Annotated in this window: 53 protein-coding genes (1 of these 53 running past the window's edge); 32 read left to right on the top strand and 21 right to left on the bottom strand. The window is 47.0% G+C overall.

The window, feature by feature from the left end; all coding sequences use genetic code 11:
• The 5 genes from folC to EHS89_RS16315 all read left to right on the top strand — a co-directional run.
• A protein-coding gene (gene folC / locus EHS89_RS16335) for a bifunctional tetrahydrofolate synthase/dihydrofolate synthase (protein WP_124927239.1) crosses the window boundary here: on the top strand, positions 1 to 1,282 show its 3' portion. The gene continues 35 nt to the left of window position 1, outside the view; only the last 1,282 of its 1,317 coding nucleotides appear in the window; the start codon falls outside the window, past its left edge; the stop codon is at positions 1,280 to 1,282.
• Between the two features lie 5 nt (positions 1,283 to 1,287).
• Positions 1,288 to 1,839, top strand: a complete 552-nt coding sequence (locus EHS89_RS16330; protein ID WP_124927238.1) for an SPOR domain-containing protein — start codon at positions 1,288 to 1,290, stop codon at positions 1,837 to 1,839.
• A 69-nt stretch (positions 1,840 to 1,908) separates the two neighbouring features.
• Positions 1,909 to 2,418: a CvpA family protein gene (locus tag EHS89_RS16325; protein WP_124927237.1), complete on the top strand. Its 510-nt coding sequence runs from the start codon at positions 1,909 to 1,911 to the stop codon at positions 2,416 to 2,418.
• Positions 2,419 to 2,471: 53 nt separating this feature from the next.
• Positions 2,472 to 3,986: an amidophosphoribosyltransferase gene (purF, locus tag EHS89_RS16320; RefSeq protein ID WP_124927236.1), complete on the top strand. Its 1,515-nt coding sequence runs from the start codon at positions 2,472 to 2,474 to the stop codon at positions 3,984 to 3,986.
• 110 nt (positions 3,987 to 4,096) lie between these two features.
• Complete coding sequence (locus tag EHS89_RS16315; RefSeq protein ID WP_124927235.1) at positions 4,097 to 5,314, top strand: O-succinylhomoserine sulfhydrylase; 1,218 nt, start codon at positions 4,097 to 4,099, stop codon at positions 5,312 to 5,314.
• 55 nt (positions 5,315 to 5,369) lie between these two features.
• Here the strand turns inward: EHS89_RS16315 and thpR are convergent, their stop codons facing one another.
• Positions 5,370 to 5,891, bottom strand: coding sequence for an RNA 2',3'-cyclic phosphodiesterase (thpR, locus tag EHS89_RS16310; protein ID WP_124927234.1), 522 nt, complete (start codon positions 5,889 to 5,891; stop codon positions 5,370 to 5,372).
• Between the two features lie 26 nt (positions 5,892 to 5,917).
• Here thpR and EHS89_RS16305 point away from each other — a divergent pair, with 26 nt between their 5' ends.
• Positions 5,918 to 6,895, top strand: a complete 978-nt coding sequence (locus EHS89_RS16305) for a tRNA dihydrouridine synthase (protein WP_170167529.1) — start codon at positions 5,918 to 5,920, stop codon at positions 6,893 to 6,895.
• A gap of 105 nt (positions 6,896 to 7,000) precedes the next feature.
• Complete coding sequence (locus EHS89_RS16300; protein ID WP_124927233.1) at positions 7,001 to 8,884, top strand: methyl-accepting chemotaxis protein; 1,884 nt, start codon at positions 7,001 to 7,003, stop codon at positions 8,882 to 8,884.
• A 67-nt stretch (positions 8,885 to 8,951) separates the two neighbouring features.
• Here EHS89_RS16300 and amrS read toward each other — a convergent pair whose 3' ends face one another.
• The gene (amrS, locus tag EHS89_RS16295) at positions 8,952 to 9,791 is read right to left on the bottom strand and encodes an AmmeMemoRadiSam system radical SAM enzyme (protein WP_229753785.1); all 840 of its coding nucleotides are present in this window, start codon (positions 9,789 to 9,791) and stop codon (positions 8,952 to 8,954) included.
• Positions 9,792 to 10,127: 336 nt separating this feature from the next.
• On the opposite strand from amrS, the gene amrB reads away from it, so the two are divergent.
• From amrB to EHS89_RS16280, 3 genes are read left to right on the top strand one after another with little or no spacing between them, the layout of a single operon-like run.
• The gene (amrB, locus tag EHS89_RS16290) at positions 10,128 to 10,910 is read left to right on the top strand and encodes an AmmeMemoRadiSam system protein B (RefSeq protein ID WP_124927232.1); all 783 of its coding nucleotides are present in this window, start codon (positions 10,128 to 10,130) and stop codon (positions 10,908 to 10,910) included.
• On the top strand, positions 10,885 to 11,556 hold the full coding sequence (amrA, locus tag EHS89_RS16285) for an AmmeMemoRadiSam system protein A (protein ID WP_211340359.1): 672 nt from the start codon (positions 10,885 to 10,887) through the stop codon (positions 11,554 to 11,556). Before amrB ends, amrA begins: the two co-directional genes overlap by 26 nt.
• Positions 11,543 to 12,061: an O-acetyl-ADP-ribose deacetylase gene (locus tag EHS89_RS16280; protein WP_124927327.1), complete on the top strand. Its 519-nt coding sequence runs from the start codon at positions 11,543 to 11,545 to the stop codon at positions 12,059 to 12,061. Before amrA ends, EHS89_RS16280 begins: the two co-directional genes overlap by 14 nt.
• A 68-nt stretch (positions 12,062 to 12,129) precedes the next feature.
• Here the strand turns inward: EHS89_RS16280 and EHS89_RS16275 are convergent, their stop codons facing one another.
• From EHS89_RS16275 to EHS89_RS16260, 4 genes are all read right to left on the bottom strand, one after another.
• A complete protein-coding gene (locus EHS89_RS16275) occupies positions 12,130 to 12,549 on the bottom strand; it encodes an Hsp20 family protein (RefSeq protein WP_124927231.1) in 420 nt (139 codons plus the stop codon).
• Between the two features lie 144 nt (positions 12,550 to 12,693).
• Entirely contained in the window at positions 12,694 to 13,101 is a 408-nt protein-coding gene (locus tag EHS89_RS16270; protein WP_124927230.1) for an immunity protein Imm33 domain-containing protein, read from the bottom strand.
• Between the two features lie 56 nt (positions 13,102 to 13,157).
• A complete protein-coding gene (locus EHS89_RS16265; protein ID WP_124927229.1) occupies positions 13,158 to 14,123 on the bottom strand; it encodes a GGDEF domain-containing protein in 966 nt (321 codons plus the stop codon).
• 175 nt (positions 14,124 to 14,298) lie between these two features.
• Complete coding sequence (locus tag EHS89_RS16260) at positions 14,299 to 14,673, bottom strand: hypothetical protein (protein ID WP_124927228.1); 375 nt, start codon at positions 14,671 to 14,673, stop codon at positions 14,299 to 14,301.
• A gap of 254 nt (positions 14,674 to 14,927) precedes the next feature.
• Between EHS89_RS16260 and EHS89_RS16255 the strand changes: the two genes are divergently transcribed.
• On the top strand, positions 14,928 to 15,779 hold the full coding sequence (locus EHS89_RS16255) for a PA4780 family RIO1-like protein kinase (RefSeq protein WP_124927227.1): 852 nt from the start codon (positions 14,928 to 14,930) through the stop codon (positions 15,777 to 15,779).
• Positions 15,780 to 16,044: 265 nt separating this feature from the next.
• On the opposite strand, the gene acnA is transcribed toward EHS89_RS16255, so the two are convergent.
• The gene (gene acnA / locus EHS89_RS16250; RefSeq protein WP_124927226.1) at positions 16,045 to 18,762 is read right to left on the bottom strand and encodes an aconitate hydratase AcnA; all 2,718 of its coding nucleotides are present in this window, start codon (positions 18,760 to 18,762) and stop codon (positions 16,045 to 16,047) included.
• 955 nt (positions 18,763 to 19,717) lie between these two features.
• Between acnA and EHS89_RS16245 the strand changes: the two genes are divergently transcribed.
• Entirely contained in the window at positions 19,718 to 22,513 is a 2,796-nt protein-coding gene (locus tag EHS89_RS16245; RefSeq protein WP_124927225.1) for a bifunctional aconitate hydratase 2/2-methylisocitrate dehydratase, read from the top strand.
• Between the two features lie 392 nt (positions 22,514 to 22,905).
• On the opposite strand, the gene acnB is transcribed toward EHS89_RS16245, so the two are convergent.
• Complete coding sequence (gene acnB / locus EHS89_RS16240; protein WP_124927224.1) at positions 22,906 to 25,500, bottom strand: bifunctional aconitate hydratase 2/2-methylisocitrate dehydratase; 2,595 nt, start codon at positions 25,498 to 25,500, stop codon at positions 22,906 to 22,908.
• Positions 25,501 to 26,192: 692 nt separating this feature from the next.
• On the opposite strand from acnB, the gene EHS89_RS16235 reads away from it, so the two are divergent.
• From EHS89_RS16235 to EHS89_RS16210, 6 genes are all read left to right on the top strand, one after another.
• Complete coding sequence (locus EHS89_RS16235) at positions 26,193 to 26,645, top strand: hypothetical protein (RefSeq protein WP_124927223.1); 453 nt, start codon at positions 26,193 to 26,195, stop codon at positions 26,643 to 26,645.
• 144 nt (positions 26,646 to 26,789) lie between these two features.
• Positions 26,790 to 28,004: a hypothetical protein gene (locus tag EHS89_RS16230; RefSeq protein WP_124927222.1), complete on the top strand. Its 1,215-nt coding sequence runs from the start codon at positions 26,790 to 26,792 to the stop codon at positions 28,002 to 28,004.
• A 103-nt stretch (positions 28,005 to 28,107) separates the two neighbouring features.
• Complete coding sequence (locus EHS89_RS16225; RefSeq protein ID WP_124927221.1) at positions 28,108 to 28,743, top strand: hypothetical protein; 636 nt, start codon at positions 28,108 to 28,110, stop codon at positions 28,741 to 28,743.
• Positions 28,744 to 28,797: 54 nt separating this feature from the next.
• Positions 28,798 to 29,160, top strand: a complete 363-nt coding sequence (locus tag EHS89_RS16220) for a roadblock/LC7 domain-containing protein (protein ID WP_124927220.1) — start codon at positions 28,798 to 28,800, stop codon at positions 29,158 to 29,160.
• 85 nt (positions 29,161 to 29,245) lie between these two features.
• The gene (locus tag EHS89_RS16215) at positions 29,246 to 29,716 is read left to right on the top strand and encodes a PAS domain-containing protein (protein ID WP_124927219.1); all 471 of its coding nucleotides are present in this window, start codon (positions 29,246 to 29,248) and stop codon (positions 29,714 to 29,716) included.
• A gap of 5 nt (positions 29,717 to 29,721) precedes the next feature.
• Positions 29,722 to 30,468: a phosphate/phosphite/phosphonate ABC transporter substrate-binding protein gene (locus EHS89_RS16210; RefSeq protein WP_124927218.1), complete on the top strand. Its 747-nt coding sequence runs from the start codon at positions 29,722 to 29,724 to the stop codon at positions 30,466 to 30,468.
• A 92-nt stretch (positions 30,469 to 30,560) separates the two neighbouring features.
• Here the strand turns inward: EHS89_RS16210 and EHS89_RS16205 are convergent, their stop codons facing one another.
• Complete coding sequence (locus EHS89_RS16205) at positions 30,561 to 31,466, bottom strand: PhzF family phenazine biosynthesis protein (protein ID WP_170167527.1); 906 nt, start codon at positions 31,464 to 31,466, stop codon at positions 30,561 to 30,563.
• Between the two features lie 336 nt (positions 31,467 to 31,802).
• On the opposite strand from EHS89_RS16205, the gene EHS89_RS16200 reads away from it, so the two are divergent.
• On the top strand, positions 31,803 to 33,065 hold the full coding sequence (locus EHS89_RS16200; RefSeq protein ID WP_124927216.1) for a cation:proton antiporter: 1,263 nt from the start codon (positions 31,803 to 31,805) through the stop codon (positions 33,063 to 33,065).
• Between the two features lie 24 nt (positions 33,066 to 33,089).
• Here EHS89_RS16200 and EHS89_RS16195 read toward each other — a convergent pair whose 3' ends face one another.
• Complete coding sequence (locus EHS89_RS16195) at positions 33,090 to 33,962, bottom strand: helix-turn-helix domain-containing protein (RefSeq protein ID WP_229753784.1); 873 nt, start codon at positions 33,960 to 33,962, stop codon at positions 33,090 to 33,092.
• A gap of 50 nt (positions 33,963 to 34,012) precedes the next feature.
• A complete protein-coding gene (locus EHS89_RS16190; RefSeq protein WP_124927214.1) occupies positions 34,013 to 34,486 on the bottom strand; it encodes a carboxymuconolactone decarboxylase family protein in 474 nt (157 codons plus the stop codon).
• Positions 34,487 to 34,800: 314 nt separating this feature from the next.
• Between EHS89_RS16190 and EHS89_RS16185 the strand changes: the two genes are divergently transcribed.
• Positions 34,801 to 36,090: an NAD(P)/FAD-dependent oxidoreductase gene (locus EHS89_RS16185; RefSeq protein WP_124927213.1), complete on the top strand. Its 1,290-nt coding sequence runs from the start codon at positions 34,801 to 34,803 to the stop codon at positions 36,088 to 36,090.
• Between the two features lie 76 nt (positions 36,091 to 36,166).
• Here the strand turns inward: EHS89_RS16185 and EHS89_RS16180 are convergent, their stop codons facing one another.
• Both EHS89_RS16180 and EHS89_RS16175 read right to left on the bottom strand, forming a co-directional pair.
• Positions 36,167 to 38,395 carry an NADP-dependent isocitrate dehydrogenase gene (locus tag EHS89_RS16180; RefSeq protein WP_124927212.1) on the bottom strand — a complete coding sequence of 743 codons (2,229 nt, stop codon included), beginning with the start codon at positions 38,393 to 38,395 and terminating at the stop codon, positions 36,167 to 36,169.
• Between the two features lie 288 nt (positions 38,396 to 38,683).
• The gene (locus EHS89_RS16175; protein ID WP_124927211.1) at positions 38,684 to 39,751 is read right to left on the bottom strand and encodes a 3-deoxy-7-phosphoheptulonate synthase; all 1,068 of its coding nucleotides are present in this window, start codon (positions 39,749 to 39,751) and stop codon (positions 38,684 to 38,686) included.
• A 334-nt stretch (positions 39,752 to 40,085) separates the two neighbouring features.
• Here EHS89_RS16175 and dsbD point away from each other — a divergent pair, with 334 nt between their 5' ends.
• Entirely contained in the window at positions 40,086 to 41,945 is a 1,860-nt protein-coding gene (gene dsbD, locus EHS89_RS16170; RefSeq protein ID WP_124927210.1) for a protein-disulfide reductase DsbD, read from the top strand.
• 111 nt (positions 41,946 to 42,056) lie between these two features.
• On the top strand, positions 42,057 to 42,389 hold the full coding sequence (locus EHS89_RS16165; RefSeq protein ID WP_124927209.1) for a hypothetical protein: 333 nt from the start codon (positions 42,057 to 42,059) through the stop codon (positions 42,387 to 42,389).
• A 72-nt stretch (positions 42,390 to 42,461) separates the two neighbouring features.
• On the opposite strand, the gene EHS89_RS16160 is transcribed toward EHS89_RS16165, so the two are convergent.
• Together EHS89_RS16160 and EHS89_RS16155 are read right to left on the bottom strand one after the other, a co-directional pair.
• Positions 42,462 to 43,121, bottom strand: a complete 660-nt coding sequence (locus EHS89_RS16160) for a CoA transferase subunit B (RefSeq protein ID WP_124927208.1) — start codon at positions 43,119 to 43,121, stop codon at positions 42,462 to 42,464.
• A gap of 86 nt (positions 43,122 to 43,207) precedes the next feature.
• The gene (locus EHS89_RS16155; protein ID WP_124927207.1) at positions 43,208 to 43,909 is read right to left on the bottom strand and encodes a CoA transferase subunit A; all 702 of its coding nucleotides are present in this window, start codon (positions 43,907 to 43,909) and stop codon (positions 43,208 to 43,210) included.
• A 210-nt stretch (positions 43,910 to 44,119) separates the two neighbouring features.
• Between EHS89_RS16155 and EHS89_RS16150 the strand changes: the two genes are divergently transcribed.
• Complete coding sequence (locus tag EHS89_RS16150; RefSeq protein WP_124927206.1) at positions 44,120 to 45,034, top strand: LysR family transcriptional regulator; 915 nt, start codon at positions 44,120 to 44,122, stop codon at positions 45,032 to 45,034.
• A 78-nt stretch (positions 45,035 to 45,112) separates the two neighbouring features.
• On the opposite strand, the gene EHS89_RS16145 is transcribed toward EHS89_RS16150, so the two are convergent.
• Positions 45,113 to 45,658, bottom strand: coding sequence for a hydrolase (locus tag EHS89_RS16145; protein WP_124927205.1), 546 nt, complete (start codon positions 45,656 to 45,658; stop codon positions 45,113 to 45,115).
• Positions 45,659 to 45,940: 282 nt separating this feature from the next.
• A complete protein-coding gene (locus EHS89_RS16140) occupies positions 45,941 to 46,720 on the bottom strand; it encodes a Phenylacetic acid catabolic protein (protein ID WP_124927204.1) in 780 nt (259 codons plus the stop codon).
• Between the two features lie 293 nt (positions 46,721 to 47,013).
• On the opposite strand from EHS89_RS16140, the gene EHS89_RS16135 reads away from it, so the two are divergent.
• From EHS89_RS16135 to paaY, 3 genes are all read left to right on the top strand, one after another.
• Positions 47,014 to 47,460 carry a flavodoxin domain-containing protein gene (locus EHS89_RS16135; protein WP_124927086.1) on the top strand — a complete coding sequence of 149 codons (447 nt, stop codon included), beginning with the start codon at positions 47,014 to 47,016 and terminating at the stop codon, positions 47,458 to 47,460.
• Between the two features lie 382 nt (positions 47,461 to 47,842).
• On the top strand, positions 47,843 to 49,510 hold the full coding sequence (paaN, locus tag EHS89_RS16130) for a phenylacetic acid degradation protein PaaN (protein ID WP_124927085.1): 1,668 nt from the start codon (positions 47,843 to 47,845) through the stop codon (positions 49,508 to 49,510).
• Positions 49,511 to 49,893: 383 nt separating this feature from the next.
• Positions 49,894 to 50,499: a phenylacetic acid degradation protein PaaY gene (gene paaY, locus EHS89_RS16125; RefSeq protein WP_124927203.1), complete on the top strand. Its 606-nt coding sequence runs from the start codon at positions 49,894 to 49,896 to the stop codon at positions 50,497 to 50,499.
• 220 nt (positions 50,500 to 50,719) lie between these two features.
• Here paaY and EHS89_RS16120 read toward each other — a convergent pair whose 3' ends face one another.
• The 4 genes from EHS89_RS16120 to EHS89_RS16105 all read right to left on the bottom strand — a co-directional run bounded on the left by EHS89_RS16120 (position 50,720) and on the right by EHS89_RS16105 (position 53,626).
• Positions 50,720 to 51,169, bottom strand: coding sequence for a hypothetical protein (locus EHS89_RS16120; protein ID WP_124927202.1), 450 nt, complete (start codon positions 51,167 to 51,169; stop codon positions 50,720 to 50,722).
• Between the two features lie 47 nt (positions 51,170 to 51,216).
• On the bottom strand, positions 51,217 to 51,648 hold the full coding sequence (locus tag EHS89_RS16115) for a hypothetical protein (RefSeq protein WP_124927201.1): 432 nt from the start codon (positions 51,646 to 51,648) through the stop codon (positions 51,217 to 51,219).
• A gap of 303 nt (positions 51,649 to 51,951) precedes the next feature.
• Positions 51,952 to 52,374: a hypothetical protein gene (locus EHS89_RS16110; RefSeq protein ID WP_124927200.1), complete on the bottom strand. Its 423-nt coding sequence runs from the start codon at positions 52,372 to 52,374 to the stop codon at positions 51,952 to 51,954.
• Positions 52,375 to 52,654: 280 nt separating this feature from the next.
• Positions 52,655 to 53,626 carry an integron integrase gene (locus tag EHS89_RS16105; RefSeq protein ID WP_124927199.1) on the bottom strand — a complete coding sequence of 324 codons (972 nt, stop codon included), beginning with the start codon at positions 53,624 to 53,626 and terminating at the stop codon, positions 52,655 to 52,657.
• Positions 53,627 to 53,871: 245 nt separating this feature from the next.
• On the opposite strand from EHS89_RS16105, the gene EHS89_RS16100 reads away from it, so the two are divergent.
• The 6 genes from EHS89_RS16100 (at position 53,872) to EHS89_RS16075 (ending at position 57,477) form a co-directional block, all read left to right on the top strand.
• On the top strand, positions 53,872 to 54,240 hold the full coding sequence (locus EHS89_RS16100; protein WP_124927198.1) for a hypothetical protein: 369 nt from the start codon (positions 53,872 to 53,874) through the stop codon (positions 54,238 to 54,240).
• A gap of 71 nt (positions 54,241 to 54,311) precedes the next feature.
• Complete coding sequence (locus tag EHS89_RS16095; protein WP_124927197.1) at positions 54,312 to 54,962, top strand: hypothetical protein; 651 nt, start codon at positions 54,312 to 54,314, stop codon at positions 54,960 to 54,962.
• A gap of 88 nt (positions 54,963 to 55,050) precedes the next feature.
• The gene (locus EHS89_RS16090) at positions 55,051 to 55,407 is read left to right on the top strand and encodes a hypothetical protein (protein WP_124927196.1); all 357 of its coding nucleotides are present in this window, start codon (positions 55,051 to 55,053) and stop codon (positions 55,405 to 55,407) included.
• 106 nt (positions 55,408 to 55,513) lie between these two features.
• Positions 55,514 to 56,035, top strand: coding sequence for a hypothetical protein (locus tag EHS89_RS16085; RefSeq protein WP_124927195.1), 522 nt, complete (start codon positions 55,514 to 55,516; stop codon positions 56,033 to 56,035).
• A 72-nt stretch (positions 56,036 to 56,107) separates the two neighbouring features.
• Positions 56,108 to 56,482: a hypothetical protein gene (locus EHS89_RS16080; protein WP_124927194.1), complete on the top strand. Its 375-nt coding sequence runs from the start codon at positions 56,108 to 56,110 to the stop codon at positions 56,480 to 56,482.
• A 455-nt stretch (positions 56,483 to 56,937) separates the two neighbouring features.
• Positions 56,938 to 57,477, top strand: a complete 540-nt coding sequence (locus EHS89_RS16075) for a hypothetical protein (RefSeq protein ID WP_124927193.1) — start codon at positions 56,938 to 56,940, stop codon at positions 57,475 to 57,477.
• The last annotated feature ends 194 nt before the right edge of the window (positions 57,478 to 57,671 follow it).

Below are 57,671 nucleotides of genomic sequence, written 5' to 3'. Positions count from 1 at the left end.
GTTAAACTGGATTGAGAGCTGTCATCCCAGTGAAATTGAGATGGGTCTTGAGCGTCTTCGCAAAGTCTATCTGGCAATGAAACTTGATTTTGGTAGCAGTCGTAAACTGATTGTGGGAGGCACTAACGGTAAAGGATCCACCATTGCGATGCTTGATCAGGTATTGCGGGATCAGGGTAAAACGGTAGGTTGTTTCACCTCGCCACATTTTTTGCGTTATAACGAGCGGATCAAGCTAGCAGGAGAGCCGGTCAGTGATGCGTTAATTATTGCTGCATTTAAGGCGATAGAGAAGGTGCGTGGTGAAACGCGTCTGACTTACTTCGAATATAACACTCTGGCAGCCTTGCATGTATTTGCGACACAGCAACCGGATGTAATGCTGCTCGAAGTGGGGTTAGGTGGCCGTTTGGATGCAATCAATATAATTGATGCGGATATCTCGGTAGTCACTACTGTATCGGTTGATCATATCGACTGGTTGGGTGATGACCGGGAACAGATCGGTTTTGAGAAAGCAGGTATCTATCGAGCAGGAAAACCGGCTGTATGTGGTGATCCTGTCGCGCCACAGAAGCTGATCGATTATGCTTCTGAAATCGGTGCGCAGCTTTATCTGAGGGGGCGTGATTTTAATCTTCAACAGCTGAATATTAAGCAACCTGATCGACAGTCTTCAGCGTCGACCGGTTGGGTCTGGCAGGGTGAAGCGCCTAACGGCAATATCCGTACTATTTCTGGCCTACCAGAAATAAATTTGCCAAAGGCGAATGCCGCGACTGTTATACAAGTGCTGCAATTGCTGGATATGCTACCTCCACCTGAACAGTTAAAAGTGAGTCTGATGCGGGCCTCACTGACCGGGCGGATGCAAAAGAAACAGTTTGATGGGGTCGAGTATACCCTTGATGTTGCCCACAATCCTGAGGCAGCGCAGTATCTGGCGTCCCGGCTAGAGATGAGTCCGGTATCAGGCAGAACGCTCATGGTGCTGGGAATGTTGGCTGATAAGGATATCGATCAGGTGCTGGCTCATCTAAAACCAGTGGTTGATCGTTGGTTTTTGGCTAGTTTGGCTGTGCCACGTGGACAATCTTCGGATCAACTGGTTGAGAAACTTAATGGACTGGGGGTAGCAGTTGATTCGCAAGCTGCTTATGGTACTGTGCAGGAAGCATTAGCTGCAGTTAAAACCAGTTTATTGCCCGGCGACCGGGTAATAGTAGCGGGTTCTTTTTTTACTGTAAGTGATGCATTAACAGCACTGAATATGGATAACTGAATACTGTGAATGACGGTTTTAAACAGCGCCTTGTCGGCGCGGCAATTCTGATTCTTGCAGCGGTCATACTGATCCCGGTGTTGTTTGATGGTGCCGGATATAAAGAGCGTCATCTTGAAAGTTCCATTCCTACACCGCCGGTCGAGCCGCAGCTGGTTGAAATAAAAACTGAATCACCTCAGCTGGAAGATACCTCAGCACCGGCTGAGCCGGCTGAGCCGGTTACGGTGGCCGTGATGCCAGAAAAAATCGCTCAGGCGGTGGCTGAACAAAAGCCTCAAGTAGACTTACGTAATGATCCTCCCTCGCTTGATCAACAGGGGGTGCCGGTTGCCTGGAGTTTGCAGCTGGCCAGTTTTAAAGATGAAGACAATGCCAAGGGGTTGCGTCGAAAACTTAATGCGGCAGGTCACAAAGTCTATAGTCGTAAAAATGGTGACCTGATAAAAGTATTTGTCGGCCCGGATATGCAGAAAACCCGCCTGACAGCGTTACAGGCCAGTATTAAGAAAGAGTTTGGTCTGGATGGTATTATTGTCCGCTTTACGACACGATAAACATTGGGTTAATCGGGTAGCTCTGATAGAATCCGCCTCTTGAATGTGACCCTGACTTAGAGATCTTTCATGGTACTTAATTGGGCCGATTGGGCTATTATCGGCATCATCACAATTTCTGGCTTATACAGCCTGCGTGGCGGCTTTATAAAAGAAGCGCTGTCACTGGTTACCTGGGTTGCTGCATTTATTGTTGCCCGGCTGTTCGCGCCTTCGCTCAGTACATTACTGGACGACTTTCTACAGACGCCATCATTACGCATTGGCGCCGCATTTATCCTTCTTTTTGTTGCTACCCTGATGGTTGGCGCTGTTATCAATAACCTTATCGGAATGCTGGTGAATGCCACGGGTCTTAGTGGCACCGATCGTATTCTGGGGGTTGGTTTCGGCGTAATCAGGGGTGGTCTTATAATTATTGTTATTACTGCGCTGCTTGTGCGAACCCCGGTTATTGACGATACCTGGTGGGCGGATTCGCAGCTTATTCCACACTTTTTACTGATGGAAAACTGGACCCGGGATACCGCGTCAGAGATCGGTCAGATGATATGGAATTTTAGTGGTAGTAATAGCTAAGCGTTTTTTCATTTATACTTGCAGTAACTAACTGAACACCTGAGGTAGCCCGAATGTGCGGTATAGTTGGCGTTGTTGCCAAATCTAATGTAAATCAGACAATTTTTGATGCCTTAACCGTGCTTCAGCACCGGGGTCAGGATGCTGCCGGTATGGTGACTTGTGAAGCCGATCGTTTCTTCCTGCGTAAGGATAACGGTCTGGTGAATGAAGTGTTCCGTACCCGTCATATGAAGCGTCAGCTGGGTAATATGGGTATTGGCCATGTACGATATCCTACCGCTGGTAGCTCTAGTTCTGCTGAAGCTCAGCCGTTTTATGTGAACTCACCTTACGGTATTGCTCTGGCCCATAACGGCAATCTGACGAACACGCCGGATCTGCGCGAGCAGATGCGTAAAGAAAATCTGCGTCATATCAATACCACTTCGGATTCTGAAGTGTTATTGAATATCCTGGCGCATGAGCTGCAACAGATCGGTAAGCTTAAACCGACTCACGAAGATATCTTTGCTGCGGTTAAGGCGGTGCATACACGTATCACGGGTGGCTATGCGGTTGTGGCCGTCATAACCGGTTACGGTATTGTTGCTTTCCGTGATCCCCATGGTATTCGTCCATTGGTTTATGGCAAGCGCGAAACTGATAAGGGTACCGAGTACATGGTGGCTTCAGAATCGGTGGCGCTGGATATTCCTGGTTACACACTGGTGCGAGATATCGCTCCGGGTGAAGCGATCTTTATCTCACAGGATGGTGATGTGCATACCTGTCAGTGTGCAGAAAACCCTAAGCTGACACCTTGTCTGTTTGAGCACGTATATCTGGCTCGTCCTGATTCAATTATCGATGAAGTAAACGTCTATAAAGCACGAATGCGTATGGGTGTGAAGCTGGCTGAAAAAGTGATGCGTGAACGTCCGGATCACGATATTGATGTCATTATCCCGATTCCTGATACCAGTCGTACTTCTGCGCTTGAGATGGCTCACCATCTGGATGTTAAGTTTCGAGAAGGCTTTATTAAGAACCGTTACATCGGTCGTACCTTTATTATGCCGGGCCAGACTCAGCGTAAGAAGTCGGTACGCAGTAAGCTCAATCCGATAGAGCTCGAGTTTAAAGATAAAGTCGTTATGCTGGTTGATGATTCTATTGTTCGTGGCACAACGTCTAAGCAGATCGTTCAGATGGCCCGAGAGATGGGCGCAAAGAAAGTCTACTTTGCCTCTGCAGCTCCGGCGGTTCGTTACCCGAATGTTTATGGCATCGATATGCCTTCAGCAACGGAGCTGATCGCTCACGGTCGTACAGACGATGAAGTAGGTGAAGAGATCGGCGCGGACTGGATGCTATACCAGGATCTTGATGATCTTAAAGATTGCGTAAAGGCCGGTAATGATTCTGTCACTAGCTTTGATGCTTCAGTCTTCGATGGTCAATATGTTACTGGCGATATAGATGAAGCTTATCTGAATCGAATCGATGCTGAGCGTAATGATGATGCTAAAGATGGCGAAAATAAGCCTGGCAGCAACGAAAATGCGGATCTGCACGCGACCATTTAGATGGTAGGCTGTAATTGTTTGAGTCGAGTTGATTAAGCTGAATTGCTTCATATTAAGCAATTCAGCTTATGATGTTGTTTTGTACTAATTTTTCTCAGGAATAGTGACAGATGTCCAACTCCAGTTTTGAGCGTCCGGATCGGATTCAGTTTGAAGATGCTGATTATGATTTCAGCACTCTGGCTATCCGTGCCGGTCAGCAGCGGACCGATGAGGGTGAGCATAATGACCCTATCTATCCGACCTCCAGCTTTGTTTATTCCAGTGCCAGGGAGGCTGCTGCTCGTTTTAGTGGAGATGAAGAGGGTAATATCTATTCCCGCTTTACTAATCCAACGGTCATCGCTTTTGAAAAGCGTATGGCAGCTTTAGAAGGCGGTGATCGTGCGGTAGCAACCTCTTCAGGCATGGCGGCAATACTGAGTACCTGTATCGCATTGCTGCAGCAGGGGGATCATGTAGTTTGCTCCCAAAGTGTGTTTGGTTCGACTATTTCTCTGTTTGAGAAATATCTGAGTCGTACCGGCATTAGTGTCACTTTTGTCGATCCGACTCAAGTGAGCGCGTGGCAGGCAGCGGTTACACCGAAAACCCGTATGTTTTTCATGGAAACGCCGTCTAACCCGTTATCAGAGCTAACGGATATTGAAGCAGTTTCGACCCTGGCTCACTCACATGATGCGTTGTTGGTGGTAGATAACTGTTTCTGTACGCCGGCGTTGCAGCAGCCGCTGACGCAGGGTGCAGATATCGTGATTCATTCTGCCACTAAATACCTTGATGGTCAGGGTCGTTGTGTCGGTGGTGTTGTAGTCGGTCGTGACGCTGAGATGGAAGAGGTGTTCGGCTTTATTCGTACCGGTGGAGCCTGTCTTAGCCCGTTCAATGCCTGGGTCTTTATGAAGGGTTTAGAAACACTGGAACTACGCATGAAGGCGCACAGTGCCAGTGCGCTTGAACTGGCTCAGTGGCTTCAACAACAAACGGGTATCGCAACAGTGCATTACTCGGGATTGGTTGAGCATCCACAGCATGAGCTGGCTAAGAAGCAACAGTCTGCCTTTGGCGGTGTACTGTCATTCGAAGTTGAAGGGGATCAGGCAGCCGCCTGGCGCTTTATCGATGCCACAAAGATGATCTCAATTACGGGCAATCTGGGTGATGTGAAAAGCACCATTACACACCCTTATACTACGACTCATGGTCGTATGACTGAGCAGGCAAAGGCCGATGCAGGCATTAAGCAGACCCTGATCCGGGTCTCTGTAGGCCTTGAATCGGTAGCGGATATTAAAGCTGATCTGCTACTTGGACTGGCTGCTATCTGATAGTGATACATCATGAATGCCCGCCTGATGCAGATCGGAGCGGGCATTTTTTATGTTAGCTGAAATGCCATTCAGCCAGGCATTCGTGTCGGGCGCCCGTGGAGTATAGCTGGCTTTGTTTCAGTAATATCGAGTTGGCCTGGAAGCTAAATGATCTGTCCTGAAAAGTGTCCAGAAAGGCTCTTAGCTGTTGATTTCGTAATGGCTTTCGGCTGCGCGCCAGGGTTAGGTGTGGGTGGTAAACTCGGGTTTCAAGATCAATACCGTCGTTAGTCAGGCGCTGGCTGAGCTTTTGTTGTAGTTTCATCAGTGCCGGTTGTGGCTGCACCCCCAGCCAGATAATGCCAGAACGAAACTGACCCACCCCGGCGAGCCTAAGCTCGAAGGGGGCTGTTGTCAGGTATTGACTAGCCTGCTCAATCAGGTCAACAGTCGTTGGCGGTTGTTCACCGAGAAACAACAGTGTCAGATGAAGCTGTTCTGCTGGTTCCAGCTTTATCTGTTTAAGTGCTGGGCAGCAGCTGTGAATCGCTTCTCTGACTGTTCTGGGTGGATCAATAGAAAGAAATAGTCGCATAGACTTACTTTAGGTTGGAAATTAAGTTGAAGATAGTACTTGCACCGATGGAAGGTGTTGTTGATGCTCCAATGCGGGAGATGCTAACCCGTATTGGCGGTATCGATCACTGTGTCACCGAGTTTGTTCGGGTATCTGATCGGGTATTGCCGGCTAAGGTGTTTCGCCGTATCTGTCCGGAACTGTTTAATGATTGTAAGACCAGCAGCGGTACGCCGGTGGTTTTACAGTTATTGGGAGGTGATCCGCAGGTTGTTGCAGGAAACGCCCGCAAAGCTGCAGCTATTGGTGCCCATGCGATCGACCTTAATTTTGGCTGCCCGGCGAAAACAGTCAATAAAAGCAAAGGCGGCGCAATTCTTCTTAATGAACCTGAACTGGTTCATAAAATTGTCTGGTGGGTACGTCAGTCGGTACCTCGGCACATCCCGGTGACCGCTAAGATGCGACTGGGGTTCCATGATAAAAGTCTGGCATTGGAAAATGCTGCAGCGATCGCTGATGCCGGTGCTAATGGCGTAACTGTGCATGGCCGCACCAAGGAGGAGGGTTATCGTGCACCGGCACACTGGGAGTGGATCGCTCGTATACGAGAGCATATTGCTATCCCGGTGACTGCGAACGGAGAAGTGTGGAGCTGGCAGGATTATCAACGTTGTCGTGAGGTGAGTGGTTGTGATGATGTGATGATCGGTCGGGGGTTGGTGGCGGCTCCGGATCTTGGCCTGCGGATTAAGGCCTTACAGCGGGGGGATGACCCTGAGCATTTAAGCTGGCCTGAAATGGTACTGCTTATGCTGCAGTTTTTGGAGCTGGTTGAACGGCATCTGGCACCTAAATACGTACACGGCCGGATTAAACAATGGCTTAAAATGATGTCCCGGGAGTATCCTCAAGCAGGATCGCTGCTGCAGGAGATTAGAACGCTCAAACTAGCCCCGGAGGTTAGACATTATTTAACCTGTTACTCAGCTGATTTAAATAATACATCCCAAACTGTGTAGCTGTCTGCTTGGCAGTGAGTAACCCCGCCTATATCTTGATAATAATTGGTTAAAAAACATCCGCTTGCACAGGGAGCTACTTAAAAGTAGTCAGGCGAGGTATTAATGAAGGTTTCACATAAGATAGCACTGATTGCATCACTTGTTGTTGCGATAGCGTTTTCTGGTTTCTCCTGGTATCAGTATCAGGCGATGCGGGCTCAGCTTTACAATACAGCCCAGAACACTGCCAGCGAAACCACACTGATGCTCAGTACTCAAATCACCAGCTGGCTTAATGGTAAATTGAGACTGATCGATATGATGGCTCAGTCAATCGATACTGATTACAGTCGGGAGTCTATCCAGTCATCTTTTGATACGCCGCTACTACATGATGAGTTTTTGTTGATTTTTGGTGCGCTTGATACGGATGGCAAGAAAATATCTAACACCCCGAGTTGGGATCCCGGAAAAGACTGGGATGCCCGTGTCAGGCCCTGGTATCCCCATGCCAAAGCTCATAAGCAAGCACTGTTAACCGCGCCTTATGCTGATTCTGCTACCGGTGAAATACTGGTATCAGTGGTTGCTAATTTTACAGATAAAGGGGTGTTCAAAGGCGCGTTTGGTGGCGACCTGAGTCTTCAAACCATTTCCGATGCGCTTAATCGTGTAAAGATAAATAACGCCGGCTATGCATTTCTACTGGATGCAAAGGGTGAAATTATCAGTCACCCGAATGCTGAGCTCAATGGTTTACCTCTGGACCAACTATTCATCGAAAAATTACCCCGTTTAACTGAGCAATTTCAAGAAATTGTGGTTGATGGGCAGGCCTTGTTAGTGACCTTCCGCAAGCTCAAAAATCTCTATGGTAGTGACTGGATGGTGGGTGTCGTATTAGAAAAGGATCTGGCTATGGCGCCAGCAACGGCGCTGGGTACCAAAGCGATATTTGTCACTTTGCTCAGCGTCATTATCTGTTGCGTCATCCTGTATTGGATCGTTTCGCTTATGTTATCGCCTTTGCAGCAGTTGCGAGAGTCCCTGCAGGATATCAATAAAGGGGATGGTGATCTGACTCAGCGAATAGCAATTAATAGTCATGATGAATTTGGTTTGGTTTGTCACGACTTCAATCAGTTTCTCTGTTTTCTGCAAACGCTGATCGGTGATGTGAAGCAGCTTTCTGCCTCCATTCGGGTGCAAACTGACGATAATAACAGTGCCACCGTCGTGGCGGTGAAAGATCTGGAACATCAATTGCAAGAGCTGGATCTGCTGGCAACAGCGATGTATCAGATGTCGGCATCTGCTCAGCAGGTCGCTCAACATGCGAATCAGACGGCTGAATCTGCCAAGCAGGCGGATCAGGCTGCGGACCATGGTGCTGAGGTAGTTTCTAAAACGACCAGTTCAATTTCAGAATTAGTTTCCGGGATGGATGAGGCGGTGTCCACTATCGGCGAGCTGGCAGGGGTTAGCGGTAATATTGAGACTATTCTTACGGTTATTACAGATATCTCTGAACAAACAAATCTGTTGGCGCTTAATGCGGCTATCGAGGCCGCCAGGGCCGGTGATGCGGGACGGGGATTTGCTGTGGTAGCAGATGAAGTCAGAGCGCTGGCTTCCAGAACTCAGCAGTCTACTGAAGAGATACAGCATATGATTCAGCAGTTGCAGCAGGGGGTGGATAACGCTAAGGCGACCATACGTCATGGTCGGGATATTGCTGGCAATACCAGTGAGTTATCAATTGAAGCAGATGCTGCTTTGGGCGATATTCGCAGCAGTATTAGCCAGATTTATGAAATGACCGAGCAAATTGCGACCGCAGCTGAAGAGCAAAGTAATACATCAGAAGAGATAAATCGTAATACTGCGACCATCAGGGATTTGAGTCGGGCCGTATCTGAAACGACCGCGCAGCAGTCCGGTATCTGTAAAACCATGGTTGAACTGACCACCGACCAGAATCAGGCTCTGTCTAAATTTAAAGTGTGACCTCATTGATGAGCAGGCTGTCTGAAGTGGCTTGGTGTAATGCAGACGAGACCAGGCCAGATAAGCGCTACTTGAACTGAATAGGTTGGCGCCGAGGTCCCCAGGTGCCGGGTGCGCTTTCGAAAAAACCTGCTAAAGGTGTTTTGCAGTTGTTGCAGCATCCTGATTCATCTAATTGCCAGCGTCCTAACTGATAATGGCTCCGTTCTATCAGTAGCTGATGACAGTGGCTGCAATAAGTCGAGCCGCTGCTTGCTTCGGCAACATTGCCGGTATAAGCATGCTTAAGGCCACAGTCCAGCGCTATATTTCTGGCCATTACGAGTGTTTCCAAAGGTGTTCGGGGCTTATCTAGTATTTTGAAGTCAGGATGAAAGGCGGTGAAATGCAGAGGGACAAACGGGTTGAACTGTTCTCTGATCCATTCGCACATCGCTCTTAACTCTTTAGGGTCATCATTCTTACCCGGTATGATCAGGTTGGTAATTTCGACCCAGCAGTTAGTTTCGTTCACCAGATATTGCAGAGTATCCAGCACCGGTTGTAGATGGCCGCCACATATTTTGCGATAAAAGGTTTCATTAAAGCCTTTCAGATCAATATTCGCAGCATCCATATGTTTGAAGAATTCGATGCGGGGTGCTGGATTAATAAAGCCTGCTGAAACGGCTACTGAATATATGTTTTGCTCCTTGCAGGCCTTAGCTACATCTATAGCATATTCCATGAAAATAATTGGATCGTTATAGGTGTAAGCAATGGAGCGGCAATGAGTCTGAAGGCAGGCTTTGGCAAGCATGTCGGGTGTTGCCTGACTGGCCAGGGTATCCATCTGACGAGACTTACTCATATCCCAGTTTTGGCAGAATTTGCAGCCCAGGTTACGGCCGGCAGTACCGAATGACAGAACCGGGGTACCAGGTAGGAAGTGATTCAGTGGTTTTTTTCAATCGGATTGATACAGAAACCGCTGGATCGGCCGTAACTGAAAAGAACAACTTCATTGTGATGATTGCCACGGACATAGCAAAGACCCCGTTGCCCCTCTTTAAGCTTGCACTTATGGGGGCAAACATCACATTGTATGCGTTGGTCATCAAGTCGATGCTAGTACTGGGTAGGATGAAATGGTTTTAGACTGACCATAATGTTTATGCTTGAGTTTAGGTCTGGGTATAGCTTCTTGACGCTATACTGTGAGTGCCCTGTTATTAATTTTTAAGGCTTTACAGGAACGGTGTATATGAGAATTAAACAAGCTGCTGTGGCTGGAATGTTTTATCCAGACAATCCAGAAGAGCTGGTGCAGATGGTTAAACGATTATTGGCCGACAATCCTCAGGTGGGTCGTTTGCCTCAGGCAATCCTAGTGCCCCACGCAGGCCTGATTTACTCCGGTGCTATAGCGGCCAGAGCCTATAATTTAATTCGGCCCTACCTTAATCAAATAAAACGCATTGTTCTGTTGGGGCCGTCTCATCGGGTACCTCTTCACGGTATGGCTGTCATGGAGGCTGATTGCTGGCGTACGCCACTGGGCGATATGGTGCTGGACTATAGATTCAGTGAACAGCTTGTGGCGGCGGGCTTGGTTGGCGTTAATGATAATGTGCATGCACAGGAGCATTGCCTGGAGGTTCAGCTACCTTTTTTACAGTTGTTGAAAAGTGAATGTAGCTTAGTTCCTATTCTGGTGGGCCAGACTCATATTCTTGAAGTCTATAAGTTGATTGCGAATTTGTTGCAGGAGCCTGCGACTTTATTGGTGATTAGTTCGGATCTTAGTCATTTTCATCCCTATCAGGAGGCTCGGGAGATTGATCTTGAGACGATGAGTAAAATCTCTGTTGCCAGGTCTGATCTGCGACCACAGCAGGCATGTGGCTGCTTTGCATTGAATGGCTTGCTGTATTACGTAGCACAACACGATTGGCAGGCTGAGCAGCTGGCTTATTGTAACTCGGGTGATACTGCTGGCGATAAAAACAGGGTAGTGGGGTATGCCTCGTATGCGTTTTACCGATAACTCAGCGAATTACTCAGCTAAGAGTGCAGTAGAAAAAGATTCTGGCAGTTTGCATAAGAACCGTGCAGATCGATATACCGCTGGAGACCGGCGGTTATTGTTAGATCTTGCCCGGCGTGTTGTGCAGGCAGGGGTGAGCGAAGAAACGTTTAGCAAGCCTGCTATTTCTGATACTCATCTGGCATTGAACAGTCCTGCTGCCAGTTTCGTTACCTTAAAACTCAATAATCAGTTGAGAGGCTGTATCGGTAATCTCGAGGCTAATAGCAGTCTGATCGATTCGGTATTGAGAAACAGCTACCTTGCGGCTTTTAAAGATCACCGTTTTGAGCCGGTACGGGCTGATGAGCTTGATGGTCTCAGTTATGAGATATCAATACTAACGCCGGCAGAGCCTCTATTGGTGAATAGTGAAGCAGAGCTACTAAAAAAGCTACGGCCGAATGTTGATGGGCTGATTTTTGAGGCACGAGGTCGCAAAGCAACATTCTTACCTGCGGTATGGGAGCAATTGAAGGAGCCTAAGTTGTTTCTGAATCATCTGCGGCAGAAGGCCGGGCTAGCCAGTGATTATTGGAGCGATGATGTGAAATGTTTTGTCTATCAGGCGATCAAGATTAGTGAGAAAGATAATGATCAGAGTTGAGCTGGGAGATATTACAGCATTGCAGGTCGGAGCTATCGTCAATGCAGCTAATAGTTCATTACTGGGTGGTGGCGGGGTGGATGGTGCAATTCACCGGGCTGCGGGTTCAGGCTTGCTGGCTGAATGCAAAACGATTAATGGTTGTCCCACCGGTGAAGCGCGTATTACCGGGGGCTATAATCTGGCGTCTGAATATGTGATTCATACGGTTGGTCCTGTCTGGCAGGGGGGAGAGCGAAATGAAGCGCAACAATTGGCATCTTGCTATCGGGCAGTGCTGGATCTCTGTCAGCAATATAGAATTAAGTCGGTGGCATTTCCTGCCATTAGCTGTGGCATATATGGCTATCCATCAGCCGAAGCGGCTAAGATTGCATTAGAAGTTGTTACTAAGGGGTATCTAAAGGCGAGGCTGGAAGAGGTGGTATTCTGTTGTTTCGATCAGACAATGGCTGAGTTGTATCAGGGCCTGTTGGATGCTTATCTTGAAAAACCTGGTTTGTAGAAAGAATTGAATCTGAACTAAATAAAATAGCCAGGGAGCTAAGAGCTCCCTGTCATCCACCTGTATGCTTAATTAATTTCAATGCTGCGTGGTTTCATCGCTTCCGGAATTTCCTGAACCAGGTCAATATGTAACAAGCCGTTTTCCATTGAGGCGTTAGTAACCCGGACATGATCAGCTAATTGAAATTTACGCTCGAAGCCTCTGGCTGCGATACCCTGATACAGGTATTGGCGTTCGCTTTCATCAGCGTTTTTGTTGCCGCTAACAGTGAGCATGCTATGTTCTGTATTGATACTGATTTCCGATTTGCTGAAACCTGCGGCCGCCATGGTAATGCGGTAAGCGTGTTGGTTGATCAGTTCAATATTATAAGGAGGGTAGCCATTCTGGCTTTGTTCGTTACGGCTGGCGTTATCCAGCATTGAAGCCAGGCGGTCGAAACCTATAGCAGAGCGGTATAGTGGTGACAGATCGAATTGACGCATAATAATATCCTCATAGAGCAATATGTTTAAAGTTGCCTATCGCAATGATCAGGCGGTTAACGGACCTCTCATGAGCCTCCGTTAATTTACTTTATGAGGACAAAAAAAAGCCTTTCAAGGGAAAGGCTTTAATAAATTCAGTTGTTAGTGTTTAAAATCATCTACATCGTTAGTGATTTCAACATCAACGTAATCGGCAGGAATTTTAAAATCGTGGACCCGCTCCCAGCCTTCAGATTCGGGTGTGCGTTCCCAAACGGTGCCGGCATTATATTCAACCAGTTCTGTCAGCGATGGGTCCAGCTGAGTCATCTTATCAACGGCAACGGGAATCAGATTGGTTGTATCATCTTCAAGGTATTCCGGGGTTTCATAGCCGGTAAACATGCGCCAACCGGTATCATTAAGGTGCGCGGGTACAGTTTTATACATGAAACGTACCGGAAGTTTCTCGTCAAAAACCAGTTTGGACACCAGTGCCAGAAATCCATTCTTAGTCTGGGAGGTTTCATCCTCATTGCTGGCTGGCTTTTTGGTATCGTCGAAACTCATAATTACTCCGGCATTCTGTAAAAACCTGTTATTTTACGCTCTTTCAAAGACAAAGTTTAGCGTAATTGTCGACTCATTTTGTCCTGATACATCTGTTTATCGCATTGCTTAAGAAGGCTTAGCATATCGTAGGGCTGTTGGAAGTTAACCGGGCAGATGCCAGCGCTAAAGTCGAGTTGGTAGGGCTGTTCGGAATCTTTGTTGAAGTCGCTTACCAGATAGCGCAGTCGCATAAGCGAATCCAGTGCCTGTTCTTCGGTAGTGTTGGTTAATAGTACGCTGAATTCATCGCCGCCCATTCGGGCAATGATGTCTGAATCCCGAAAGGTCTGTAATAATAAATGCGTGAACTGTACTAATGCCTGGTCGCCCTGGTGGTGACCAAATCGATCGTTGATCTGTTTAAAGTCATTAAGATCAATAGCAAGAAAGGTCGCAGCTTGTCTGTTGCGGGCGCATATTTGAAGGGCTTTGTCTGCCAGTAGCATAAAGCCTCTGCGGTTGGTGATCATTGTCAGATCATCCAGGGTGGCCAGTTGTGCGGCCATTAACTCTTGTTCAGCCATGCAGGCCAGGTCTCTTAATGCTTGAATATCGTCCTGATTAAGGTGGCGCGGTTTCGCATCAATCAGGCAGAGCGTACCAAGTTTATGACCGTCTAGGGATTTAAGAGGGCAGCCGGCATAGAGTCGGATATTGGGTGCTTCAGTTACCAGAGGGTTGTCGGCAAAGCGTTTATCCTGGCTGGCATCCGGAATATTAAAAACATCATCACCCAGAATAGTATGACCGCAGAAGGAAATATCCCGGTGAGTTTCTGTAACGTCTAAACCTATAGCAGACTTAAACCACTGTCGGTCCCGGTCGACCAGACTCACAAGCGCGATGGGTACATTGAACATACGTTGGGCGAGCCGGGTTAGCCGGTCGAAACGTTCCTCCGCCGCAGTATCAAGGATCTCGAGTGAGTGAAGGGCTTTTAATCGAGCTTGCTCGTTATAGGGTATATCTGGCTTTTCCATCTAAATTCCCTATATAAATTAAGGGGATAGCTGATGTTGTTCTGTTAAGTATTGCACAGAAAACCAAATATAAAAGCTTAAGTAAGTATGTTGAACAGGTAAGAGAGACATTCTGTCTGATGTGTGATCAGACAGAGTGCTTTTGTGGCGGGCTAAGTAAAGGTGATACCTGTTGTTAGTGCTGAGTGTAGCCGTCGTCATGCATTTTCTGGCGGGCAACGTCCAGGCTGAGACGTTCAACAGGCTCTGACAGATAATAGGGCAGTTCAATCTCCTTATCAGTCAGTTTCAACATGTTACCTTCAGTCAGGCGCTCTACAACCGACTCTATGGTTTTGTTTAACTCAGTAGGCGCTGAGGCAGGATATTGCGCAGCCATGTAATCGATTAGCTGCTGTAATGTGTGTTTACCATCGGCGAGTGAGATCACGATGCCAAGCCAGTCTTCCATATCGGTAGTGTGCTCGGGGTTGTGAATATCGACCAGGGCGACTTTGCCGCCTTTACGGGTAAAAACTACATTGCGGTAAAAGTACTGGCTTGTATCCAAGGTCGGATCTCCTCTTAGTTCAGAGCTGCACTATATCAGTGCTGTAATTGGGAATGAATACCTCGGAAGAGGGAAAGGCAGGTAGGGCTGGGTAAATAGTCATTGGTTGTCCTGTGTCAGATGTAGCAGGGTAGGCTTCAGTATTGTGAATTTGTATCTAAAAAGTAAAAGCGTAGCTATTGATGTTAGAATCGTCTGAATCTTAATTATGCGATACAGCAGTTTGTCATCGCTTTTTAGTTGTAAAGGTTGTTATGAAAGTACCTAAACGCCTTCAACCACTGGTTGAAGATGGTTTAATTGATGAAGTTTTAAGCCGATTGATGAGCGGCAAAGAAGCGGATATTTATATCGTACGTTGCGGTGATATTGTTCGTTGCGCCAAGGTTTATAAAGATGCAGTAAAACGCAGCTTTAAGAATGCTGCGCAATATCAGGAAGGCCGTAAGGTGCGCAGTGGCCGCCGTGCACGGGCTATGGAAAAGAATTCAGCCTACGGCCGTAAGCAGCAGGAAGAGATCTGGCAAAACGCTGAAGTAGATGCGTTATCACGGCTGCATTTGGCAGGAGTGCGTGTGCCAGAGACTTTCGGTTGTATCGATGGTGTACTGTTGATGGAACTGGTCACCGATGACGAAGGTGATGTTGCCCCGCGTCTGGGAGAGCTGGTGTTAACAGAAGAGCAGGCTCTGGAAGATCATGCGGTCATGATGTACTACGTAATGCTGATGTTGTGTGCCGGTATTGTTCATGGTGATCTGTCCGAATTTAACGTGCTGGTGGATGATTATGGTCCGGTGATTATTGATCTGCCGCAGGCGGTCGATGCTTCAGCTAATAACAGTGCCCGGGCAATGCTGCTGCGCGATGTAAATAATATGACCCGTTATTATGGCGAATATGCTCCGCAAATACTGTCATCTCGCTACGGTGAAGAGATGTGGGCTTTCTATGAAGAGGGTGAGCTAAATCCCGATACTGAGTTAACGGGTCTTTATGCCGGCGATGCTGATAGTGCAGATGTTGATTCGGTTATGGATGAGATTAAGGCTGTAATGCAGGAAGAACGTGAACGTTTAGAACGTATGGAGGCTGAAGAGGCCTGAAGCATTCTATCTAAGGAAGTTTTTCCTGATATTTTGCAAGCAAAAAAAACCGCCTGATGGCGCAATGCAGTTCACTTAAGTAGAGAGTATTTAAACAGAGCAGCATTATGAACCATTGGATAGCTGGTCTTTGATATTTTTACTGTCCGGTGTGTAGTCAGCCTCGGGCGCCTTTCTAAAACAGGGCTGCGATGCCTGATCTGAGATCAGATAATCGTCGCCCTGTTCCTGAGGCCGGTTGAGCACCGGCCATCACTATTACCTGTTATGTATTTGAGGCGATAATGTCTCGCAATACCATTGGCAGGATGCCTTTGTGACGTATTTGATCCAGCTCAGATGAGGTATCGACACGTGAGGTCAACTCCAACTGCTGAGATGAGCCATCAGCTCTGTTAATGGTCAGGCCTACAGTACCGCGTGGTTCGAGGGTATCGATACCATTCAGGTCGAAGGATTCTGTGCCATCCAGATTAAGAGAAGCACGTGTCACACCTTCTGGTAGTTGCAGCGGTAAAACACCCATACCCACCAGGTTTGATTTATGGATACGCTCAAAACTCTCAGCGATAATCGCTCGGACACCCAGTAGAGCAGGGCCCTTTGCGGCCCAATCGCGTGATGAACCTGTGCCATAAAGCTTGCCGCCAAATACCACAGTGGAAGTGCCTTCTTCACGGTAACGCTCTGCGGCATCATAAATAGACATTTGAGCGGGTGCACTGTCAGACGAGTAATAATTCGTTACTGCACCTGTAGTGCCCGGCAGCAGCAGGTTTCTGGCTTTTACATTGCCAAAAATACTTCGCAGCATTACATGGTGGTTACCACGGCGGGCACCAAGCGATGTCATATCTTCGTCTGTAACGCCTTGTGAACTCAGATATTCACCTGGAGGTGAGTCTGGGCGGATACGGCTTACCGGTGAGATATGGTCTGTGGTTGTGTTGTCATCACACATCACCAGCATGCGTGCCGCTGAAATATTGTTTAATGAATCCTCTGGTGTTTCCAGTGAGAAACCGTCGAAGAAAGAGATTTCCTGAATGTAGGTAGAATCCGGAGCCCAGTCATAAACAGGGCCGGTAGGGGATTCCAGATTCTGCCATGTGGCCGGGCCATCAAGAGAATTTTCATAGGTTTCTCTGAAGGCTTTAGGATCCATACACTCAAGCATGGTCTGAGAAATATCAGCGTTGCTTGGCCAGATATCTTTCAGGTATACGTCGTTACCTTGTGCATCCTGGCCAATAGGCTGAGTGGTCACATCAATATTCACGTTGCCTGCTATCGCCATAGCAACAACCAGCGGTGGCGACATAAGAAAGTTGGTATCTACATCAGGATGTACGCGACCTTCGAAGTTTCGGTTCCCAGACAGAACAGATGCCGCGATAATATCGTGGTTTTGCAGTGCTGCTTCGATGCTTGGAGCCAGAGGACCCGAGTTACCTACACAGGTTGTACAGCCGTAACCCGCAGTATTAAAGCCCAGTGCATCCAGGTGCTGCTGCAGTCCTGCCTTGGTCAGGAAGTCGGTGGCAACCGGTGACCCAGGAGCCAGTGATGTCTTAACACCATCAGGTACTTTCATACCAAGCTCATTGGCTTTCCTGGCAAGCAGGCCCGCCGCAATCAATAGACCAGGGTTAGATGTATTGGTACAAGCTGTGATCGCCGCAATCACGATATCACCGTCTTTTAACTCCCTTTCTGGCAGCGGTGCGAAAATACCCGCGTTGTCAGCCTTCATCGGCGTAACTTTTACGACTTCAGGGTTGCGCTCGCCTTCAGCGGCTGCTTTTCTGAATACATTACCGATCTCTGCAAGAGGTAGTCTGTCCTGAGGTCTTTTTGGACCAGCCACAGAAGGCTCAACAGTAGACAGATCAAGTTTAAGCAGATCTGTGTAGAGTGGCAGAGCCTGACCTGGCTTCCAAGCCATATTCTGAGCTTTATAAAATTCGAGTGGCAGATCACCGTCTCTGCCAGTAGCTCGCATATAATCAGCAGAGATCTCGTCAAATGGGAAAAAGCCCATGGTTGCGCCATATTCAGGCGACATGTTGGCGATGGTCGCACGGTCAGGCAGGGAAAGGTTGGCACAGCCCTCACCGACGTATTCAACGAACTTACCGACAACACCGCCCGGATAATTACGCAACATCTCGGTAATTGTTAGTACCAGATCTGTTGCGGTAACACCTTCTCTTAGTGCGCCAGTCAGCTCAACACCGACAACTTCCGGTGCCAGCATCTGCATTGGCTGACCCAGCATGGATGCACCGGCTTCAATACCACCAACACCCCAGCCTACAATGCCCAGGGCATTAGCCATTGGTGTATGACTGTCCATACCAATCAGGGTATCCGGTACCATCAGACCTTTAATGTTGAGATAGCCCTGTGCCAGATATTCCAGGTTAACCTGGTGCACGATACCTGTTTGTGGGGGAATAATCCGGATGGTATCAAACGCCTGTGCGCCCCACTTCAAAAATGCATAACGTTCTATATTTCTGGCTGCCTCCAGCTCCCCATTGATTCTGAGAGAAGCGGGGCTGCCTGTATTATCCATGGTAACCGTGTGATCGATAACAAGATCTGCGCGTACCAAAGGCTCAATTATCGCAGGGTCCATGCCCATACGCTGAACCGCTGATCGCATAGCAGCAAAATCCACAATAGCGGGTGTGCCACTCAGGTCGTGCATAATGACGCGACCTGCCGTGAAAGGAATTTCGATTGGCTTTGTGCCTTGATGTTCTGTCCAGCTTCCAAGCGCCTGAACCTGCTCAGCGGTTACACCGTTTTGGCCAACATTCCGGGCGATACCTTCCAGGATAGGGCGAAGAGAAAAAGGTAGTTCATCAAGCTTTATATCAAAAAGCTCAGCGGTATCTGGAAGGCTATGGTAGCTGTGTGCTGTACCCGGGAGAGTTCTAACAGAACTGGATGGATCGAAATCGATAGTACTTGTCATATTTTATACCTCACGCAGATGGGACGTTTCTGAACCTACAACCTTTTTCGCTCGAGTCTCCGGTCATTGTGGAGCTGCTCGATCTCTTTGTTAGTCATATTTTCAGTCGTCAAACGAACCGCTATTTCCGGCGCCATAAATTATTATTTTGTCAGGATTGTCGACAATGTTAGCCATACAGCGTCTAAAAGCAAGTGATACCGGCTTGTTTTTGCATAAATTACATACAATCTAAGACTATTTGCTAATGCATATGCTTTTCTCTGAACACTTTTGAAGTGGTGTTGGGCCAGTTGGTGCAACGTAGAATGACTGAGGCGCTACTTCATTGAATGAATAAAGATTGAATGAATAAAGATTGAATAAAAAAGGAACAAGGATTAAATAAGCATTTCGAAGTCTCACGAATAGGTAAACAGGCTGTTAAATTCAAGCCAATGAGAGAAGAGGTTGCATGGATGGTAATCGAGAATGTATCTATGTCTAAGTGATTAGCGAGCGTCAGTCAATTTTCTGCATTTTTGGTACAACTATTTAGGTACAACTGTTTTGGTACGACTATATTCACCTTGGTAGTGCCCGGAGGTTCCATATCCTCTGAAGTCGACCAGGATCGGGGTAAGATTCAGGGTATCTAACCGGTCGATTAAATCACTTAATCAACAGTGTAATAAAAAATGATGGACTCACCCTGGCCGACCCTAAAAATTCAAGCACTCCTCCTAAATGATTATTATTATCAATGAAAGGAGCGTCCCAGCCTTGTTTGTAAAAATAATTTGTACCTACAACCAATGTATACCATCCGAAACATGTTGATTTTGCTACTATTTATTTTATTTATACTGACTATAGGCTTCATTTAAATAGTTTTCATTGAGCTGTTTATAACTTTTTCCTTATAATCTGTTAACGAATCATAATTAGATTTAATTGAGACGAGACGCTTTACGCTATGAGTTATTATTCTGACTACCTAGAAGAAATAGAGGTTCGTAAAAAGGACCTTGGCCTGAATCCAAAACCGATTGATAGCGCTGAGCTACTTTCTGAAATCATTGCCCAGATTAAAGACGTTGGTAATGAGCATCGCGAAACATCTTTGAACTTCTTCATCTACAACATTCTACCTGGTACTACTCCAGCGGCTGGCGTTAAAGCGGCTTTCCTAAAAGACATCACTCTGGGTAAAGAAACTGTTGCAGAGATCTCTCCTGAGTTCGCTCTTGAGCAGCTATCTCACATGAAAGGCGGTCCTTCTGTTGAAGCTCTGCTGGATATCGCATTGTCTGATGATGCTCAGGCTGCTGCCGCGGGTGAAGTTCTGAAGTCTCAGGTATTCCTGTACGACGCAGACTCCGCTCGTCTGGCTGACGCTTTCAAAGCGGGCAACGCCATCGCTAAAGAGATCCTGGAAAGCTACTCAAAAGCTGAGTTCTTCACCAAGCTGGCTGACATCCCAGAGACCATCAAAGTTATTACCTACATTGCTGGTGAGGGTGATATCTCTACTGATTTATTGTCTCCGGGTAATCAATCTCACTCCCGTGCTGACCGTGAATTACACGGCCTGTGCATGATCTCGCCAGAAGCTCAGCAGGAAATCGCTGAGATGGGCAAGCAAAACCCTGATGCTAAAGTGATGCTGATCGCTGAAAAAGGCACCATGGGTGTAGGCTCTTCCCGTATGTCTGGTGTTAACAACGTTGCACTATGGGCTGGTGAAAAAACTTCTCCATACATCCCATTTATCAACAACAATCCGGTCGTTGCTGGTACTAACGGTATCGCTCCTATTTTCCTGACGACAGTTGGTGTAACCGGCGGTATCGGTCTGGACCTGAAAAACTGGGTTAAGAAAACTGACGCAAACGGCGAAGTTGTTCGTGACGCAAACGGCGACCCGGTACTGGAAGAAGCATACTCAGTTGCTACTGGTACCGTTCTGACCATCGATACTAAAGCTAAGAAACTGTACAACGGCGACCAAGAGCTTGTTGATATAGCTGATGCTTTCACGCCACAAAAAGTGGAGTTCATGAAAGCTGGCGGTTCTTATGCTGTAACCTTCGGTAAGAAGCTGCAAACGTTCGCTGCTGAAACTCTGGGCGTTGAAGCGCCAGCTGTTTATGCACAATCAAAAGAAATTTCTCACGAAGGCCAGGGCCTGACTGCTGTTGAGAAGATCTTCAACCGCAACGCAGTTGGTGTTACTTCTAAAGCTCCTCTGCACACGGGTTCTGACGTTCGCGTTAAAGTGAATATCGTAGGTTCTCAGGATACTACGGGTCCTATGACCTGTCAGGAACTGGAAGCCATGGCTGCTTCTACTATCTCTACAAGCGTTGATGGTGCATTCCAGTCTGGTTGTCACACAGCATCTGTATGGGACAACAAAGCTAAGGCAAATACGCCTAAGCTGATGGCTTTCATGAACGCGTTCGGCGTAATCACAGCACGTGACCCGAAACACGTTTACCACTCAATGACTGACGTTATTCACAAGGTACTGAATGACATCACAGTTGATGACCGTGCAATCATCATCGGTGGTGACTCTCACACCCGTATGTCTAAAGGTGTGGCGTTCGGTGCTGACTCCGGTACCGTTGCGATCGCACTGGCGACTGGTGAAGCTGCAATGCCAATCCCAGAGTCTGTGAAGGTAACCTTTAAAGGTTCTATGCAGCCTCACATGGACTTCCGTGACATCGTACACGCGACTCAAGCACAAATGCTGAAGAAGTTCGCTGGCGAAAACGTCTTTCAGGGTCGTGTAATCGAAGTACAAATCGGTACTCTGCTGGCTGACCAGGCCTTTACCTTCACTGACTGGACTGCAGAAATGAAAGCGAAAGCTTCTATCTGTATCTCTACTGACGAGACGCTGATCCAGTCTCTGGAACTGGCTAAGTCCCGTATCCAGATCATGATCAACAAAGGTATGGAAAACGAAGCGGGTATGCTGCAAGGTCTGATCGACCTGGCTGACAAGCGTATCGCTGAAGTGAAATCCGGCGAAGCACCTGCTCTGGCCCCGGACGACAACGCTAAGTACTACGCTGAGCTTGTAGTTGACCTGGACGTAATCGACGAGCCAATGATTGCTGACCCAGATGTAAATAACGAAGAGATCTCTAAGCGTTACACCCATGATGTGATCCGTCCGGCTTCTTACTACGATGGCCGTCAGGTAGATCTGGGCTTCGTTGGTTCTTGTATGGTTCATAAAGGCGATATGCAGATCATCGCTGCGATGCTGCGTAACCTGGAGAAGAAAGGTCCTATCACCTTTAAAGCGCCATTAGTTGTTGCGCCACCTACATACAACATCGTTGACGAGCTGAAAGCGGAAGGTGACTGGGAGCTGCTGGAGAAATTCGCTGGCTTTGAGTTCTCTGACGAGAATCCAAAAGAAGAAGCACGTACCAAGTACGAAAACATTCTGTACCTGGAACGTCCTGGATGTAACCTGTGTATGGGTAACCAGGAAAAAGCAGAAGCGGGTGATACCGTACTGGCTACTTCTACCCGTCTGTTCCAGGGCCGTGTTGTAGAAGATACTGCAGAGAAGAAAGGAGAGTCTCTACTGGGCTCTACCCCAATGGTTGTACTGTCTTCTATCCTGGGTCGCTTCCCGACTCTGGAAGAGTACAAAGAAGCTGTTGAAGGTATTAACCTGACTACTTTCGCTCCGCCTAGCGAAGACTTGAGCGTAGCACCTACGGCTATTCCGGCTGCACGTATCTGATCACAGATAACGTGACTAACAAAAAGCCCTGATTTTTCAGGGCTTTTTTTGTATCTGGGCTAGACAACCTGTTCAGGCTCGGGGCCTGGCTTTCTAACCACCTCTGTGCAGCCTGAACAGATGTCGGTGTTACGCAGCAGGCGCAATGGAACATTCTTGTAACAAAAAAGGGCTGGCTGCGCTTCCTCGCATTGGCTGCCGCCAATGGTGGAGAAGTATGGCACTTTGTAGCCTCTGCTTACCCCGCTAACTGACGATGAACCAAAAAAAACCGATGTTGGTATCAACATCGGATTTTCTATCAAGCCCTTTTAAAGCCCACATTCTGTAGCTTAAATGCTTAAGTGAACAGCATTGCGCCATCAGGCGGGTTTTTTAAGGCTGCTTAAACGTTATGCAGATGCGATAACGTTTGAAGCTGCATCCTGATAGGTCTTGATCTGATCGAAGTTCAGGTAACGGTAAACATCTTCAGCCATGCTGTCGATCTTCAGCGCGTATTCCATGTACTCGGCTACAGTCGGCAGCTTACCGGTCAGAGCAGCAACAGCGGCCAGCTCAGCAGAAGACAGATAAACGTTAGCGCCAGTACCCAGACGGTTAGGGAAGTTACGGGTAGAAGTCGATACCACAGTCGTGTTATCGCCTACACGTGCCTGATTACCCATACACAGGGAGCAGCCTGGCATTTCCATACGTGCACCCGCCTTACCGAAGATGTTGTAGTAACCTTCTTCAGTCAGCTGGGCCGCATCCATCTTGGTTGGTGGGGCGATCCACATACGAGTCGGCAGTGCAGTACCCGCCGCATCCAGCAACTTACCAGCAGCACGGAAGTGGCCGATGTTAGTCATACAAGAACCGATGAATACTTCATCAATCTTCTCGCCAGACAGCTCAGACAGCAACTTCACATCATCCGGGTCGTTAGGGCAGGCCAGGATAGGCTCTTTAACGTCAGCCAGATCAATTTCGATCACAGCTGCGTATTCAGCATCAGCATCGCCAGACATCAGTTCTGGGTTAGCCAGCCACTCTTCCATTCCTGCTATACGGCGCTCGATGGTACGAGGATCACCGTAACCCTGATCTATCATCCACTTCAGCATGGTGATGTTAGAGGTCAGGTACTCTTTGATCGGCGCATCGTTCAGTTTGATAGAACAAGCCGCAGCGGAGCGCTCAGCAGCAGAATCAGACAGCTCGAACGCCTGCTCTACTTTCAGGTCTGGCAGACCTTCGATTTCCAGGATGCGACCAGAGAAGATGTTCTTCTTACCCGCTTTAGCAACCGTCAGCAGACCCTGCTTAATCGCGTAGTAAGGGATCGCGTTAACCAGGTCACGCAGAGTGATACCTGATTGCAGCTTGTCGCCCCTGAAGCGAACCAGAACGGACTCAGGCATATCCAGAGGCATAACGCCGGTAGCTGCTGCGAATGCAACTAAACCGGAACCAGCAGGGAAGGAGATGCCGATTGGGAAACGGGTATGAGAATCACCGCCGGTACCTACAGTATCAGGCAGCAGCATACGGTTCAGCCAGGAGTGGATTACACCGTCACCAGGACGCAAGGATACACCACCGCGGTTCATAATGAAGTCTGGCAGAGTGTGGTGAGTCTGAACGTCAACCGGCTTAGGATAAGCTGCAGTGTGACAGAAAGACTGCATCGTCAGGTCAGCAGAGAAGCCCAGGCAAGCCAGGTCTTTCAGTTCGTCACGGGTCATTGGGCCAGTAGTATCCTGAGAGCCGACGGTAGTCATCTTAGGTTCACAGTAAGTGCCAGGGCGAATACCTTCTACGCCACACGCCTTACCAACCATCTTCTGTGCCAGAGAGTAGCCTTTGCCAGTATCAACAGGCTGCTCAGGCTTACGGAACAGATCAGACTCACCCAGACCCAGTGCTTCACGGGCACGTTCAGTCAGACCACGTCCGATGATCAGAGGGATACGGCCGCCAGCGCGTACTTCGTCCAGAATAACCGGAGTCTTCAGACCGAATTCGCACAGTAGTTCGCCAGTGTCAGCGTTCTTAGCAACACCATCGTATGGGTATACGTCAATAACGTCGCCCATGTTCATCTTTTCAACGTCCATCTCGATCGGCAGTGCGCCAGCATCTTCCATAGTGTTGAAGAAAATAGGTGCAATCTTGCTGCCGAAGCAGTAACCGCCAGCACGCTTGTTAGGTACATTAGGGATGTCGTCACCGAAGAACCAAAGTACCGAGTTAGTTGCAGATTTACGGGAAGAGCCCGTACCTACAACGTCACCTACGTAAGCAACAGGGTGGCCTTTAGCTTTGATCTTTTCGATCTGCTTAAGAGGGCCAACAACGCCGTTTTCCATTGGCTCAATACCGTCACGTTCCATCTTCAGCATCGCATTAGCGTGCAGCGGGATGTCAGGGCGGGTGAAAGCGTCAGGTGCAGGGGACAGGTCATCGGTGTTAGTTTCACCGGTAACTTTGAATACTGAAACAGTGATCTTCTCAGCCAGTTCAGGCTTGGAAGTGAACCATTCACCGGCAGCCCATGATTCCATAATCTGCTTAGCAGCAGCGTTACCCGCTTCTGCTTTATCTTTAACGTCGTAGAATGCGTCAAACATCAGTAATGTGTGGGACAGTGCTTTAACAGCAGTCGGAGCCAGTGCGTTATCATCCAGCGCGGCGATTAATGGCTCGATGTTGTAACCCCCCAGCATTGTGCCCAGCAGTTCAACGGCTTTAACGTTGCTGACCAGAGGGGAAGTTGCTTCGCCTTTAGTGATGGCGGCCAGAAAGCCTGCTTTTACGTATGCAGCCTGGTCAACACCGGCTGGTACGCGGTTTTCCAACAGATCCAGAATAAAGGCTTCTTCTCCAGCTGGTGGGTTTTTAATTAGCTCTACCAGGGCTGCTGTTTGGTCAGCATCCAGAGGTTTAGCTGGCACGCCTTCCTGGGCGCGTTCTTCTGCATGTTTACGGTAAGTTCCAAGCACGATATAGCCCTCATCTGTTACCTGTGTCAGGCATAGTGTTGTTGTAAGTATAGGTCTGACAGCTGATCGATCAATCGTCTATCGATCTTGAATTAGCGCGTGAATATCAGGGAGGGCGGGCTAATGCTTAGATTTGTAGACAGTTTCTCAGCTTCTACTTTCTATTAAGAAGATGAATCTAACCATTGTTTTTGATTGATGAAGAAACCGAATGCTGCACTGCAACTATATGATACAGATCATCTTTCTGGTTCGTATTCGTGAAATGGATAATTAAATACGTATGATGTGTCGATGCTTAGGGAACCTGCGAACAAGTCCTAAACGCCTCAGGCTTACAGAGCGCTTCAAGTTCGAGGCAACGATTACAGGCATGCTGGTTGCCTGTCGAAAATCGTTAATAAAGAAATTGGATCGCTCTGTAAGCCCCGGAGGGTGGGCATTAAATCAACTTCCTGCTTTGTCAGGCCGCTTAGAAAGGACTAGTCATTCCGTTGCGCTGCCTTTCGCGCACAAAGTTGATTTACTGTCCACGGAGAAAGCTTGGGGCTTGTTCGCAGGTTCCTTAAGTAATTAATCTTTTTTATTTACTTAAACGTACGTTTATATATTATCAGTTAACTACTAGTCAGTCTGGTTATAGTCATATGCCGGATTAAATGATGAACTGCTGTAATGTAGAGGACAGGTTTGTGAATTCACCAATTTGGGCTGCTGTTTCCGGCTGGGAACTCAACGCTGAGCTGGAAGGGCTTAATGCGTTGAATATAGAAACGCTCTTTACCGCGTTAGAAGGTAAGGGGTTGATATACGATGGTCCTCATAAATCAGTACTTCTGCATCACTTCAGCCGCTTAGTCGCTTCGCAACCCAATAACTTACGCAGTCACGTTCAGCGGGTTTATCTATCCATTCTTTGCCATGATGCTGCCGAACTGACAGGCGCGCTACTTGATCTGTTCCTGACGTTGAAAGACCGGGGTCAGGCACTACGCGAACGCTTAGTTGAACAGGGTTCGCCTCTGTTGAGGCAAGAAGATCTTGAGTTAATTAAATTATCAATTGAGCAAAATGATAGCTCTTTATTATTGCAATTAAATATGCAGAACTCGGTTCTGTGTAATGGCAGTTTTTCGCTTCATTAAAATTAAGATATAAACAATAAGAGGCGGAGAGTCGTTGTGGGGATGTCACAAATAAAACTTAGCAAACGGACTGCGAGCGACATAATTAATCTTGCGATAGTCGGCTTCGAAACCCAATCTAAAACAGCAATCAGCTTGTTTTTTATGCAGCATCAGCAATCTTACAGTCTGGTCTCTGCCGAACACGCCGAGCTATTGATCGTCGACATGGAGCACCCTTCGGTGGGGCCCGTAGTGGAGCGATATCAGAATAGCCGGCCAATCGTGGCTGTTACCGCGACTGAACAGTCATTTGAGGGCTTTGTTACGCTACGTAAGCCGCTTGAAGGAAAGCGTCTGATTACCGCCATTGATCAGGCTATCGCTGCTTTTATTCCGACCAGTCAATCTGATTCGGATAATGCCCGGGCGGTGAGTAGTGATGGCGAACGGGCATTTCAGGATTACCAGAAACGTCTGGCCGCTGGCCGTCAGGCTATATCAGACTATAAATCGACGAACAGCGATCGGGCGCAAAAATCAGATCAGGTACGTCAGCGTTTTATACTTGATGATAAACCGGAAGATGAGAAAAAAGCGTCTGCGCCGCGTATTAAAGCTACGGTCAAAGCGCAGCGTCGACCGGTTCATAAAACCGTTGAGGTGTCGTCGGATACTCCGGCTGTAGCCTCAGTAAAAGTGAAGGCAAAGTCTGTTCCGGTAGAGCATAAAGTACCGGAGAAAAAACCTGCCGAAGTAAGAGCCAAACTATCTTATCAGATGGTGTATGAGTGTTGTGGTAATGCTCCGGACGTTAATATGTATGAGCCGGATCAGCGCCGTCGGGTGTTTTTTAAAGACGATTCCACTTTATTGGCGATTTTGCAGGAAGTGATTGCTGAAGGTGAAAGTCAGAATATCCCGGTCGAAATAACGGGGTTGCCTGGTACGCTGGCTTATCTGCCTGCGCAGAAGGCCTTCTTGTTTGATTTCAGTGAAGACCTGTTAGTGCCATTAGCGTTAACACGATTTGGCTATCAGGAATTAACGCTTAAGGTGCGCCCTGATCTTGATGTTGATCGGCCCAGTATTGGCAGCGCAAAAGTGGTAATAGAAGCCAGTGACAAACTGATGTGGAAGCTGGCTTTATGGACTGCTAAAGGCCGTTTGAATAAGACTCTTGATCCTGAAGCTCCGCTGCGCCTGGCCAGACAGCTGGACTTTAACCGTTTGTTAGCTATCCCTCATGCGACCACTATTAATAGTTTGTGGGGGCGTCATAGTTTATCAGCGCTTGAGGTGGTTAAAGTTCTTAAAATTAATCAGCGTTATGTATTTTCTTTTATGACTGCGGCGAATGCCCTGGGGGCGTTTAAGTAGCGCGGTAGTCATCAGGTGCCTGGTAGTAACGGATATTGAAAAGCGGCCAGATGGATGGCCGGGGCAGTAAAGTATTTTCTGTAGTAAATCCGGAGAGAGGGAAGTGGGAGATTATAATAAGGACTCAATTCGCTATATAGCAATTACGCCCAGTGGGGCTTACTTTGCAACGTTAAACCCCACCCCGGATGATGCCCGTGCATTGCTATTGCAATTGTTGTCGACCGATTTTGACCTTCTGTACTCATTAGAACTGGTGTCAGAGCTGGCTGACCTGGACGAAGTTCAGGCGATGGGGCTATTTCAGCAGTTGCTTGATCGGGGCTTTGTGGCGCTGACAGAGGCGCCCCCGGAAATTCATCGTGGGCCGTTGGAAGAGCTATTGCCAGATATGCTGAAGCAGTTATCGGGCGCAGGTAAGGCGTTGTTGGCAGATGATCAGGGTTTCTGTCTTTCATCAACGGGCTTTTCTGCTGAACAAAGTGAAACTTTATCTGCGCTGGCGGCCGATCTTATTTCGCTACAAGAGCGGCACAAGCGTTTGCTTAATGGTGAGATGGGATTGGCGGGTGATTCCTGGGGCATTATGAATGCGGCAGGTCAAAGTCAAATAGGTTGTTGGGTAGTTCATATTGGTCATCAGCGTTTCTGTCTGGTGATCTCTGATATGCCAAAGCTCAATCAGCAAGCCTTTGCTGAAATACTGGGATGTTTGGCGCGTCGTTATCTGGAATATTAATTTTAAAGTTTATAACAACTCCCGGTAAGGGAGAATTTAGTTAAGGAGTGTTCTATGCGTTCTGAGATGCTTACCTCAATTTTGAGTGATCTCAACGGTACATCTGCTGATATTGAAGCCTCTGCTGTTATCTCTACAGATGGTCTGATGATAGCTGCGTTGTTACCATCAGGTATGGATGAAGACCGTGTTGGTGCTATGAGTGCCGCCATGTTGTCTCTGGGTGAGCGTACCTCGAAAGAACTGACTCGGGGCGAGCTTGAGCAGGTGCTGGTAAAAGGTGATGCGGGTTATATTCTGATGACGCATGCAAATCAGGATTCAGTTCTGACAGTTGTCGCTAAGCCAAATGCACGTCTGGGTTTGATCTTTCTGGATGTTAAACGTGCTGCTGAAGCAATTGGTAAGATCCTTTAATCGGGCAAAATCAGAACAACCGTATTCAGGTAATGAAAAATACCCCAGGGAAGTGGTCGGTGTCTGAGCGAATAAGGCTGTATGTATGTCTGATCTAGACACTGGTGAAATTCGTACTGTCGAAATAAAGTATTTCGATGGTACATCTCGCACGACGGAGATTGTCGATAGGGAGGTTCCTTATCCTGACGGCAAGCTGATCGTGTCGCGTACTGATCCGCAGGGTATTATTACCCATGCGAATCAGGCATTTATTGACATGTCTGGTTATACCGAAGAGGAATTAATCGGTATTAATCACTATATTCTACGACACCCGGATATGCCTGCAGTAGCCTTTAAGGGCCTGTGGGATACCATTGAACAGGGCACCAAATGGCATGGTTTTGTGAAAAACCTGCGTAAAGATGGCGCCTATTACTGGGTAAAAGCCACGGTTATTCCGAACATTCGGAATGGAAAGCTAGTGGGTTATACCTCAGTCCGACGAAAACCTTCGCGCAGTAAAATTTCTGAAAGCGAAGCGTTGTATAAAACCCTGTTGGCTGAGGAGTAGAAATCATGACATATAACCTAACGGTCAGCCCTGATTTTGCGCCTGACCATATATCCGGCTGGTATTTTTTTAACACCTGGCTACAGCGTCAGCTCGATACCGGTATTCATCTGGAGCTGTATGATGGCTTTGATGAACAGCGTGATGATATTCAGAATAATAAGTTCGATCTGATTTACGCCAACCCTTACGATGCCTCTATGTTAGTAAGGGAGCTTGGCTTCCAAGCGATAGCCCGGCCTGCAGATAAGTCAGATGAGACAGTGATCGCGGTTAATGCCGAATCTTCAATTAATACAGTTGAAGATCTGGTGCCTGGCAGTCGAATTTCAACAACAGATGACCCGGATGTTCATACTATGGGTATGATCATGCTGGAATCGGCGGATCTGGATAAAACCAATACGCAGATTAAAGAGCACCCAAGCTATGTTGTGGTGGCTAAGAACCTTCTTAATGGCGATTCCGATGCCGGCTTCTTTCTTAAAGATGCCTATGATGAGCTTTCCGACCTGATTCGCTCCAAAATGAGAGTGCTGGTTAGCAGTCAGATCAGTGTGGTGCATCATAGCTTTCTGGTTGGTCCTGATATGGTTGAGCACGTGCCTGCGTTGCAGGATGCTTTGTTCACTATGCATGAAAATGACAAAGGTCGAGGCGTTCTTGAAAGTATGGGTATCAGCAGTTGGGAGCCGATGGACTCCGAGCAGACTGAGTTTATGATCGATCTGATTGATACGCTTATTGATTAATACGGCTAGTGCTTTTTAAACTGAAGTCGTTAGAAAATGTCACTATAAAAAACGCGCCCCTGGCGCGTTTTTTTGTATTCAGCTGACATTGGTTAATCGACACTCACACTGCCCTGAGTGGAGATGACGACTTCTCCACCTATACGTACCGTTAGCTCTGGTTCATCCTTATGATCAAATTCAACGTTCAGAATACTTTGTCGCGATACTGAGTAGCCCCGTTCTACTGAGTACATGTGGGTGCCGGTACGGGTTTTCTTATCAGCGCAAAGGTAAGCGCTGAAAGCAGGTATGGCGCTACCCACGGCAGGATTAGAATGGTTAGCGATATCAGGGCCAACTAAACGAAAGTGAAAGTTAGCAATGTCTTGCTCAGTTTCAGTGCTGAATAGTAGTATCTCTTCAACCAGAGAAGAGGCGGCGGAGGTGCGGCCCCAGGCGGCTAGATTGAATTTAGCCTGTTTCAGTGCTTTCAGGCTACGCAGAGGGACAATGAGATAACGGGTATCGGTTGCAACCTGCATTGAGTTATATCTGAGCTGCTCAATATCATTGATGGTCAGCATTAGCATATCCGCAATTTCAGATACTGTTGGCGTGTAATGATCAATGATTGGAACTGTGCTGAGCGATATCTGGGTAAATACAGGTTGCTGTTCTACTTTATCGACATGGGCCTTAATAAAACCTGAGTTGTGTTCGAATACAAACGCATCACGAGCTTCAGTGCTGGCGCCTAGTTTTGCCAGAACGTGGGCTGCTGCGACGCTGGTGTGGCTGCCGACAGGTGCTTCACCCTGGGGGCTGAAAACTTTTAATCTGGGGTGTTCCGCTGTTGTGGAGGTATCAACAAATACTGTTTGCAGTTGATTAATTTCCCGGGCTAATTGCAGCATGCTTTGGTCAGTCAGGCCACGGGCATCAGGAAAGACAGCTATCGCTGCGCCACTAAACTTTTTATTGGTAAAAACGTCAGTAGTAAAATATTGATAATCCATCGTTCGGCCTTCTGTATCTTTAAATTTATTTATCAACGCTTCAATAAAATCACTATCTTGGTGCATCAAGCCATATGGCTGCCCAAAATTGAGCAAAAAATAGTCATTACGCTATAAAAGCTAATGCCTTATTATTTTTAATAGTAATAAGGCAAGAGTTGTTCCAATTACTGAGCTTTGTAATAAAAGGCGCTGTGATCTGTTTTAGAGAAGGGGGCTGGTTACTGGTTCAAAGCCTAAAGGTATGTAGCCTGTCGTCGGATTTTTAAACCGCAGCGTTAGATCTGCTGCTAGTCTTGAGAGTATGCACTCTTGAGCGCTTTCAGGTAGGTTGTAATGCATTCCATCGATTATCAGCTGGTTCTTGCCCTGACTTCAGGCTGTTTGTTTCTTCTGTTTGTGGCGACATTGCGCCACTACAGTAGGGATAGTTTTCTGCCTGCTGAGTCATGGTTATTATTAATCGGCGCGGGGTATGGCTACCTGCAAAGCCGTCATTTGCCTGAGCTGCCTCTGCTTGAACTAAGCCCCGAGCTGGTTATCTGGTTGTTGTTGCCAATTTTAATCTTTGCCAGTGGTCGGAATATATCGGCCCGTGCACTGACCCGTGAATGGGTGCCGGTATTCAGTTACGCCGTGTTTGGGGTAGTGCTTACCCTGTTTCTGATAGGTATTCCGTTATCATATTCGTTGCAGGTTCCACTACTGGATGGTTTATTTTTTGCCGCAGCAGTCGCAGCGACAGACCCCTCGGCAGTGGCGGCAATTTTTCAGCGTTTTTCTATACCCGAGCGACTCTCGATCATTCTGGAGGGTGAGTCGGTATTTAATGACAGTACCGCTATTGTGATCTTTGGCTTGATAGGAATGTTGGTCATCACCGGGCAAGAGCTTAAGTTAGGGGAGGCTTTAGGGGGATTTATCTGGTCAATTGCGGTTGCGATACCTTTTGGTCTGCTGCTGGGCTGGCTGGCGGGAAAGTTAGTTGCGCACTGGCATGAGCAAAACCGCTTTACCGGACTGACGGTCACTATTGTTATTGCCTATAGTGGTTATCTGATTGCAGAGAGCTTGTTGCACGTATCGGGGGTAATTACTGTGCTTTGCACATCACTGAGTTTTATTCGATTCCGGCAGTCTCAGGTTCAAGTGGAAACAGATAAGCTAGAGGCGGGTACTAATCATGGTAGTGTCAATAATCAGGAGTTCTTTATGGCCTTCTGGGAGTACCTTGAGCTGTTGGCCGGCAGTTTGTTGTTCTTTGCTCTGGGAGTTGCTGTTGGCGCCCATGAGTTCCCTGTGAGTTGGATAATACCCGGCGTGGTGCTAATCCTGCTCTATGCCCGAGCGGTTGTCGTATATGGTTTTGCGCTGTTGCTAAACCTGGGACCGCGAAAATTACCGAAAAGCTGGCAGCATGTGTTGATGTTGGGTGGGCTGCGAGGGGCGGTATCGGCTGCTTTGGTGCTGATGATTCCGCCAGATTATGAGTATCGAATACTGATGCTTTGTCTGGTGTTTGTGCTTTGTTTATATACGCTGGTGGTTCATCCGCTTCTGCTACGCTGGTATCTTCAGCAGGGTTCAGTTAACGAATAAGTTAGCATTTTATGGGATATAGAATTACTGGCTGTTGTTAATAACTTTCTTCATAAACTGGCCAGGACTGATACCGATAACGGACTTAAATTCACGGTTAAAGTGAGGTTGGTCATAATAGCCTGCCATCAGGGCTATATCGCTGAGGCTTGTGCTCTTAGTGTCGGTACGGTTTTGGCTTTGGGCGTGAATCAAAGTTCGACTGTTCCTTACCCTGAGAAGTTTGTTGTATTGCTTGGCGGACATGCCAACCTTGTTTTTAAAGCTTCTTTCCAGTTGACGCTGGCTGATTGAGCATTGTGCTGACAAGTCTGAAATAGTGGCTTGTCCCTGTTGTTGATTGAGCCAGCGGAGGGAGTAACTGATGCAATTCAGGTCGTGCTTAGTAAGTCTTAAGCGTCGGATCAGGTGTCGCTCAATAGCGGCTATCCTATTGATCAGAGCATCGGCGGAGTGCAACTGATCCATAACCTCTGTCAGTGGTATTGAATTAAATATGGATTCACTGGGCGCAATGTGAGTTTGGATTTCCGCCAGGGATTGTCGTAAAAAAGGGTAAGCCATTCCTGGATAAAACCGGATGCCGAAGGCATCAATGTTTCCGGTCAGGTTGAGGCGGGAGGTGTGTTGCGTCGGGCCGCTGAACAGGTAGGTGGAGTCGAAATTTTCACCATCCAGCCACCAGGCATCAGCAAAATTAAATACCAGTCCGGTGCCGCCATCAGGATGCAGGAAAAAGGCAGGTGCAGTGTCCTTTGCTGCTGATCGCTTAATACTCCAGTAACTTTGAATATACGGGCTAAGTTCTGGGCATGGCTGGAATTGCCGGAAGTTGATTTCACTGAGTTGGCTCATTAATAAACGGTACCATTCTTGTTCTACTTCACGCCAGTACATAAATGGCACTAATCTGTCGCCATTTATGTACATCTGTACCAGTTTTCTGATTATCTCTGATCGTTAACCTGATAGTTGCCCGCTTCAGTTGCAAAGCTGATTGCTATCCTGTTCCAGCTGTTGATGGTGGTTATAACCAGGGTAAGGTTTACCAGCTCTGTTTCACTGAAATGCTCACGGGTTTCCTGAAACAGCTGATTGCTGACAGCGCTATTGGAGATCAGGGTAACCGCCTCTGTATAGGTCAGGGCTGCGCGTTCCTGGGCGGAATAAAGGTTGCTCTCGTGCCACGCACTGAGCAGATAAAGTCGCTGTTCAGTTTCCCCTGCGTGACGTGCTTCTTTGGTGTGCATATCGATGCAATATGCGCAGCCATTAATCTGCGAAGCCCTTAGTTTTACTAATGTAATGAGTGTCCTGCTTAGCACGCCTTCGGTGCTGAGACTGTCGATATACTGTTCCAGGTTGAGTAGGTTTTGTAAGCCCTTCTGGGCAACTGCGAAATAGTTGATGCGCTCGGTCATGGTCTGGATTCCCTGTTAATTAGTTTGGAACCAGCTTAGCCGGGGTATGGCTGCCCGTATTGTATATATTCGACAGTTGTAGCTGGGCGTTTTGCATCCTGATACTTAACTTTCGACTAAAGTCTGTACCCAATGGGGTCTAATGTTTTATGCTCTTGGTTTATATAAACTTATTTTTTTCTGTGTTTTAGTTATAAATAGCCGCTTTTGGCGGTTTTTTATCTGAGATAGGTCAGGTTAGCGTTTTGTTCTAAGTCAGACTTTCTGAAGTAAGTATGCCGAACGCTAACCTGACATTATTTTGAGGATTGACCATGGAAACAATAGTAATCGTAGGAGGAGGAGCCGGCGGTCTTGAGCTTGCGACAAGGCTGGGACAAAAGCTGGGCAGGAAGAAAAGGGCCAAGATTATTCTGGTAGATAAAAATCGTACCCATATCTGGAAACCGTTACTGCATGAGGTAGCAACAGGTTCGTTGGATATTAATACCGATGGAGTGGTGTACCGGGCTCATTCCAGTTCGCACTTCTATCAGTTCCAACTTGGTACGATGGTGGGGCTGAGCCTGGCAGCTAAAACGATTCGGTTACAGGCTTTGTCCGATGAGCAGGGCAGGGAAGTATTACCTGAGCGTGAACTGGCCTATGACACGCTGGTAATGGCTGTCGGTAGTGTCAGCAATGATTTTGGTACGCCGGGTGTTGCTGAGCACAGTTTTTTTCTCGATTCCCATCTGCAGGCCGAACGGTTTCATCGTGCCTTGTTGAATCAGTTTATGCGGATCAATCAGCAGTCGTCTGCTGCTGAGCTGCGTCTGGCTATTGTGGGTGGCGGGGCTACTGGTGTTGAACTGGCAGCAGAGCTTAATCACGTTGCGGATCTGTTAAAAATATACGGTATGCCGGATATGTCTTCGCAGCGGCTTAAGATTGACTTGATTGAAGCGGGGCCACGGATTTTGCCGGCACTACCTGAGCGAATTGCCCAGGCTGCTAAGCGTGAACTGAATCGCCTTGGGGTGACTATTCATGAGCATATGCGGGTTACCAGTGCGGACGAGCAGGGGTTTATTGCCAATGACACTGAACGGGTGGCGGCAGACCTGATGGTATGGGCAGCAGGTGTAAAAGCCCCGGAATTTATTCAGCAGCTAAATCTGTTTGAAACCAATCGCAGTGGTCAGATTCTGGTGAAGGATACGTTGCAAAGCACAGTGGATGACTCGGTCTATGTGATTGGCGATTGCTGTGCTTGTCAGCAGGCTGATGGTAGCTGGGTGCCGCCGCGGGCTCAGTCCGCGCACCAGATGGCGACGCTGGTATTCAATAATATTATGCGCGCCCGGCAGGATAAGTCTCAGCAGGGTTATATTTATAGAGATCATGGCTCGTTGGTGAATTTGAGTAGATACAGTACAGTGGGCAGCCTGATGGGTAACCTTACCAAGGGCTCAATGTTTGTTGAAGGGCGTATTGCGCGCCTGGTGTACATCTCGCTGTACCGGATGCATCAGGTGGCCATTCATGGCTGGCTGAAGGCGGGGGCTGTGATGTTGGCGCAAAAAATCAGTAGCACGGTTAAACCGAAGATGAAGCTGCACTGATGTTTCTGAACTGATCTTTAAGCAATAAAAAGCCCGGAGCAGTGCCACTGCTCCGGGCTTTTTTTGTATCAGATGATTAAGCGTTCTGAGCAGCCAGGGCTGCGTTCAGAGTTGCGCTTGGGCGCATAACTTTTTTCACCATATCGCGGTTAGCGTGATAGTAACCATCCAGCTCGGCAGCTGTACCCTGAACTTCGCTCAGTTCTGCAACAATCTTAGCTTCGTTGTCAGTCAGAGTCTTAGCCAATGGTGCAAACTGAGCGGCCAGTTCGGCATCTTCAGTTTGAGCAGCAACAGCCTGTGCCCAGTACATACCCAGGTAGAAGTGGCTACCACGGTTGTCCAGTTCGCCGGTTTTACGTGAAGGAGATTTGTTCTCTTCCAGAAGCTTACCTGTTGCAGCATCCAGTGTCTTAGACAGGATAGCGGCGCGGCTGTTGTTTTGCTTGATACCCATATCTTCAAGCGATACAGCCAGTGCCATGAATTCACCCAGTGAATCCCAGCGCAGGTGGTTTTCTTCTTCAACCTGCTGTACGTGCTTAGGTGCAGAACCGCCAGCGCCAGTTTCGTACATACCGCCGCCTTTCAGCATAGGTACGATAGAAAGCATCTTAGCGGAAGTACCCAGCTCGATAATTGGGAACAGATCGGTCAGGTAGTCACGCAGTACGTTACCGGTTACAGAGATAGTATCGTTACCGTGGAACATGCGGTCCATGCTGTAGCGGATCGCCTGGTTGTAAGTCTTGATCAGGATTTCCAGACCGTCAGTGTCGTGCTCTTGCAGATACTTCTCAACTTTCTTGATCAGTTGAGCGTCGTGAGCACGCTTGTGGTCCAGCCAGAATACTGCAGGAGTATCGGACTGACGGGCACGGGTAACGGCCAGTTTAACCCAGTCGCGAACAGGCTCATCTTTGGTCTGGCAAGCACGCCAGATATCACCTTTCTCAACTTCGTGCTGCATCAGAACAGTACCGTCTGCTGCTACAACGCGCATGGTGCCGGCTTCAGTCTCAAAAGTCTTATCGTGAGAACCGTACTCTTCAGCTTTTTTCGCCATCAGGCCGACGTTAGGTACAGTACCGATATTGGTCGGATCGAATGCACCGTTAGTCTTACAGTAGTTGATCATCTCCTGATAGATGCGAGCATAAGTAGACTCAGGCATTACCGCCTTAGTATCTTTAGGCTTACCATCAGGGCCCCACATCTTACCGCCGTTACGGATCATTGCAGGCATAGATGCATCAACGATTACATCGGAAGGTACGTGCAGGTTGGTGATGCCTTTAACGGAATCTACCATCGCCATTTCAGGACGGTGCTCGTGACATGCGTGGATCGCTTCTTCGATCTCTTCACGCTTAGAACGTGGCAGGCTGGCAATCTTGTCGTAAACGCTACCGATACCGTTGTTCGGGTTAACGCCCAACTGGTCAAACAGCTCGCCGTACTGATCAAACAGCTCTTTATAGAATACGGTTACCGCGTGGCCGAAAACGATCGGGTGGGAAACCTTCATCATGGTTGCTTTAACGTGCAGAGACCACATAACGCCAGTTTCTTTAGCGTCGTTCATAGACTCTTCGAAGAAATCACGCAGCGCCTGGCAGCTCATGTTCATGCTGTCGAGAATCTCGCCTTTCTCCAGGCTGAGTTCTTTTTTAACTTCAACGTTGCCTGCAGGATCTACGAATTCGATGCGAACGTCGCCGGCATCTTCCATAGTGATAGACTGCTCGCTGGAGAAGAAATCACCGCCGCGCATGTAATCAGCGTGGGTGCGGGAAGCCTTGCTCCACTTACCCATAGAGTGTGGGAATTTACGTACGAAGGCTTTAACTGCGCCAGGTGCACGACGGTCTGAGTTACCTTCACGCAGTACCGGGTTTACAGCACTACCAAGGATTTTGCCGTAGCGAGTCTGAATTTCAGTTTCAGCATCAGTTTTAGGGGCTTCTGGGTAGTCAGGGATATCGTAACCCTGCGCTTGTAATTCAGCGATACAGGCTTTCAGCTGCGGAATAGATGCAGAGATGTTTGGCAGCTTAACGATGTTCGCATTTGGATCCTGAGTTAGCTCACCCAGGAACGACAGACCATCTTCAACGTTCTGGTCAGCGCTTAGATTTTCGGGGAATGCTGACAGCACGCGTCCTGCAAGAGAGATGTCGCTAATCTTAACGTCGATGCCCGCAGCACTTGTAAATGTTCTAACGATAGGTAGAAGAGAACAGGTTGCCAGTGATGGTGCTTCGTCGGTAAGGGTGTAGTAAATAGTTTGATTATTTGTAGTCATTTTATCCCCTTTTGTTTCGGCTGGTAGCCAGAGGCTTAGTAGAGCAGCTTGTGGCTACACCTACATTTCGCACTTAAGCCTATGGATTATAATTTTTCCGCGCGCGCATTATACGTCAAAATACTACCAAAACTGAAGGGGAGTCACGGATTAAGCGGGGTATTGTCGACTAAATGATAGTACGAATGTAGTTTTATTACCGCAGCGCAGCAAAAGGCGCTTTGCATTGTCGACAGGCAGATACGAAAAAGGGGCCGATAGGGCCCCTTTGAAAAAGTTGTTGGCGACTTAGCGAGTTGCCAGAACCGGCTTGAGCTTTTCATGCATACCCAGCAATGTCTTCTCGGTGGCTTCCCAGTCGATACAGGCATCAGTGATTGATACACCGTATTGTAAATCTTCTGGGTTTTCAGTCATTTTCTGATTACCCCAGCCAAGATTACTCTCAACCATCAGACCCACAATGGATTTATTGCCATCGATAATCTGGTTAGTGACGTTTTCCATAACCAATGGCTGCAGGGCAGGATCTTTATTAGAGTTTGCATGGCTGCAGTCGATCATGATGTTCTTGTTCAGGCCTGCTTTATCTAGCGCCTGTTCGCACAGAGCTACGTTGACTGAGTCATAGTTTGGCTTACCGTTACCACCGCGTAATACGACATGACCGTATTTGTTGCCTTTGGTCTTAACGATAGAGCATTGGCCTTCTTCATTAATACCCAGGAAGTTGTGCGGATGAAACACTGATTCCAGAGCGTTAATTGCAACAGTAAGACCACCATCAGTACCGTTTTTGAAGCCAACAGCGCCGGACAGGCCGCTGGACATTTCACGGTGGGTTTGTGATTCAGTGGTGCGGGCTCCAATCGCAGACCATGCGATCAGGTCCTGCAAATACTGTGGTGAGATTGGGTCCAGTGCTTCGGTTGCTAATGGCAGTCCCGCTTCTGCAAGGTTCAGCAATAGCTCACGACCGATATGAAGACCTTCTTCAATTTCAAAAGAGTCATTCATATGGGGATCGTTAATCAGGCCTTTCCAGCCAACCGTCGTACGAGGCTTCTCAAAATAGACGCGCATGACCAGATAGAGTGTGTCTTGTACTTTGGCAGAAAGTTCTTTCAGTCGCTGACCATATTCAATAGCCGCTTCAGTATCGTGAATAGAACAAGGGCCTACAACAACGAATAACCGCTTATCTTCGCCTTTAAGAATGTTCTTAATAACCTGGCGACCTTCCATAACTGATGCTGCAGCAGCTTCAGACAGTGGCAGTTTCTGTTTCAGCTCACCTGGGGTTAGCAGTACTGTATTACTCTCTACATTGAGATTTTCGACTCGTTTATCTGACATCTTCTTTCCTATAGCGTCAGCGACAGATGCTTGTCGCAACGCAGGTTAGCGCGTAGTTACTTATAAAGTTCCATAAAGGATACTCTTTTTAACACATATGAAGGGCAGGGTTAAGTGCTGCATGGCAGCATGAGGTGATACAATCGTCGTAAATCTATTGACCTTTAATATATCTAAAGGTTATTAATATATATCTATAAGTTTCGTGGTGATTTTTTTTGCCATCAGATCGAACTACAACGCCGGTATATTGTCCATTGGCAAACAGATCTGACTTATAAATTAAGGGCTTACCGTGTTGTCAGTAATAAAAGACTTAACAGTTCGATGGTTGATGCAAATATTTGCGCTGATATTGCTTATATCTGCGCAGGTTACCCATGCGGGCTTGTTTGATAATGCCAATCCGTTTGCCAGTCAGGACGGACCTTTACCGGTTGAAGAGGCGTTTGTATTTGGTTCTGAGCAGGACGGCGGTAAGCTAAAGCTGGTCTGGACTATACCGAATGACTATTATCTCTACCGTGACAAGATAGAGCTATCCCATACGCCGGAGCTTATTGAAGCTGATCGACGTTATTCTGTAGCTGAGCAAAAACAGGATCCGTTGTTCGGTCAGGTCTGGGTTTATCATAATCAGGCCATTGTCGAGTTAGATTACAACAGCGCTACTGAACTGCCGGCAGATTATGCGCTGACAGTTAATTACCAGGGCTGCTGGGATGGGGGTATTTGTTACCCGCCGGTAACTAAAACAATTAATCTGTCTCAGGTACCGGTTAAATCAGCTGCGCTGATCAGTTCTCCTGTTAAAAATACGCCTGCTAGCGTAGCTGATAATAGTGCTTCTGCTGCACCCCAATCTGTTACTACAACCCCGATCTCATTACAGAGTGAGCAAGACCAGTTTGCTGCGTTGATTTCAGGTAGTAGTTTATTGCTCACATTAGGCGCTTTCTTTGTCGCTGGTCTGGCACTGGCGTTGACACCCTGTGTCTTCCCAATGATCCCTATACTATCGAGTATTATTGCAGGGCAGGGGCACAGAACGACCGCTAAACACGGTTTTCTGCTTTCACTGGTGTATGTGCTGTCAGTGTCAGTAACCTATACCGCTGCAGGCGTGTTTGCGGGTTTGTTTGGTGAAAATTTACAAGCCGCTTTCCAGAACGTTTGGATTATCAGCTTTTTCAGTCTGATCTTTGTACTGCTGTCCCTTTCAATGTTTGGTTTTTATGAGTTACAGCTGCCCAATAGCTGGCAGAGCCGGCTTAATAAGATAAGTAACCATCAAAAGGGTGGTACGGTGATGGGTGTTGCGGTGATGGGCTTGCTGTCAGCGCTGATCGTCGGGCCTTGCATGGCTGCCCCCCTGGCAGGTGCTCTGATCTACATTGGCCAGACCGGTGATCCGCTTCTTGGCGGTGCGGCGCTGTTTACCCTGAGCCTGGGTATGGGCGTGCCTTTACTTATTGTTGGTGCTTCAGCAGGTAAGCTGCTACCTAAGGCTGGTGCCTGGATGGACAGTGTTAAATCCGGTTTTGGTGTGATGATGCTGTTACTCGCAGTATGGATGCTGGATCGAATTATTTCAGACAGTATCGCGCTGTTACTTTATGCGGTTATTTTGTTGGTCTCTGCTGTACATATGAAAGCGCTCGACCGGTTAAAAGATGATGCTGTTGGCTGGCGTTATTTCTGGAAAGGCATAGGTGTTGTACTGTTACTTTACGGCGGCACATTGTTTATCGGCGGCCTGACAGGTGGTACCAGTCTTTTACAGCCTTTGAAAGGGTTTAACGCAGGTAGCTCGGTTCAGGCCGATGCATCAAAGATGGCGTTTGTTACGGTGACAAACGAGCCGCAACTTAATCAGTTACTCAGTGAAGCTAAGGCGAAGGGCCAGCCGGTAATGTTAGATTTCTATGCTGACTGGTGTATCTCTTGCGTTGAGCTGGATCTGGTGACTTTTGCGGATAGCTCGGTACAGCGTTCACTGGATAGCTTTCTCAGAGTTAAGGTCGATGTTACCGCCAATGATGCAGCGGCTAAACAATTAAATGAAACATACAGCGTTATCGGGCCACCGGCGCTTATCTTTTTTGATAAAGCGGGCCAGTTGAAACCGAATATGACGTTGATCGGAGTCATCGATCCTGATGTATTTGTGAATCATGTTGCTTTACTGAATTAAGGACCTGCGAACAAGCTCTATACGTTTCTTCGCAGGTTCCTGACAGGGAGTGTTGTCTGGCAGTCTTATTCTGCTTATCTTCCTGATAATAAGAACCTCAAGGAGGAATGTATGAAAAATGCTGTGCTTGCTGCTACAGCCCTGATGCTGATGGCGGGGCCTTTGTTGGCGGTTGATGCCGATAGCGGCAAAGAACTTTACGATGATGTTCAGATTGAACGGGATTATCAAGGTGAACATCGTACCGATATTAGCTGTGAAACCTGTCACGATACTGCATTTTACGAACGCAGTGACCGTAAGGTAACAACTTACGCTAAGCTCGAGGCTCAGGTCGAAGGTTGTAATACTAACCTTGATGTGGGCTGGTTCCCGGAAGATGTTGCCGATGTCGCCGCTTATATGAACCGGGAATATTATAAGTTTGCTAAGTCCGCTGAATAAAGAATTACATTTATAAAAAAACGCGTCTAATAAGACGCGTTTTTTATTTGTAAGCTGATCTGGCTTTTGCTTTTAAGCAAAAGTCATTTCAGGTACGTGATCAGGTACGATCAGTTTTCCTTCAGTCTTCTCGATGATCTCTTCAACCGAGACGCCCGGTGCACGCTCTTTCAGGTGGAATGCACCATCGGCAATTTCAAGGTAAGCCAGGTCAGTCAGAACTTTCTTGATGCAGCCCTGGCCGGTTAGAGGCAGAGAGCAGTTGGTCAGCAGCTTAGACTCGCCATGCTTAGATGCATGGGTCATAGTGACGATAATGTTGTCAGCGCCGGCAACCAGGTCCATCGCGCCGCCCATACCTTTGATCAGCTTACCCGGAATCATCCACGAAGCGATATTGCCGTTTACGTCACATTCGAATGCACCAAGGACGGTCAGATCTACATGACCACCGCGGATCATAGCGAATGATTCAGCCGATGAGAAAATAGATGCGCCGGTTACAGCCGTTACTGTTTGCTTACCTGCGTTAATCATATCGGCATCGATTTCATCTTCGGTAGGAAACTGGCCCATACCTAAAAGACCGTTTTCCGATTGCAGCATTACTTCCATACCTTCAGGGATGAAGTTTGCTACCAGGGTAGGGATACCGATTCCCAGATTTACATAAAAGCCATCTTGTAGTTCGCGGGCTACACGTTGTGCCATCTGTTCACGAGAGAGTGCCATTGTCTTTCCTCTGTTCCTCAATAGCCGTCAGCCAGGGACCGCTATTTGAAAAATTAGTGTTTGTTGCCGTTAAATGAAATTCAGTATCAGCCCTGACGCACGGTGCGTTGCTCGATACGTTTCTCAAAGGTGCCCTTAATTACGCGGTTAACGTAGATTCCAGGGGTCTGAATCTCTGTTGGACTCAGTTCACCAGGCTCGACAATTTCTTCTACTTCAACAACCGTGATTTTACCGGCGGTCGCAGCCATCGGGTTAAAGTTCTGCGCTGTATCACGGTAGATAACGTTACCGTATGTATCGGCTTTCCAGCCTTTTACTATGGCAAAATCACCGGTGATGGATTCTTCCATAATGTAATTACGGCCATTGAATTCACGTACTTCTTTACCTTCGCCTACGGGCGTGCCGTAGCCGGTAGCCGTGAAAAATGCAGGGATACCCGCACCGCCTGCACGCATTTTTTCAGCAAGTGTGCCTTGTGGTGTCAGTTCTACTTCCAGTTCGCCTGCCAGTAACTGTTTTTCAAACAGCGCGTTTTCACCCACGTAGGAGGAGATCATCTTCTTAATCTGACGATCAACCAGCAGCACGCCCAGACCGAAATCGTCTACACCGCAGTTATTGGATACAAAGGTCAGCTCTCTGGTGCCTTTCTTCTTGATTTCCGCGATCAGATTCTCAGGGATACCACAGAGACCAAAGCCGCCCGCGATTACCGTCATGCCATCTTCCAGACCGGCCATCGCTTCTTCGTAGCTGTTTACAACTTTGTTGAAACCCGACATTTTGCCACTCCACTTTTGCTTTTATTCTTAGGAACCGTTGCTGTGCAGCAGATCCCCTTGTTATAGGGCGGTATCTGGGGGGACTGTTCTGAGACCAGAACACCAGATACCTGTTTAAAGAGTTATCTAAGTCTCATATACTGCGTATTATTTATCAAATTTAATGATTTAAAGTATTTATTTACTTTCTTTATAAGTGTTGGGGCTTGCATGGTAAATATCACACTAAAACAGCTGCGAGCCTTTGTAGCAGTAGCACGTACACAAAGTTTTACAGAAGCTTGTGTGCAGGTTCATCTGTCGCAACCGGCACTAAGTATTGCGATAAAAAATCTTGAAGAGGAGGTAGGAGGGGCGCTTTTCAGTCGAACAACCCGGGCCATGGCACTCACGCCGGAAGGTGAAGAGTTTTATCCGGTTGCGCAAAAAATGTTGCACGAGTGGGATGCGGCGCTGGATGATCTTCAACAGCGATTTGCACTGAATCGTGGTCGTGTTGTACTGGCAACCATGCCTTCCTTTGCAAGTAGCCTGTTACCTAAGATTATCGGCGATTATCGTAATCTGTATCCCAATGTCAGCGTTACTATAAACGATGTTATTGCGGAAGATGTTGTCGATATGGTGCGCAATGGCGTGGTGGAAGTTGGCATAACCTTTGATCCGGGGCGCTCTGAAGATCTGGCCTTCACCCCATTATTTGATGATCGTTTTGTTGCGGTTATTCATCCCCAGCATCAGCTAGCGACACGGGAATCTATCCCCTGGCAGGCGTTACTTAAAGATGACTTTATCGCGCTGCAGCGTCCTTCCAGTATCCGCTTGTTGATTGAAAATAAATTACGTCAATTAGGGATGCAGGTAGCGCCAGAGTTTGAAACTCATCAGTTAGCCACTATCGGACGGATGGTGGCGACCGGGTTGGGCGTCAGCGCCGTGCCTTCACTGTGTATACAGCAGATGCGGGAGTTAGGTGCGGAGTGCCGGGAGCTAGTTACGCCGATCATGTCCCGGCCGGTTGGTATCGTTACCCGTAAACGCTATCCGCTTTCAACCGCCGCCAAAAGCCTGGTCGATATTATCGAAAGTTCAGCGGAGTCGTTATCTGACCAGATAAGTTTGTAGGTTTGGCTCAGCACTTAACACTTAAAATCCAGAATAAAAAAAGAGCCATTAAGGCTCTTTTATCAACTCAAAATCGGCTTAACGCAGATAGTTCATACTGAATTCTTTGAATTCAGGCGTGCCCGATTGTTGCATCCATTCAAAGCCGACCATCTCTTTAGTCACTATATGGATGCCGCAATGACGCATCCGCTCCAGTGCCATCGCTTTATCCTCTGGGTTGCGGGATGAAACACAGTCGGCAACCACATAAACTTCACGCGCTTGCTGTTTTAACTGAATAGCCGTTTGCAGAACGCAGACATGGGCCTCCATACCGACGATGATGACCTGGTTCGGGCGAATACTGTTAATCTTCTCATTGCAGGAAGGATCAGACATACAGGAGAAGTGAAGTTTCTCCATATAACCGTCGTCAGGCAATACATCCCGTAGCTGTTCCACTGTTCGGCCTAGCCCCTGAGGATACTGCTCCGAAGTTAATACAGGTACGCCAGCCAGTTTAGCGACCTCAGCCAGCCAGCGAGTATTGGCAATCAGAGCTTCATTTTCATGTACCGCCGGAACCAGTTTTTCCTGGATATCAACGACCAGCAGGCAAGAGGAATTTGGGTAAATAAGCATAAACAATCTCCGCTACGACAGGGCTTACCAGAAAAGCTTATTTAGCAGAGCTTTTCTTACTAATGAATTATCGGGCATCAGAATATACCCAGATCAGTTGATTGGCTATCTCTGTAAAAGGCTCAAATGTGTTTTTCGGGGCGCTAATGCAATCAGAAATAAAAAATGGCAGACCAGGGGTCTGCCAAAAGGGCATGTTTTTAACTGATTTGTGAAGATCGCATTAAAAACCAAGTGAAACTTTTTATCCCGGCTCGTTTTCAAGGGCCAGGAGCTGGGCGTTCAGGCTGGCGTTTCCAGACCCAGTCGACCCAATATATCGTTAACTTGTCCTTCCCAGGCCGCCTGACGCTCGTCGTTGGCTTGCTTCATCAGGCCAAACTGTTTGAAGCGAGCAGTATGCTCAGAGTCAGATCGGCCAAAGGTGGCTGCTACTCGCGGATACCAATACTCAACGGCTGCTTGTGCTGCGGCTAAACCATCATGATCAATGGCGTCCTGCAGACCTTTTTCACCGATCTCAATATGAGACTGTTCTGACTTAACAATGTCGGTCATCGCTGCTGCTAGTGGTGCGTATGATGCGTGGCGCAGTTCGCCCAGCTGCACTACAGAGGCGGTACCCATCAGCATGTTCAGCACTAATGCATCTACCCAGCCCTCAATAGGGTAGTGAAAGACGTTCAGGCGCTTATCGCCACCAATACGACGATTACCCAGGTCGATGGTACGATCCAGACGGGAAGACCATGCATGTGAAGAGACATACAGGCGAGGTTCAACGTTAAACTCTTTTAACAGATCAAGAACCTTCTCGGCATGATCAAAACGATCAGCAACAATCTGAGCTGCGTTACGTCGTTCACGTAAGCCCGGTCCGAAGTTGATCATATTGGCAAAACCGGCGGCGCCGGCCAGCTGAGAATCAACAAATACCACCATCAGGCGCAGCAGTTCAGAACGGTAGCCAGCAGGCAGTGTTTCACCTTGCTGAATTTTATCTCCCTTGCTTATACGCTCGATCAGATCATTTTCCAGTAGAGCTTTGTCGTCCATCGCCATAGAAGCCTCTCTATTATTTGCAGAGCATTCAGATGCTTAAACAAGTGCAGCATCCAGAGTTAATTATCTGTCTGTTCAATGGTCAGATACAGACTGCTTACTTTAATGTTTATTAGATTAACGCAAAAACATAAAGAGATACAATACAAATGATAATAATTGCTCTTTCCGTATCACTTTGTTTGGTGTATCGTTGGTTTTAATAAGCAAGATACCCTATGTCTTAATACAGTAAGCCTTAAGCAAGATACTGCATCGATTAAGACCCTTAGAATAATAGTGTGAGAGGAATTATGGCTGATATCGCTATCCTGGTAGGAACTGAATCCGGCAATGCCCAGATGGTTGCAGATACCCTGAGTGATGAGCTGGGTATGGATCATGATGTAGTAGTTCATGAAGAGCCGGAAGCCGATGAACTGGATCTGGCCAGCCGTGAAATTCTGATTATTTGCTGCTCTACCCACGGTGATGGTGAGCTGCCGGATAACATTATCCCTCTGCATGATGCACTGAAAGAGGGCGATATGGACCTCTCTCATATCAAATACGGTATCGTGGCGTTAGGTGATCAGACCTATCATCAGACCTTCTGTCAGGCCGGTAAAGATATGGATGCGGTGTTTGCTGCCCGTGGTGCCGTTCGTGTAGGTGAGCGGTTAGAGATCGATGCCTGTACGCAGCCGCTGCCAGATGAGGATGCATTGGACTGGGCTAAAGAGTTCATGTCAGAACTATAAGAATACTGTTTAAGCTATTGCGCTGGCGGATACCGCGTCAAAAATCAGCTTAATCTGCTCAGCGACAGTTTACTGTCACAACGTCCAAAGGGCGGCCCTTTAGGGTGAGCAACGCGAATACTTACAGTCGTAAGCTCCGCTATCAAGCTAATTTTATTCCTTGTCTACGCTGCGCTCATAACGCTTAAACAGCATTCTTTACTTTAATTAAAGCTACTGCGCTCGGTTATAACGCTTTAAGATTTTGATGTGAACCTAAAGCCTAGTGCTATATATTACGATACAAATAGATAACCAAATACAGTGAGGCTGTGTCATCGACACGGCCTTTTGCTTAAAAAGAAACCCGTTAGCAGGTTTCAAAACGGAAAAGAGAACTATTATGAGCCAGTCATTGTTTGAGCAGCATCAGGATACGTTACAAGGTGCACTGAAAGCGATCCGTACCCGTGATTACTGGAGCCCGTACCCGGAAAGCCCGAGCCCGCGCAAGTACGGCGAGACCGCCGATAAAGATGGTCAGGCAGCGTTTAAAGCGCACCTGAATGGCTCATTTGAACTGAAGATGCCGGGTATCACCGGTGAAGCGGGTAGCGAAGTCTCTCCGTACGGTTTTGATCTGGGCGTAAAATACCCGACAGTTGATATCGATGTGTTGCTGCCGGCGATGAAAGACGCACAGAAAGCATGGCGTGATATCGGTGTTGATGCCCGTGCAGGGATCTGCCTTGAGATTCTGAAGCGGATTAACGCCCGTAGCTTTGAAATCGGTTACGGTGTTATGCACACGTCCGGTCAGGGCTTTATGATGGCTTTCCAGGCCGGTGGCCCACACGCTCAGGACCGTGGTCTTGAAGCGGTTGCTTACGGCTACGAAGCAATGACCAGCGCACCGGGTGCTGCTACCTGGACTAAGCCCCAGGGCAAGCATGATCCACTGGTACTGGATAAGAAATTTACCGTTGTAGGTCGTGGTGTGGGTCTGGTGATTGGTTGTTCAACTTTCCCAACCTGGAACACTTACCCGGGTATGTTCGCATCACTGGTTACCGGTAACCCGGTTGTGGTTAAACCGCATCCAGCGGGTATCCTGCCAGCAGCGATCTCTATCCAGATTGCACAAGAGGTATTAGAAGAGCAGGGCTTGCCGCCGCACATCGTATCGATGGTTATCGATGCCGATCCGGCGCAGCCATGCACTAAAGAGCTGGCTCAGCACGCAGCCGTTAAGCTGATCGACTTTACCGGTAATACCGCCTTCGGTGACTGGCTGGAGCAGAACTGCCCACAAGCTCAGGTGTATACCGAGAAAGCCGGTGTAAACACCATTATTGTCGACTCCACTGACAACTTTAAGGGCATGATTCAGAATCTGTCCTTCACTCTGAGCCTGTATTCCGGCCAGATGTGTACCACGCCGCAGGATATCTTCATCCCGGCCGGTGGTATCGAGACAGATCAGGGCCACAAGAGCTTTGATGATGTAGCGAGCGCACTGGCAACCGGTCTGGACAAGTTCCTGTCTGATCCGGAACGTGCTGGTATGGTCTTAGGTTGTATCCAGGCAGAAGTGACCGACAAGCGTATCGACAACGCGAAAGCGCTGGGTACAGTGGTACGTGATTCTGACCGTCCGGTGAACCCGTGGTTCAAAGAGGCGCGCATGCGTAGCCCGCTGATCCTGAGCATCGATGCAGATAAAGAAGATACCTACATGGAAGAGTTGTTCGGCCCGATCACTTTCCTGATCAAGACCGACAGCACTAACCACTCTGTAGAGCTGGCACATAAGGCGGTTAGCAACCACGGTGCGATCACCATGGGTTGTTACACCACGACTGATGCGGTGCTGGATCAGATCGAAGAAGCGGCACTGGATTGCGGTGTTGCCCTGTCGAGCAACCTGACCGGCGGTGTCTTCGTGAACCAGAGCGCAGCGTTTAGTGATTTCCATGCGACGGGCTGTAACCCGGCGGCGAATGCTTGTTTGTCGGATCTGGCATACGTGGCGAATCGGTTCAGGGTAATCCAGTCACGTAAGCACGCCTGATAAACTATTGCGCTTGCTTATGCGGCGTTGAAAGCTGATTTGACTGGCTTTGCCAGAACGCACTTTTAGTGCGGCCCGAAGGGGGAGCGGAGCGAATACATGCTCACTTACACATGTAAGCTCCGCTGTCTCATCAGCTTTCGCCTTGCCTAAGTTACGCTCATTACGTTTATCTATTTTAGCTACAGTGCTTCGTTAACGAAGCGTTTGTAGTGTTAGGCTAGTTATACGAAATAAGGGTATTCCTGTATATTAAAATCAGCTAAAGTACAGGCTGAAGCAGAGTTACCTGATTATTGAAATCAAGATTATGAAAGGGAGCTTCGGCTCCTTTTTTTGTGGCAATTTTAATGGGATTGCCAACTGGCTATAGGGAACAGAAAATGAAAGTCTATTCGATCGATGGCATTACGCCGGTAGTAGATCCTACCGCATTCGTACACCCAACCGCCGTGCTGATCGGTGATGTGATTGTCGGTCCCGATTGTTATATCGGTCCTGCGGCCTGTTTGCGCGGTGATTTTGGTCGTTTGGAACTGAAGCGTGGTGCAAACCTGCAGGATACCTGTGTTATGCACGCTTTTCCCGGTACCGATACCGTAGTAGAAGAGGACGGCCATATCGGCCACGGTGCAGTGTTGCACGGTTGTGTAATCGGCAAAAACGCACTGGTCGGTATGAACTCAGTCATTATGGATGGCGCAGTGATAGGTGAATCTTCAATTGTTGCGGCGATGTCATTCGTTAAAGCAAAAATGGAAGTAGCACCGCGAACCCTGGTTGCAGGTTCACCGGCGAAGATTATTAAAGAGCTGACCGATAAAGAGGTCGACTGGAAGTCTGCTGGCACCCGTCAGTACCAGAATCTGGCCGTTCGCAGTATGACGACTATGCAGGAGGTTGATGCTTTGACTGAAGTAGAAGCTGATCGTCCTCGATTGCAGGTTGGAATGGAAGGGGTTATTCCGAAGTATAAATCTGACAAATAGCCAGAACAAAAGCAACGCTTTTGAGTGGATAGAACTCCGCTATGCGACTTGCTAGAACGTACTCCGTGCTTACTAGTGGTTAGAAAAATCGGAAAAGCCTTCTTAATATGCATTGAGAAGGTTTTTTTTGTTTAGGGGGTTATTGTTGCTTCGTAAGATTGAAGGGGTAACAGTGTTCTGATTTTGATTAGCAGCTTCTGGTTAGTGCTTCTCTTGATTGTTACGTGTATAGGTTAACTTCGGGAGTGACTCCGGCTAACTGAAATTTGTCTAAGAATTTCAGGGCACTATCTAATGTATCCGTCGATAGGCTTTTTGATTTCGCAAATTCAATCTGGCTTTGTAATGAATCGAACATATTAAATTGTTCATTCATGACTGAGTCGGTTTTAGTAGCGGTTCGCAAGTTGCCGTTTTCATTTACCAGTATCATTGATTGCGCCAGAAAGAACATTCCAAGTTCAGTTTCACCGGCGCGAGCTAAAGCATCACCTAAAGCGGCGGCATCATTTCGACTCATATTCTTAGGGTCTATAGTTGATGCCAACTCTCGTGTGGATGGCCTTTCTTGCGTGGACGGTAAAGATTGCTCTTCACTGGCAGGAAGGCTGTAAGCAGTTTTACGCGCTTGAGTGGTCAGGACTGAGAACGATGTGCTATTAATTTGCATTTGATACCTCTTCATAATGCTGTTCACTTAACAACAAGCTGCACAGGTTATACTCGAATGTTAATCGGCGGTTGTGGCCTGTAACCGTGCATTTGCTCAAATATGTCAGCTTCTGTCGGGCCTGTTCCGCTAGGGAAGGTGTTGATATCCAGCGCAGCGCCATATTTACTTTTTAGCGCTGCAACCACTTCATACTGGCTTGAACCTGGTTGAACAAGTCGTCCATCGCTGTTCTTAAAGAAAGTTTGAAAACCATTTTCGCCAAACGTCGCAACAATCTCGCCCTGCAATTTAACTACGGTACTTTGCGGGGTGTTAATCTGTTTTTCCCACAGTCCAAGCGACATCTGCGGCTTTTCATTTAGCTTAGGAACGTTGAGTAAGGCTTGGAGATTATCCGTTAATTCAATCGGGCCCTCTGGTGGGGTAACCAGGCGTACATTTGGATTACTGATGGGGATAGGTCCTGTTATTGGCATTTCTAAATCCTGATCGGCAATGGTTTTGTTTTCCTTTCCATTTTTATAAGCGATATTTGTGCCAGATTAGAATTGTGATAGCCGTTATAGGGGCACAGGGAGGGGGGGGCAGAAAGGTATATTCATTTGAAGGCAGCAGCTTGCCTTATAGGCGGCAGAGATATTCCTCTGCAAAAGAGCTATGAGGTGTTGGAGCACGCTTCGAGCTTGCTAGTTGTAGTGATTAGGAAAATTAAAAAAGCCTTCTTCAGTACTATCTGAAGAAGGCTTTTTTGTTAGTACAATATAGAAGAGGGTTTTGACTCAGTACCGTTCAGGCTGAGGTTTGGTGCCGAAGTTGAGTAATGCCCAAAAGCTCAGGCCAACCATGAAACCACAGAAAGAGAATAGCTGAAAAGTGGTGTAGAAACCGGTAGAGCCGGTCACTTCAGCTGCAGGCCAGATCAACAGCATTGGGATATCGGCAACAAAGATTCCGCCAAGCGTCAGGCTGAAGAAGTTAACCTTTTTCTTTTTCAGAATCAGACGATAAAAGCGGTAGCCGATGAAAAACATATACAAGTAAGCCACCGGAATACTGGCAAAAGCGACCCCTAAAAAATAGCCGATAAAGGTTAGAATACCGGCATCCATGTTGAAACCGGAAATATCGGCAAAGTAAGCGTAAATGGTGAACGCAAACGGCGTTATCAGCGGGGAAAGGGCCAGAGCTTTACTATCGTTCATTATTCATGTCTTCTTTGTCAGGCTTCTGTCGTCAGAGCTTTTCTATAAGCGCATCTATAAAATTAAAACACATATTACCTGAAGGGGGATACGCTGTCGTTGCTCTTAAGAGGTACTCCCTCTAATGAACGCTGATTAGACGGCGACAGGTATCCTTGCCGGACGTAGCTTCGTCGATTTTCTAGTTGTTCGAGTAAATGTAATAGCCTTCTTTCCATACCTGGGGCCATGTCTAGAGTATCAGGTCCTTCGTAAAGGGCAGGCTTGAATTGTTTTTACCTTATAGTTCATTAAGAGGGCTGATAACGGCTTTGCCACTGCGGTTTAATACGTGGGTATAAATTTCTGTTGTTCGTACATCCGAGTGTCCCAACTGCTCCTGAACTGTTCTTATATCCGCGCCACGTTCTAGTAAGTGTGTTGCGAAGCTATGCCGTAGGCTATGGCAGGATGCAGGTTTTTGAATTCCTGACTTTAATAGTGCTCGCTTTACTGCGCGTTGTAGTGACTGGTCATAGATGTGGTGGCGTCGAATCTTGTTGTTATCTCGTGGATCTGATGTTCGTTTGGAGGCTGGAAACAGGTATTGCCATGCAAATTCAAATGGCGCGCTGGGGTATTTGCGGGCGAGGGCGTTAGGTAGATAAACACCCTCCCAGCTCTGAGCATTTTTATCTTCTTGCCAATATAAACGTGCCTGGGCAATCTGCCGTCGTAATGCGGGGACGCAGCTCTCGGCGAGTGTTGTAATACGTTGTTTATGGCCTTTGCCGTCAAATACAAATATAGATAACCTCTCAATATCGAGATCCTTAATTCTGAGTCTGCATACTTCCATTAACCTGAGTCCAGAACCATACATTAACTGAGCGCAAAGGGCATAATCGCCGTTAAGTTGTGCCAACAGTAACCTGATCTCATTTCTGGATAGAACAACCGGTAATTTCTTAGGTTTACTGGCGCGCTTAAAGTCCTCCAGCTGCAGTTCTTTCTCATCCCGGCCTAAGAAACGTTTATAAAGGTACATTAAAGCGTTAAGAGCTGTTTTCTGGGTGCTTGGCGTAACATTTCGCTCAACTGCCAGGTATTCAAGAAAACGGACAATATCATATTTGTCTAATGTGTCAGGGTGAGCCAGCTGATTGAAACGAATGAAATATAAGATCCAGTAGATATAGGTTTTTTCAGTGCGTTTGCTGTAGTGCCGGGCACGCATGTGATCACGCAGTGCCTGAATAAATGGGGAAGACATAGCATATCCTTATGCTGTGTTTATATACAGTATTTAATGAAAGGATAGTTTGTGTAAGGATATACGTCAATTTGATGTTTTTCCCACAAACATCGCAATGCAATAAGCAAGGGAAAGCTTATGAATTTCAACGAATTATCACTTCTTTCAAATAAGTCCATTTCGGAGTTATACGTCAAATTGACGCGTTATAACACGTCAATCTGACGTATATTTAGCTGTTATGTGTCCGTGAAGGATTATCAATGAAAAATGAAGCAGATGTCTTTGGAAAGCTCGTGATGGAGAAATTGCGAGATGTATCAATCGAACTAAGCGAAGGTATAGTTGAGTCTAGATACGAGTCTCCTGGACATAAGGAGATACAGAACGAGATTCAGAGTTTATCGACAAAACAAAAAGAGATATTTTTAAAATGCGTAATCTACTGCGTGGATGGCGGCATAAACGATTTCGTTTTCAACCTAGATAAAGAACTGCGCCAGTCTGGCGGAATAGACATGTTGATTGACTCCAAGAATCTAAAAGATCTTTCACCTAGTTTGTCTCAGGAACTATATGGAGAGGGGGGTTGGCAAAAGAGGCATAGCAAGTATGGCAGCCAAGACACATAACAAACGCATGCAGTCGGACGTGGCCTACGGCCACGCCGCTGATGCGGGGCGTTAGCCCTAAAAGGAGTTTCATGGATCTTCATTGGAGTAGTCAAAGAGATATAGCAAATAGCAAAATTGTTAAGAGTTCTGCGTTCTGGCTTATTATTGTTCCATTAACTGCAAAAATGCTGGATGAACTAGATGGTACAATTTCAATGACAATTTTCGGTGGCAATTTTAAACTTATTACGTCATTACCTTTCTCTTGGCAATTGTTATTTTTTGCGGCCGTATTTTTTACTATAGCAGGTATTATTTATTCAGTATTTTGTCCTGATATCATAAAAAAATATTCAAACTTCTCAGAGTTTGAAAGTGATGGGAAAACTAGGATGCAAATAAACCACGCATTTAAAAAAGTAACGTGGGACTACAAAAATTCAAAGCCTAAAGCGGAATATATTCCATTCCTTGTTACCTACTTTAATTCATATTCAAATATCTCTGAAACAACAGTAATTAATGATGAGACTATCGAAGAAAATGCAAAAAAACTATTTGACGATATTGCATCAAATAAAGGTAAAAACAGTAACGCATTTTACTTTGTTCATGAAGTTTCGGACAAGCATAGACAAAAGCTGATATGGACTTCATTGGCTTTTTATATTCTTGGATTTTGCCATATTGCTGTAATTGCTATAGAGAATATTGCATTTGTCGTTAAGTCAATGGGCTAACAAGGCAAATCACACGGATGTCAAAACCGCCGCTTCGCTCTGGTTTTGCTACCAGTGTTTGCGGCGTTATGTATCTATGGAGTTTTAAATGAAGGGAATTCTAACACTTGTTCTACTATTACTATCACCACTTTTAATCGCTGCTGATGAAGACAGCGGCATCCAATTCTTTGTTGAAGGCTATCAGGCCACATTTTGCGAAAATGATTTTTTTATGAATTGTGCACAGCTGAATATGATGAGCTGTAAAGAAAAGGTCTTTATTGCTGTATCACAGTGCGACCATGCAGTTCTGTTATCCGAGGGCAGTGATGCGCGTAAGCTTGCACAAGCTACTATTGAATATGGTGCATGCATCAATAGATCCCTTGTAAAAGAATTAAGTCTTGATAGGTCGAAATATGAGTCGTGCGTCAAGCCAGCATTGAATAGCTTTCAGAAATGATGATGCCAATTAAATGTATCAATAGATATATAACAAGAAAAGTCAGCAGGACTCGCTACACGAGCCTCTGCTTTGAGCGTTAGCTGTCAAATAGGAACTCCAGTGAATGCCAGATTTTAAATGGTCCTGTAAATTTTGTTCATATGTGAACTTGCCTGGCATTGATAAGTGTTCGGAGTGCGGATTATCAGCATATGCTAGCGCTGAGGATATTGAGCTTCATGCCATACCGGGTGCCTATGAGAAGAATAAAACGATTAAAAAATACCAAGATGCCATAGTGCCTTTTATATTTCTTCCCGGCCTTGTTGCTACATATATTGTAAAAGGTCAGTTAGAAATCTTAGCAGTAGTAATGCTTCTACTAATTGTTTTGCTTTATAGAAATTCTGCCTTTCTTGCACATGCTATGAAATATAAATGGGTATTGGTGACTTTCTGTTTGTGGTTCCTCTCATTGTTTATCCTTATGTACATTCGGCGTGAGTATGTACCGATATGGGGTGATGGAGCAGGATATATTGCACTACTCTCAGTACTCGTAAATGCTTATGGTTTTTTATATTTATTCAAGAGCAAAAGAGGCAAGGAGCTATATAGTGCTTACTATGAAACAGCTAACAAGTAACAGCAGCAGATCGTCGCTGCGCGCCTCCAGCTGTGTTAGGCGTTATGAGCCCACAATTTTCGGAGAATATTTATGGCAGGTATAGCTGAGATATTTCTTGGCCCTCTACAGGGGCTTCTAAGTACGCTACAAAGTGAAAGACACTACAAAGATAAGAATACTGACGAGGCATTGCTGGCTATAAAATCTGCACTACTACAAACGAAAAAGCATATTGAACTGGGCGGTCATGAAAGAGACCGAGCAAAAGAATATGAACTAGCAGAGCTCTGGAGCGAAGCATCGATCAAAGCTAGGAGAGCAAATATCCCGTTTGCCGACGCTCTAAACGAAAAATCACGCTACTGGGAAGATCAAGAGGTTTGGGAGGAAGACCAAGCAATTGCAAAGGGTATTAAATTTTCGCAAATTGAAGGTCAGCTAGATGAATTGCTATCCAGCTCATAACAAGCAAAGACAGCATCGCCCTGCGGGCTGGACGCGCTAAAGCGCGCCGCTGCTTTGGGCGTTATGAATTAGGGAGAGTAATTGAGAGTGCGTAGAAAACTGTTAGCTTCAACAAGCATTTTATTTTTCATTTGTAGTTACATTTATTTTTTGTACATCGCGGGGCCTGTCTACACCCCAGAAGCTGAACTTAATTACTTTGTTGAAACGATCTATGCGGTAGCAGTGCCTCTTTTGCTTTCCGCTGCTTTTGCGCTCTTGTTATGGCTTATTAAGCGAGGTTCATATACTAAGTACCTAAGCAACTTCATTACGGCATTCTTTAGTATTGGTATAGTTGTTCTGCTATTTATTACTTTCCTAATCGTAGAGACTACTGCATGAAAGTTCATAACAAGGCGCACAAGCAAGGACGCAGCAAGCTGCGCCGCTTTGCTTGGCGTTAGGCTTATAAAATGAATACCCCACAATACAATGTACAGGGGCAATTAATAGAGTTTAGTGAGGATGATGTTCGGCCTGATGGAACACTTGTCATTGATGTTGTAAGAGACATATACCGGCCAACACAAAACTGGCTAGCTAGGTCAGAAAATATGGTAATACCTGACATTGTTACTGCGGAAGGTGGTCAGGTATTGGCGGGTGGTATACGTTTACCAGTCACAGTAATAATTAGTAGCTGGAGAATAAGACCGCCTAATAATTGCACAAATATTGAATTACGTGGCAACATTATTACAGAAGACGGAACATCTGCATTTGTTCAAACAGAATCGGGACATGATGTAAGTGTATACGAGGCTACCAAAAGATTAAAAGGCGGTCTTACTAAATGGAATATCATAAGTTTAATATTATTGGCAATAGCGGAAGTAATAGTTTGTGCCTGGATAATTAATGATCCAAAAGAATACGAACCATATACTGCATTTTGTCTTGTTCTTGTTACTTTTATTCAAATTGCAAGCCAGTCTAGGCATAAAGAAGCCTAACAAGGCGTTTAAATCGCTGTGCAAAAAACGCACAGCTCGGACGAGCAAAAAGCGGCTCGCCGTTTAACTGGGCGTTAGGAATCATATGGATATTTACCAACCACCCAAAAGTAGCCTTTTGGTAGGCAAAAAAGACTACTGGAGATCACTATGGTTGCTTATTCCTATCAACATATATTTGTGGTGGAAGTTAT

The sequence above is a fragment of the Amphritea balenae genome (genome assembly GCF_003858655.1).
Lineage (GTDB): Bacteria > Pseudomonadota > Gammaproteobacteria > Pseudomonadales > Balneatricaceae > Amphritea > Amphritea balenae.
Note: the sequence above shows the minus strand (reverse complement) of the source record. Positions and strands in the feature narration are given on the sequence as shown.

Coding starts and splice junctions, on each gene's coding strand:
- EHS89_RS16325 (WP_124927237.1), top strand. CDS start 1,909: ATGGTACTTAATTGGGCCGATTGGGCTATTATCGGCATCATCACAATT.
- purF (WP_124927236.1), top strand. CDS start 2,472: ATGTGCGGTATAGTTGGCGTTGTTGCCAAATCTAATGTAAATCAGACA.
- EHS89_RS16315 (WP_124927235.1), top strand. CDS start 4,097: ATGTCCAACTCCAGTTTTGAGCGTCCGGATCGGATTCAGTTTGAAGAT.
- thpR (WP_124927234.1), bottom strand. CDS start 5,891: ATGCGACTATTTCTTTCTATTGATCCACCCAGAACAGTCAGAGAAGCG.
- EHS89_RS16300 (WP_124927233.1), top strand. CDS start 7,001: ATGAAGGTTTCACATAAGATAGCACTGATTGCATCACTTGTTGTTGCG.
- amrB (WP_124927232.1), top strand. CDS start 10,128: ATGAGAATTAAACAAGCTGCTGTGGCTGGAATGTTTTATCCAGACAAT.
- amrA (WP_211340359.1), top strand. CDS start 10,885: ATGCCTCGTATGCGTTTTACCGATAACTCAGCGAATTACTCAGCTAAG.
- EHS89_RS16280 (WP_124927327.1), top strand. CDS start 11,543: ATGATCAGAGTTGAGCTGGGAGATATTACAGCATTGCAGGTCGGAGCT.
- EHS89_RS16275 (WP_124927231.1), bottom strand. CDS start 12,549: ATGCGTCAATTCGATCTGTCACCACTATACCGCTCTGCTATAGGTTTC.
- EHS89_RS16270 (WP_124927230.1), bottom strand. CDS start 13,101: ATGAGTTTCGACGATACCAAAAAGCCAGCCAGCAATGAGGATGAAACC.
- EHS89_RS16265 (WP_124927229.1), bottom strand. CDS start 14,123: ATGGAAAAGCCAGATATACCCTATAACGAGCAAGCTCGATTAAAAGCC.
- EHS89_RS16255 (WP_124927227.1), top strand. CDS start 14,928: ATGAAAGTACCTAAACGCCTTCAACCACTGGTTGAAGATGGTTTAATT.
- acnA (WP_124927226.1), bottom strand. CDS start 18,762: ATGACAAGTACTATCGATTTCGATCCATCCAGTTCTGTTAGAACTCTC.
- EHS89_RS16245 (WP_124927225.1), top strand. CDS start 19,718: ATGAGTTATTATTCTGACTACCTAGAAGAAATAGAGGTTCGTAAAAAG.
- EHS89_RS16230 (WP_124927222.1), top strand. CDS start 26,790: ATGCAGCATCAGCAATCTTACAGTCTGGTCTCTGCCGAACACGCCGAG.
- EHS89_RS16220 (WP_124927220.1), top strand. CDS start 28,798: ATGCGTTCTGAGATGCTTACCTCAATTTTGAGTGATCTCAACGGTACA.
- EHS89_RS16215 (WP_124927219.1), top strand. CDS start 29,246: ATGTCTGATCTAGACACTGGTGAAATTCGTACTGTCGAAATAAAGTAT.
- EHS89_RS16210 (WP_124927218.1), top strand. CDS start 29,722: ATGACATATAACCTAACGGTCAGCCCTGATTTTGCGCCTGACCATATA.
- EHS89_RS16205 (WP_170167527.1), bottom strand. CDS start 31,466: ATGGATTATCAATATTTTACTACTGACGTTTTTACCAATAAAAAGTTT.
- EHS89_RS16200 (WP_124927216.1), top strand. CDS start 31,803: ATGCATTCCATCGATTATCAGCTGGTTCTTGCCCTGACTTCAGGCTGT.
- EHS89_RS16195 (WP_229753784.1), bottom strand. CDS start 33,962: ATGTACTGGCGTGAAGTAGAACAAGAATGGTACCGTTTATTAATGAGC.
- EHS89_RS16190 (WP_124927214.1), bottom strand. CDS start 34,486: ATGACCGAGCGCATCAACTATTTCGCAGTTGCCCAGAAGGGCTTACAA.
- EHS89_RS16185 (WP_124927213.1), top strand. CDS start 34,801: ATGGAAACAATAGTAATCGTAGGAGGAGGAGCCGGCGGTCTTGAGCTT.
- EHS89_RS16180 (WP_124927212.1), bottom strand. CDS start 38,395: ATGACTACAAATAATCAAACTATTTACTACACCCTTACCGACGAAGCA.
- EHS89_RS16175 (WP_124927211.1), bottom strand. CDS start 39,751: ATGTCAGATAAACGAGTCGAAAATCTCAATGTAGAGAGTAATACAGTA.
- dsbD (WP_124927210.1), top strand. CDS start 40,086: ATGCAAATATTTGCGCTGATATTGCTTATATCTGCGCAGGTTACCCAT.
- EHS89_RS16165 (WP_124927209.1), top strand. CDS start 42,057: ATGAAAAATGCTGTGCTTGCTGCTACAGCCCTGATGCTGATGGCGGGG.
- EHS89_RS16160 (WP_124927208.1), bottom strand. CDS start 43,121: ATGGCACTCTCTCGTGAACAGATGGCACAACGTGTAGCCCGCGAACTA.
- EHS89_RS16155 (WP_124927207.1), bottom strand. CDS start 43,909: ATGTCGGGTTTCAACAAAGTTGTAAACAGCTACGAAGAAGCGATGGCC.
- EHS89_RS16150 (WP_124927206.1), top strand. CDS start 44,120: ATGGTAAATATCACACTAAAACAGCTGCGAGCCTTTGTAGCAGTAGCA.
- EHS89_RS16145 (WP_124927205.1), bottom strand. CDS start 45,658: ATGCTTATTTACCCAAATTCCTCTTGCCTGCTGGTCGTTGATATCCAG.
- EHS89_RS16140 (WP_124927204.1), bottom strand. CDS start 46,720: ATGGCGATGGACGACAAAGCTCTACTGGAAAATGATCTGATCGAGCGT.
- EHS89_RS16135 (WP_124927086.1), top strand. CDS start 47,014: ATGGCTGATATCGCTATCCTGGTAGGAACTGAATCCGGCAATGCCCAG.
- paaN (WP_124927085.1), top strand. CDS start 47,843: ATGAGCCAGTCATTGTTTGAGCAGCATCAGGATACGTTACAAGGTGCA.
- paaY (WP_124927203.1), top strand. CDS start 49,894: ATGAAAGTCTATTCGATCGATGGCATTACGCCGGTAGTAGATCCTACC.
- EHS89_RS16120 (WP_124927202.1), bottom strand. CDS start 51,169: ATGCAAATTAATAGCACATCGTTCTCAGTCCTGACCACTCAAGCGCGT.
- EHS89_RS16115 (WP_124927201.1), bottom strand. CDS start 51,648: ATGCCAATAACAGGACCTATCCCCATCAGTAATCCAAATGTACGCCTG.
- EHS89_RS16110 (WP_124927200.1), bottom strand. CDS start 52,374: ATGAACGATAGTAAAGCTCTGGCCCTTTCCCCGCTGATAACGCCGTTT.
- EHS89_RS16105 (WP_124927199.1), bottom strand. CDS start 53,626: ATGTCTTCCCCATTTATTCAGGCACTGCGTGATCACATGCGTGCCCGG.
- EHS89_RS16100 (WP_124927198.1), top strand. CDS start 53,872: ATGAAAAATGAAGCAGATGTCTTTGGAAAGCTCGTGATGGAGAAATTG.
- EHS89_RS16095 (WP_124927197.1), top strand. CDS start 54,312: ATGGATCTTCATTGGAGTAGTCAAAGAGATATAGCAAATAGCAAAATT.
- EHS89_RS16090 (WP_124927196.1), top strand. CDS start 55,051: ATGAAGGGAATTCTAACACTTGTTCTACTATTACTATCACCACTTTTA.
- EHS89_RS16085 (WP_124927195.1), top strand. CDS start 55,514: ATGCCAGATTTTAAATGGTCCTGTAAATTTTGTTCATATGTGAACTTG.
- EHS89_RS16080 (WP_124927194.1), top strand. CDS start 56,108: ATGGCAGGTATAGCTGAGATATTTCTTGGCCCTCTACAGGGGCTTCTA.
- EHS89_RS16075 (WP_124927193.1), top strand. CDS start 56,938: ATGAATACCCCACAATACAATGTACAGGGGCAATTAATAGAGTTTAGT.